This window comes from Faecalibacterium sp. OF03-6AC, from assembly GCF_003478175.1.
GTDB lineage: Bacteria > Bacillota > Clostridia > Oscillospirales > Ruminococcaceae > Faecalibacterium > Faecalibacterium taiwanense.
The window spans coordinates 1-57671 of record NZ_QUEN01000011.1 but is presented as its reverse complement, the minus strand read 5'-3'; the positions used below and the strand labels follow the sequence as shown (position 1 = coordinate 57671).

49 protein-coding genes and 2 other annotated features (1 of these 51 running past the window's edge) are annotated in these 57671 nt (G+C 58.2%); of the genes, 15 read left to right on the top strand and 34 right to left on the bottom strand.

The annotated features are described in order from the left end of the window. The 4 genes from DXA66_RS11865 to DXA66_RS11850 all read left to right on the top strand — a co-directional run. Positions 1–211, top strand: partial view of a LacI family DNA-binding transcriptional regulator gene (locus DXA66_RS11865; protein WP_118529139.1) — the final stretch only. Its footprint begins 797 nt before the window's first position; the window shows 211 of its 1008 coding nt (coding positions 798–1008); its start codon lies off the left edge, out of view; it ends in the stop codon at positions 209–211. Between the two features lie 85 nt (positions 212–296). Then, positions 297–1739: a twin-arginine translocation signal domain-containing protein gene (locus DXA66_RS11860; RefSeq protein WP_097776696.1), complete on the top strand. Its 1443-nt coding sequence runs from the start codon at positions 297–299 to the stop codon at positions 1737–1739. A 103-nt stretch (positions 1740–1842) separates the two neighbouring features. Then, entirely contained in the window at positions 1843–2814 is a 972-nt protein-coding gene (locus DXA66_RS11855; protein WP_118529138.1) for a carbohydrate ABC transporter permease, read from the top strand. Positions 2815–2816: 2 nt separating this feature from the next. Next, a complete protein-coding gene (locus DXA66_RS11850; protein WP_118529137.1) occupies positions 2817–3683 on the top strand; it encodes a carbohydrate ABC transporter permease in 867 nt (288 codons plus the stop codon). A 145-nt stretch (positions 3684–3828) separates the two neighbouring features. Here DXA66_RS11850 and DXA66_RS11845 read toward each other — a convergent pair whose 3' ends face one another. Both DXA66_RS11845 and DXA66_RS14695 read right to left on the bottom strand, forming a co-directional pair. Continuing rightward, positions 3829–5118: an O-acetylhomoserine aminocarboxypropyltransferase/cysteine synthase family protein gene (locus DXA66_RS11845; protein ID WP_118529136.1), complete on the bottom strand. Its 1290-nt coding sequence runs from the start codon at positions 5116–5118 to the stop codon at positions 3829–3831. 112 nt (positions 5119–5230) lie between these two features. Beyond that, positions 5231–5362, bottom strand: a complete 132-nt coding sequence (locus tag DXA66_RS14695) for a hypothetical protein (RefSeq protein ID WP_005942280.1) — start codon at positions 5360–5362, stop codon at positions 5231–5233. A 391-nt stretch (positions 5363–5753) separates the two neighbouring features. Between DXA66_RS14695 and DXA66_RS11840 the strand changes: the two genes are divergently transcribed. Beyond that, positions 5754–6485, top strand: a complete 732-nt coding sequence (locus DXA66_RS11840) for a biosynthetic peptidoglycan transglycosylase (protein ID WP_118529135.1) — start codon at positions 5754–5756, stop codon at positions 6483–6485. A gap of 364 nt (positions 6486–6849) precedes the next feature. Here the strand turns inward: DXA66_RS11840 and DXA66_RS11835 are convergent, their stop codons facing one another. From DXA66_RS11835 to DXA66_RS11815, 5 genes are all read right to left on the bottom strand, one after another. Further along, positions 6850–10122: an FtsX-like permease family protein gene (locus DXA66_RS11835; RefSeq protein ID WP_243089098.1), complete on the bottom strand. Its 3273-nt coding sequence runs from the start codon at positions 10120–10122 to the stop codon at positions 6850–6852. After that, positions 10119–10823, bottom strand: coding sequence for an ABC transporter ATP-binding protein (locus DXA66_RS11830; protein WP_097780939.1), 705 nt, complete (start codon positions 10821–10823; stop codon positions 10119–10121). Before DXA66_RS11830 ends, DXA66_RS11835 begins: the two co-directional genes overlap by 4 nt. A 172-nt stretch (positions 10824–10995) precedes the next feature. After that, complete coding sequence (locus tag DXA66_RS11825; protein ID WP_044953740.1) at positions 10996–11631, bottom strand: hypothetical protein; 636 nt, start codon at positions 11629–11631, stop codon at positions 10996–10998. 170 nt (positions 11632–11801) lie between these two features. Next, positions 11802–13640, bottom strand: a complete 1839-nt coding sequence (gene ftsH, locus DXA66_RS11820; RefSeq protein ID WP_118529132.1) for an ATP-dependent zinc metalloprotease FtsH — start codon at positions 13638–13640, stop codon at positions 11802–11804. Positions 13641–13808: 168 nt separating this feature from the next. Next, positions 13809–16634 (bottom strand): hypothetical protein, encoded by a 2826-nt coding sequence (locus DXA66_RS11815; RefSeq protein ID WP_118529130.1) that lies wholly within the window; start codon positions 16632–16634, stop codon positions 13809–13811. A 225-nt stretch (positions 16635–16859) separates the two neighbouring features. Next, positions 16860–17127 (top strand) — a binding site (T-box leader). A gap of 251 nt (positions 17128–17378) precedes the next feature. Here DXA66_RS11815 and DXA66_RS11810 point away from each other — a divergent pair. The 4 genes from DXA66_RS11810 (at position 17379) to leuB (ending at position 22059) form a co-directional block, all read left to right on the top strand. Beyond that, entirely contained in the window at positions 17379–19031 is a 1653-nt protein-coding gene (locus DXA66_RS11810; RefSeq protein WP_118529128.1) for a 2-isopropylmalate synthase, read from the top strand. Positions 19032–19206: 175 nt separating this feature from the next. Beyond that, on the top strand, positions 19207–20466 hold the full coding sequence (gene leuC / locus DXA66_RS11805; protein WP_118529126.1) for a 3-isopropylmalate dehydratase large subunit: 1260 nt from the start codon (positions 19207–19209) through the stop codon (positions 20464–20466). 18 nt (positions 20467–20484) lie between these two features. Beyond that, entirely contained in the window at positions 20485–20973 is a 489-nt protein-coding gene (gene leuD, locus DXA66_RS11800) for a 3-isopropylmalate dehydratase small subunit (protein WP_097776707.1), read from the top strand. Between the two features lie 12 nt (positions 20974–20985). Further along, on the top strand, positions 20986–22059 hold the full coding sequence (gene leuB, locus DXA66_RS11795) for a 3-isopropylmalate dehydrogenase (protein WP_118529124.1): 1074 nt from the start codon (positions 20986–20988) through the stop codon (positions 22057–22059). A gap of 102 nt (positions 22060–22161) precedes the next feature. Here the strand turns inward: leuB and upp are convergent, their stop codons facing one another. From upp to DXA66_RS11765, 5 genes are all read right to left on the bottom strand, one after another. Next, positions 22162–22788 (bottom strand): uracil phosphoribosyltransferase, encoded by a 627-nt coding sequence (gene upp / locus DXA66_RS11790; protein WP_097774028.1) that lies wholly within the window; start codon positions 22786–22788, stop codon positions 22162–22164. Positions 22789–23201: 413 nt separating this feature from the next. Continuing rightward, on the bottom strand, positions 23202–23648 hold the full coding sequence (gene rpiB, locus DXA66_RS11780; RefSeq protein WP_118529122.1) for a ribose 5-phosphate isomerase B: 447 nt from the start codon (positions 23646–23648) through the stop codon (positions 23202–23204). 33 nt (positions 23649–23681) lie between these two features. Then, positions 23682–24410 (bottom strand): tRNA (adenosine(37)-N6)-threonylcarbamoyltransferase complex dimerization subunit type 1 TsaB, encoded by a 729-nt coding sequence (gene tsaB, locus DXA66_RS11775; RefSeq protein ID WP_097776711.1) that lies wholly within the window; start codon positions 24408–24410, stop codon positions 23682–23684. Next, positions 24407–24832, bottom strand: coding sequence for a tRNA (adenosine(37)-N6)-threonylcarbamoyltransferase complex ATPase subunit type 1 TsaE (gene tsaE / locus DXA66_RS11770; RefSeq protein ID WP_118529120.1), 426 nt, complete (start codon positions 24830–24832; stop codon positions 24407–24409). Before tsaE ends, tsaB begins: the two co-directional genes overlap by 4 nt. Before the next feature lie 98 nt (positions 24833–24930). Further along, the gene (locus DXA66_RS11765) at positions 24931–26106 is read right to left on the bottom strand and encodes a hypothetical protein (protein ID WP_118529118.1); all 1176 of its coding nucleotides are present in this window, start codon (positions 26104–26106) and stop codon (positions 24931–24933) included. Positions 26107–26402: 296 nt separating this feature from the next. On the opposite strand from DXA66_RS11765, the gene DXA66_RS11760 reads away from it, so the two are divergent. Together DXA66_RS11760 and DXA66_RS11755 are read left to right on the top strand one after the other, a co-directional pair. After that, entirely contained in the window at positions 26403–27620 is a 1218-nt protein-coding gene (locus tag DXA66_RS11760; protein ID WP_243089097.1) for an FtsW/RodA/SpoVE family cell cycle protein, read from the top strand. Between the two features lie 264 nt (positions 27621–27884). Further along, positions 27885–28565: a sugar transferase gene (locus DXA66_RS11755; protein ID WP_118529116.1), complete on the top strand. Its 681-nt coding sequence runs from the start codon at positions 27885–27887 to the stop codon at positions 28563–28565. 155 nt (positions 28566–28720) lie between these two features. On the opposite strand, the gene ilvD is transcribed toward DXA66_RS11755, so the two are convergent. The 4 genes from ilvD to ilvB all read right to left on the bottom strand — a co-directional run bounded on the left by ilvD (position 28721) and on the right by ilvB (position 33905). Next, positions 28721–30379 carry a dihydroxy-acid dehydratase gene (ilvD, locus tag DXA66_RS11750; RefSeq protein WP_118529114.1) on the bottom strand — a complete coding sequence of 553 codons (1659 nt, stop codon included), beginning with the start codon at positions 30377–30379 and terminating at the stop codon, positions 28721–28723. Between the two features lie 168 nt (positions 30380–30547). Next, positions 30548–31567 (bottom strand): ketol-acid reductoisomerase, encoded by a 1020-nt coding sequence (gene ilvC / locus DXA66_RS11745; protein WP_118529112.1) that lies wholly within the window; start codon positions 31565–31567, stop codon positions 30548–30550. A gap of 85 nt (positions 31568–31652) precedes the next feature. Further along, complete coding sequence (gene ilvN / locus DXA66_RS11740) at positions 31653–32225, bottom strand: acetolactate synthase small subunit (protein WP_118529110.1); 573 nt, start codon at positions 32223–32225, stop codon at positions 31653–31655. A gap of 15 nt (positions 32226–32240) precedes the next feature. After that, positions 32241–33905, bottom strand: a complete 1665-nt coding sequence (gene ilvB, locus DXA66_RS11735; RefSeq protein WP_118529108.1) for a biosynthetic-type acetolactate synthase large subunit — start codon at positions 33903–33905, stop codon at positions 32241–32243. A gap of 92 nt (positions 33906–33997) precedes the next feature. Beyond that, positions 33998–34256: a binding site (T-box leader), on the bottom strand. 169 nt (positions 34257–34425) lie between these two features. On the opposite strand from ilvB, the gene DXA66_RS11730 reads away from it, so the two are divergent. Together DXA66_RS11730 and DXA66_RS11725 are read left to right on the top strand one after the other, a co-directional pair. After that, positions 34426–35643, top strand: coding sequence for an ATP-binding protein (locus DXA66_RS11730; protein WP_118529106.1), 1218 nt, complete (start codon positions 34426–34428; stop codon positions 35641–35643). 204 nt (positions 35644–35847) lie between these two features. Beyond that, a complete protein-coding gene (locus DXA66_RS11725) occupies positions 35848–36648 on the top strand; it encodes an SDR family NAD(P)-dependent oxidoreductase (protein ID WP_118529104.1) in 801 nt (266 codons plus the stop codon). Between the two features lie 76 nt (positions 36649–36724). Here DXA66_RS11725 and DXA66_RS11720 read toward each other — a convergent pair whose 3' ends face one another. The 13 genes from DXA66_RS11720 to DXA66_RS11660 form a co-directional block, all read right to left on the bottom strand. Continuing rightward, positions 36725–37099: a RidA family protein gene (locus DXA66_RS11720; RefSeq protein ID WP_118529102.1), complete on the bottom strand. Its 375-nt coding sequence runs from the start codon at positions 37097–37099 to the stop codon at positions 36725–36727. 30 nt (positions 37100–37129) lie between these two features. Next, entirely contained in the window at positions 37130–38335 is a 1206-nt protein-coding gene (ilvA, locus tag DXA66_RS11715) for a threonine ammonia-lyase (RefSeq protein WP_005942203.1), read from the bottom strand. Between the two features lie 200 nt (positions 38336–38535). Further along, on the bottom strand, positions 38536–39546 hold the full coding sequence (locus tag DXA66_RS11710; RefSeq protein ID WP_118529100.1) for a YgcG family protein: 1011 nt from the start codon (positions 39544–39546) through the stop codon (positions 38536–38538). After that, on the bottom strand, positions 39543–40301 hold the full coding sequence (locus tag DXA66_RS11705; protein ID WP_118529098.1) for a LemA: 759 nt from the start codon (positions 40299–40301) through the stop codon (positions 39543–39545). Before DXA66_RS11705 ends, DXA66_RS11710 begins: the two co-directional genes overlap by 4 nt. Before the next feature lies 1 nt (position 40302). Then, the gene (locus DXA66_RS11700) at positions 40303–41460 is read right to left on the bottom strand and encodes a toxic anion resistance protein (protein WP_118529096.1); all 1158 of its coding nucleotides are present in this window, start codon (positions 41458–41460) and stop codon (positions 40303–40305) included. Between the two features lie 40 nt (positions 41461–41500). Then, positions 41501–42127: a 5-bromo-4-chloroindolyl phosphate hydrolysis family protein gene (locus DXA66_RS11695; RefSeq protein WP_005941432.1), complete on the bottom strand. Its 627-nt coding sequence runs from the start codon at positions 42125–42127 to the stop codon at positions 41501–41503. 99 nt (positions 42128–42226) lie between these two features. Then, positions 42227–42715 carry a DNA-deoxyinosine glycosylase gene (locus DXA66_RS11690; RefSeq protein WP_097774039.1) on the bottom strand — a complete coding sequence of 163 codons (489 nt, stop codon included), beginning with the start codon at positions 42713–42715 and terminating at the stop codon, positions 42227–42229. Beyond that, entirely contained in the window at positions 42712–43602 is an 891-nt protein-coding gene (locus tag DXA66_RS11685) for an HAD-IIB family hydrolase (RefSeq protein ID WP_187119402.1), read from the bottom strand. The genes DXA66_RS11690 and DXA66_RS11685 overlap by 4 nt, the downstream gene beginning before the upstream one ends. A 158-nt stretch (positions 43603–43760) precedes the next feature. Then, a complete protein-coding gene (locus DXA66_RS11680; RefSeq protein ID WP_005941425.1) occupies positions 43761–44648 on the bottom strand; it encodes a putative manganese transporter in 888 nt (295 codons plus the stop codon). Positions 44649–45034: 386 nt separating this feature from the next. After that, positions 45035–45805 (bottom strand): ThiF family adenylyltransferase, encoded by a 771-nt coding sequence (locus DXA66_RS11675; protein ID WP_097780951.1) that lies wholly within the window; start codon positions 45803–45805, stop codon positions 45035–45037. Positions 45806–45818: 13 nt separating this feature from the next. Then, complete coding sequence (gene mnmA / locus DXA66_RS11670) at positions 45819–46922, bottom strand: tRNA 2-thiouridine(34) synthase MnmA (RefSeq protein WP_118529092.1); 1104 nt, start codon at positions 46920–46922, stop codon at positions 45819–45821. A 68-nt stretch (positions 46923–46990) separates the two neighbouring features. Next, positions 46991–48310 carry a CCA tRNA nucleotidyltransferase gene (locus DXA66_RS11665; RefSeq protein WP_118529090.1) on the bottom strand — a complete coding sequence of 440 codons (1320 nt, stop codon included), beginning with the start codon at positions 48308–48310 and terminating at the stop codon, positions 46991–46993. Continuing rightward, on the bottom strand, positions 48307–49245 hold the full coding sequence (locus DXA66_RS11660; RefSeq protein ID WP_118529088.1) for a ribonuclease Z: 939 nt from the start codon (positions 49243–49245) through the stop codon (positions 48307–48309). The genes DXA66_RS11665 and DXA66_RS11660 overlap by 4 nt, the downstream gene beginning before the upstream one ends. A gap of 122 nt (positions 49246–49367) precedes the next feature. Between DXA66_RS11660 and DXA66_RS11655 the strand changes: the two genes are divergently transcribed. Beyond that, positions 49368–49547, top strand: a complete 180-nt coding sequence (locus DXA66_RS11655; RefSeq protein ID WP_097776726.1) for a hypothetical protein — start codon at positions 49368–49370, stop codon at positions 49545–49547. 45 nt (positions 49548–49592) lie between these two features. On the opposite strand, the gene DXA66_RS11650 is transcribed toward DXA66_RS11655, so the two are convergent. The 4 genes from DXA66_RS11650 to rlmB all read right to left on the bottom strand — a co-directional run bounded on the left by DXA66_RS11650 (position 49593) and on the right by rlmB (position 55162). Further along, positions 49593–50534, bottom strand: a complete 942-nt coding sequence (locus tag DXA66_RS11650; protein WP_118529086.1) for an Ig domain-containing protein — start codon at positions 50532–50534, stop codon at positions 49593–49595. Positions 50535–50761: 227 nt separating this feature from the next. Then, complete coding sequence (gene rbr, locus DXA66_RS11645; RefSeq protein ID WP_005941401.1) at positions 50762–51301, bottom strand: rubrerythrin; 540 nt, start codon at positions 51299–51301, stop codon at positions 50762–50764. Between the two features lie 165 nt (positions 51302–51466). Beyond that, positions 51467–54181 carry a cell envelope biogenesis protein OmpA gene (locus DXA66_RS11640; RefSeq protein ID WP_118529084.1) on the bottom strand — a complete coding sequence of 905 codons (2715 nt, stop codon included), beginning with the start codon at positions 54179–54181 and terminating at the stop codon, positions 51467–51469. A gap of 48 nt (positions 54182–54229) precedes the next feature. Then, entirely contained in the window at positions 54230–55162 is a 933-nt protein-coding gene (rlmB, locus tag DXA66_RS11635; protein WP_118529082.1) for a 23S rRNA (guanosine(2251)-2'-O)-methyltransferase RlmB, read from the bottom strand. Between the two features lie 724 nt (positions 55163–55886). Here rlmB and fba point away from each other — a divergent pair. Continuing rightward, positions 55887–56750 (top strand): class II fructose-1,6-bisphosphate aldolase, encoded by an 864-nt coding sequence (gene fba / locus DXA66_RS11630; protein ID WP_005941384.1) that lies wholly within the window; start codon positions 55887–55889, stop codon positions 56748–56750. Positions 56751–56843: 93 nt separating this feature from the next. On the opposite strand, the gene DXA66_RS11625 is transcribed toward fba, so the two are convergent. Continuing rightward, positions 56844–57671 (bottom strand): DUF1287 domain-containing protein (locus DXA66_RS11625; protein WP_347562883.1); only part of this gene is annotated, 828 nt, incomplete at its 5' end.

Genomic DNA, 57671 nt, shown 5'->3' with positions numbered 1-57671 from the left:
GGAGGATGTTTCGGTGATGGGCTACGACGGCATCTACCTCTCGCGGGTGGTCAAGCCTCAGCTGGTGACTTACCAGCAGAACACCGCCGCGCTGGGCCGCACGGCTGCCGACAAGCTCATTGAGCTGATCGAGCATCCAAGAGTGACCCTGCCCGAACAGATCCGCGTTTCCGGCAAATTGCTGGACGGCGGGTCGGTCAGCATTCTTTAATATGTCTCCAAAGGCTCTTGCTACGGAACCTTTTTTGAAGAAAACTTTTGCTAATAATGGAAAACCATGAAGGAGGTTTACCCTTATGAAAAAGATCTCTCGTCGTAATTTCCTGCTCGCTTCCGGTGTCGTGACCATTGGTGCAGCTCTGGCTGCCTGTGGTGGTTCTTCTTCCACCAGCACCGCCTCTTCTGCAGCTCCCGCATCCAGCGCAGCTGCTTCCGAAGCTCCCGCAGCAGGCGGCAAGGTGCTGAACATCTGGTGCTGGAATGATGAGTTCCAGAGCCGCTTCAACGACTACTATCCGGAAGTTTCCGAGATCGCAGCCGACAAGTCCACCACCACCCTGAAGGATGGCACCGTTGTGAAGTGGACCATCAATGCCAACGAGAACAACAACTATCAGAACAAGCTGGACGAAGCCCTGCTGAGCCAGGACAGCGCTGCTGATGATGACAAGATCGACATCTTCCTGATCGAGGCTGACTATGCTCTGAAGTATGTGGATTCCGATTATGTTCTGGATGTCAAGGCAGACATCGGCCTGACCGACGACGATCTGGCTGGCCAGTACCAGTACACCAAGGACATCGTTACTGTGGACGGCAGCCAGCGCGGCACCACTTGGCAGGCAACTCCCGGTCTGTTTGCATACCGCCGCAGCATTGCCAAGGATGTTCTGGGCACCGATGATCCCGCCGAAGTGCAGACCTACCTGTCCGACTGGGATAAGTTCAATGATGTAGCTGCACAGGCAGCCGCCAAGGGCTACAAGATGCTGTCCGGCTTTGATGATGCATACCGCACCTTCTCCAACAACGTGGCAGCTCCGTGGGTCACCGGCACTACCGTTACCGTTGATGAGAACATTATGAAGTGGGTCGATCAGACCAAGGAGTACACCGATAAGGGCTATAACAACAAGTCCAGCCTGTGGGACAGCCAGTGGGCAGCCGATCAGGGTCCCACCGGTAAGGTGTTCGGCTTCTTCTACTCCACCTGGGGCATCAACTTCACTCTGCTGGGCAACTCGCTGGAGACTCCTGTCGCTGAGGGCGGCAAGGAAGAAGTTGGCAACGGTATCTACGGCGATTACGCTGTGTGCGAAGGCCCTCAGCCCTATTACTGGGGCGGCACCTGGATCTGCGGCGCAGCCGGCAGCGACAACATCGAAACCATTAAGGATGTTATGCAGAAGCTGACCTGCGATGAGGCCATCATGAAGCAGATCACCATGGATACGCAGGACTACACCAACAACGAGAAGGCTATGAACGAGATTGCAAACAGCGATTACAGCTCCGCGTTCCTGGGCGGCCAGAACCACATCGCTCTGTTTGCAGAGGCTGCAACCAAGATCGATATGTCCAACGCTGGTCCGTATGATCAGGGCCTGAACGAGAGCTTCCAGACCGCATTCAAGGATTACTTTACCGGAAACGTGGACGAAGATACCGCAAAGGCAAACTTCGAGACCGCTATCAAGGAGAAGTATCCTGAGCTGACCGACGTGGTGTGGCCCGCATAATAGCAGCCGACCCTAAAACGGAAAAGTGAATACGCAGGGGCGGGCCGGACGCTGTTCCCGCCCGCCCCTGTTCTTTCCGCAAATTTATCAGGAGGCGATCCTTATGGGAGAAAAGAAAAAGAAAGGGTCGATCAGCTACGCGAAATGGGGCTACATCTTCATTGCGCCGTTCTTCATCATCTTCGCGGTATTCCAGCTGATCCCTCTGGCATCTACCATTTACTACAGCTTTTTTGAATATTACCGCAGCGGCCTGAAGGTCATTGGCCCGAACTTTATGGGCCTGAAAAACTACATTACCCTGTTCGCAACCGATCTGCCCAAGTACTTTGGCAACACGCTGATTCTGTGGATCATCGGCTTTATCCCGCAGATTGCCATTTCCCTGTTGCTGGCAGCATGGTTCACCGACCTGCGCCTGAAGCTGAAGGGCCAGACCTTCTTCAAAACGGTCATCTACATGCCCAACCTGATCATGGCCTCCGCCTTTGCAATGCTGTTCTTCGCGCTGTTCTCGGACAACGGCCCGGTGAACGCCGTGCTGCAGAGCATGGGCTGGATCGATGCACCCATCAGCTTTTTGAACACCGTGTGGGGCAACCGCGGGCTGATCGGCCTGATGAACTTCCTGATGTGGTTCGGCAACACCACCATCATGCTGATGGCTGCGATCATGGGCGTGGATCCCACCCTGTACGAAGCGGCTGAACTGGACGGCTGCACCCCGAACCAGATGTTCTGGAAGATCACCATTCCGCTGATCCGTCCCATCCTTGTTTACGTCATGATCACCTCCATGATCGGCGGCCTGCAGATGTTCGATGTGCCGCAGATTTTGACCAACGGCAAGGGCGGCCCGGACCGCACCTCCACCACCATGATCATGTACCTGAACAACCACCTGTTCAGCAAGAACTACGGCATGGCCGGTGCTGTATCCGTGGTGCTGTTCCTCGTGTGCGCAGTGCTGTGCGTTGTGGTCTACTTCTCCCTTACCAAGGAGGATGACGGCCTGACCCGCGCCCAGCGCAAAGAACTGAACGCCGCCAAAAAGGCAGCAAAAGGAGGGAAATGATTATGGCACACACTCCTAGAAATCAATCGGAAAAAGCAACACTGGCTGCACGCCGCGCATGGTGTTATCTGGTGCTGGTGCTCATCAGCTTTTTGTGCCTGTTCTTCTTCTATGTGCTGGTGATCAACTCCACCCGCACCCACTTCGAGATCCAGAAAGGCTTCTCGCTGCTGCCGGGCAAATCGCTCATCACCAACTTCCAAAACGTGCTGGCCGATGCCAACATCCCTGTCGTCTCCGGCATCCGCAACAGCCTGATCGTCTCCGCCTGCTCGGCGGCGCTCAGCGTGTACTTCTCGGCCCTGACGGCCTACGGCATCTACGCCTATAACTTCAAATTCAAAAAGGCCGCGTTCGCCATTATCCTGCTGATTATGACCATGCCCACGCAGGTGTCCGCTCTGGGCTTTTTGCAGCTCATCACCAAGATGGGCCTGAAGAACAGCTTTATCCCGCTGATCCTGCCCAGCATTGCAGCGCCCACCGTGTTCTTCTTCATGAAGCAGTATCTGGACGCTTCCCTTCCCATGGAGATCGTAGAGGCTGCCCGCATCGACGGTGCAGGCGAGTTCTACACCTTCAACAAGATCGTGCTGCCCATTATGAAGCCCGCTCTGGCAGTGCAGGCCATTTTCTCCTTCGTGGCCAGCTGGAACAACTACTTCATTCCCGCTCTGGTGCTGGACAGCGCCGACAAAAAGACCCTGCCCATCCTGATTGCACAGCTGCGCAGTGCAGACTTCCTCAAGTTTGATATGGGCAAGGTTTACATGATGGTGGCTATCGCCATTCTGCCCGTCATCATCGTGTACCTGCTGCTTTCCAAGTTCATCGTCCGCGGTGTTGCTTTGGGCGGCGTGAAAGGCTGACGGCATTTTGCCGCAAACAACAAAAGGGTCCCGGAGAAAATGCCGGGACCCTTTTGCTGTGTTTAGGATATAAGGAATTTTTGGAAGAGATCAGGAGAAAAAACAAGGCATACACATTCTGTCGGAGGTTTTAAGGGGATAAGATTTACTCGCCGCGGACGGCTGCGAAACCTGCTTCCAGATCAGCAATGATATCGTCGATGTGCTCAGTGCCGATGGACAGGCGGATGGTGTTCTGATAGATCTGCTGCTCGGCCAGCTCTTCGTCGTTCAGCTGGCTGTGGGTGGTGGAAGCCGGGTGGATGACCAGACTCTTCACATCAGCAACGTTTGCCAGCAGGGAGAAGACCTTCAGATTATCGATAAACTTGAACGCTTCCTCGCGGCCGCCCTTGATGTTGAAGGTGAAGATGGATGCACCGCCGTTGGGGAAGTACTTCTCGTACAGGGCGTGATCCGGGTGATCCGGCAGGGAGGGGTGGTTGACCTTCTCCACCTGCGGGTGGTTTGCCAGAAACTCGACCACCTTCTTGGTGTTCTCCACATGGCGCTCGATGCGCAGGCTCAGGGTCTCGGTGCCCTGCAGCAGCAGGAAGGCGTTGAACGGCGAAATGGTGGCACCGGTATCACGCAGCAGGATTGCACGGATGTAGGTGACAAAAGCTGCGGGGCCTGCTGCATCGGCAAAGGAAACGCCGTGGTAGCTGGGGTTGGGGTCAGCAATATTGCCGAACTTGCCGCTTGTCTTCCAGTCAAACTTGCCGCTGTCCACGATGATGCCGCCCAGCGTGGTGCCGTGGCCGCCGATGAACTTGGTGGCGGAATGAACAACGATATCTGCGCCGTGCTCAATGGGACGGATCAGATACGGGGTGCCGAAGGTGTTATCGATGACCAGCGGCAGGCCGTGCTTGTGCGCGATGGCTGCAATGGCGTCGATATCGGGGATATCGCTGTTGGGGTTGCCCAGAGTTTCCAGATAGACGGCCTTGGTGTTGGGCTGGATGGCATTCTCCACCTCAGCCAGATCGTGTGCATTGACAAAGGTAGTGGTGACACCGAACTGGGTCAGGGTGTGCTCCAGCAGGTTGTAGCTGCCGCCGTAGATGGTCTTCTGAGCCACGATGTGGTCACCAGCCTGTGCCAGTGCTTCGATGGTGTAGGTGATGGCAGCAGCACCGGAAGCGGTAGCCAGAGCAGCCACGCCGCCTTCCAGAGCAGCGATGCGCTTCTCGAACACATCCTGCGTAGAGTTGGTCAGACGGCCGTAGATGTTGCCTGCGTCTGCCAGGCCGAAGCGGTCTGCTGCGTGCTGGCTGTTGCGGAACACATAGGAAGTGGTCTGGTAGATAGGCACTGCACGGGAATCGGTTGCGGGATCGGCCTGCTCCTGGCCAACGTGAAGCTGCAGGGTCTCAAATTTATAGTCAGACATAGTATTTTACCTCTCTATTTGTACTTTTAGTATAATTTTATGATACAAAAAATCCCGATGCGTGATACAAAAGCGCACCGGGCAAACACAATTCAAAGCGATTCTGTCAACGTCACATTCGGGTACACATTCGTGCACAGCAAGAGGGCATCGTACAGTTCACAGCCAGATGTTCTGCCCGGTCACCGCACATTCGCCCACAGCGGAAGTTTGCATGCAGCAGGTCGTTCCAAATCAGCTTCATATCCGTGCCCTCCTTTCCGAAATAATTCTTTCCCACTCATCTACAAACCGGAGCCTCTATCTGCTCTGTGCCGGGAAGCAAAACCGTCGTTTTCTTTTTCCCACTAGGTTTGTGGATTTATTGTTTGCATTATATCCCCTCTTACCCAGTTTGTCAATGGGTTAATTCCAGTTTTTTTCAAATTGAGTTTTCTGCACGATGCGCAGCCCGCATTTGCAGCATCCCGTTGTGCAGTTCCAACAGGAGTAATACTTCTGCTTCTTCGGAAATTTTTATTTTTCCATTGATAAAACCTTAAAATTTTATTGTTATACTAAAGCTGTTCCTTGCAAACGCCCTGCAAATCGTTTATTATGATAGCGTTCTTTTTTATCATCAAAGGAGTTTTTCGATGCTGCATCGTTTCTTTCATTTTTTAAAGCAGAGCCTGCTCGTTGTTCTTTGCATCCTGCTGCTTGGCGGGCTGCTGGCAGGCGGCTGGTTCTTTTATCAGGGCAGACAGCTGTACCGCAGTGCCGCCAGCAGTTACCCAGTGGCTTCCATGTACGACGCCATCTGTGCCCGCGGGAGCTATACTTCCTACGATGCGCTGCCGCAGATCTATATTAACGCAGTCATCTGCACCGAGGACGAGCATTTTATGACCCACAAGGGTATCGACCCGGGGGCCATTGCCCGCGCCCTGCTGGCCGACCTGCGCACCCACTCGCTGGCCGAGGGTGGCAGCACCCTGACCCAGCAGCTTGCCAAGAACGAGCTGTTCACGCAGGACAAGCATCTGGCCCGCAAGGCTGCCGAGATGCTTGCTGCTTTTGATATTGAAAAGACCTACTCCAAGCAGCAGATCTTTGAGATGTACGCCAACACCATCTATTTTGGCAGCGGGTATTATGGCATTGCAGAAGCTGCCGAGGGCTACTTTGGCAAGGAACCGGCCCAGCTGACCGATGCCGAAGCGATCTATCTGGCGGGTATGCCCAACGCGCCTTCCACCTACGCCAGCAGCCCGGAGCTTGCCTTCAAGCGGATGCAGGTGGTGCTCAAGCGGATGGTCAAGTGCCGCGTGCTCACCCAGCAGCAGGCCGATGCCATTGCCGCAGATGCTGAAAACTTAACGGTTTAAACAAGACACCGCGCCCTGTCTGCTGCGGATCAGACAAGGCGCGGTGTTTTGTTTTGCGGTATTTAGTTTGGTAAAGGAGGAATCATGTTACCCGTTCAGGCGGTTGCGGCCCCGCCTGTCGGTAGCATTATCATACCAGAGAATTTCTGCGAAAGCATGTTATTTATATGAAGCTTTTATGAATTTACCGGTTCTTTGCCGGCAGCGGCACCGGGTGCTCCGGCAAGATGCGCGAAGCCATGTCTAACGTGCAGGCTGCAATTAGAATCGACGATGCGCCGCTGCGGGAAGTGCGAGGGCTTTCTCTCGCTGGTGGTCTGGCGAGCGCAGGCGGGACGGAGCACCCGGTGCCGCTGTCATGCTGTCACTCCGGGGCTTTCATGCTTTCCACCATGCTGATATGCCGCACATGCCGCCGCATGGCAAAGCACACCACAAAGGTGAACAGCATCGTCAATGCCACTGCCAGCAGATAGCTGCGGGGTGCAATGGTGCGGATGAACATGAGCTGATCCATTTCCACGGTCAGGATAATGAACCGGTGCAGCGGCACGCCCAGCAACAGGCCCACGCCGGAGCCGATGAGGGACAAAAGCTCGATCTCGCGGAAGATGTAGCGGTACACTTCTTTGTCATAGAAGCCCAGCACCTTGATAGTGGCAAGCTCCTTTTTGCGCTCGGCAAGGTTGACGCTGATCAGGTTGTACAGCACCACCGCCGCCAGCGCCGCCGCGCACACGATGATCAGCACCACCACGTAGTTCAGGCTGCCGATCAGGCTGCCGAACATGGAGGTGGTGTCCTCGGTGAAGCTGACGCTGCTCACATAGTTGCAGCCCAGCAGCTTTGTGCGCAGGGTGTTGTACTCCGCCTCGGTGGTACAGCCGGTCAGGCCGTAGACGGTGTTCCACTCCGGCGTGCTGCCCAGCAGGGCCTGCAGCTGCGCATTGGAGAGATACAGCCGGGTGAACATGTAGTTCTCAGTAATGCCGGTCAGCACCAGCGGCACGCGGCTCCCGTCTGCTGCCTCCACATAGAACGTATCGCCCACGCTCAGCCCCAGATTCAGGGCCGTTTTTTCGGTCAGGATCACGCTGTCCTCTTCAAAGGGAATGGGGTCGTGGCCCACCCGGGTGCGGAAGGTGAAGTATTCGGTCATCCGGGCATCGTCCTCCGCGCCTACGATGCTGACATCGGCGCTCCCGCCCTCTTCATTATAAAGGGTGGTGGACTTTGTGTAGAACGCGCCCCAGCTGTGGACCGCACTGCTGCTGTCCAGCGTGTCGGCAAGGCCCTGCTCCATGGTCAGCGCCTTTTCATCGCTGAGCGAGATGGTGAGATCGTTGTGGGTCAGCTGCCCGGACTGCTTGTCCACGATGGGCAGGATGGAATCCTGAATGCCAAAACCGATCAGCAGCAGCGCCGTGCAGCCTGCCACGCCCAGCACTGTCATGAAGAAGCGCTTTTTGTAGCGGAACAGGTTGCGGGCTGTGGTCTTTTGGGAGAAGCTCATGTGCTGCCACAGCGGGGTGATGTACTCCAAAAAGATGCGCTTGCCTGCCACCGGGGCCCGGGGCAGCAGCAAAGCTGCAGTCTTTTCCTTCAGGCTGGCACGGCAGGCGTTCCATGTAGCAAAACCGATGACGGCCGCGCTGATGGCCACACTGGCTGCCGCCATGCCGGGGTAAAAGTGCAGCGTAAAGGTGGACATGCTGAAGATCATCTGGTAGGCATACCAGATGATGAGCGGGAACACCACAAAACCGATGACCATGCCCACGATGCTGCCCAGCACGCTGGCGCTGAGGGCATAGAACAGATACTTGCCTGCGATCTTTGCGTTGGAGTAGCCCAGAGCTTTCAGAGTACCCAGCTGCAGGCGGTTCTCGTCCACCATGCGGGTCATGGTGGTGGTGGCCACCAGCGCCGCCACCAGGAAGAAGAACACCGGGAACACCCGTGCAATGGCATCCATGCGGTCGGCATATTGCTCAAAGGTGACAAAGCTCATGGTGGAGCCGCGGTCCAGCACATACCACTCACCGCTCTTGATCTGGCTCACCTGCTCCTCGGCATCGTTCAGCTGGGCAAGGCCGTCGGCCAGCTGCTGTTCGGCATCGGCCTTCCGGCTCTCGTACTCCGCGCGGGAATCGGCCAGCTGCTGCACGCCGTCCCTGTATTCCTGCCAGCCCTCGTCCAGCCGGGTGCGAGCCGCATCGAACTGGGTGTAGGCTGTGGCCGTGCCGGTGGTCAGCTGCAGCTGACCCTGCAGAAGCTTTACCTTCATCTGGCGCAGTGCTGCCTTTGCCTCAGTCACCAGCTGCTCGTTGGAAAGGCTGGGCGAAGAGATCAGCCCCTGTGCATACATCTGGCGCTTGCCCTCGTCCAGCTGGGCCTGATAGCCATTCAGCTGACCGCTGATGTTGTCGTAAGCATCCTGCGCCTTCTGCAGGGCATCCCGCAGCTCGGTGTACTCTTCATCGGCAGGTTCCGCTTCGTCCAGCGCCTTCTGCGCGTTGTGCAGAGCCGTTTCGGCATAGCCCAGCAGCGGGTCGGCCACCTTTTTCAGGTTCACCAGCATCTCGATCTGCTGCAGCTGATCCTCAAATTCCAGCAGTTGTTCCTCGCCGCTCACCAGCTCGTCCGCACCGCCCTGCATGGTATCCGGCAGGGCCTTTTTGCCGGCGGCAAGCTCCGCTTCGCCCGCGTCCAGCTGGGCTTTGGCGCTGTCCAGCTGTGCCTGTGCATCGGCCAACTGCTGCTCTGCCTCCGCAAACTGACGGTCTGCTTCGGCTTTTTTGTCGTTGTACTCGGCCCGGGCATCGGCCAGCTCTGCACTGGCATCCTCGATCAGCTCCGCCCGCCGGGCTGTGCACTGTGCCCCGCTGATGGCCTTTACCCTTGCGGCTGTGTCATCCACTGTCGCCTGATACGCGTCCGAGTAATTATCATACAGACCGGCATTTTTTACCTTGAGATAGCACGCCGTATAATAATTCGTGGTCAGGCTGCCCTCCGGCAGGAACACAATATCATCCAGCTGGCCGTCACCAGCGGTGCTGCTCTCCTTGTCCGTGGAAAAATGCTGCGGGTCCTGCACGGTGCCCACTACCGTGAACTGCTTCCGGCTCACATGTTCGGTGTCCTCCGGCAGGGTGAGCACCGTGCCCGGTTCCACCGGGTCGCCGTAGCCCATCACATGCACCACGCACTCATCCGGAGCCTCAGGCATCCGGCCCGAGAGCAGCACCAGACGGTTCATATTTTCTGCCGTGTCGGCCCCGGGGTCGGCGGGCAGCTGCTGCAGGCGCACCACCGCCGTCTCGCTCTGACCCTGCCACTGGGCCTCCACGTCCTGATATTTCACCGGCTGCACAGCCTCCACGCCGTCCACGGCGGCAATGGCGGCAATGTCCTCCTCCGAAAGGCCCAGCGTGGACAGCACCCGCAGGTCGAACACGTTCTGCTGTACGTAGTATTTCTGCCCGGCGATGCGCATGCTGGGCGCAAAACTCATCAGGCCGGTCAGCATCATCACGCCCAGCGCTACGATGCCGAACAGCGAGACCATGCGGCTCAGGTTGTCCTTCATTTCCCGCAGGATGTTTTTACGATAACTTTTCAGCACAGCTCTCACCACTCAATCTCCTGCACCGGCACAGGGTGCTCGTTGACCTGATTGGAGACGATCTTGCCGCTGCGCACCTGAATGATGCGGTCTGCCATCGCCGTCAGGGCGGTGTTGTGGGTAATAACGATCACCGTGCGGCCGGTGCGGCGGCAGGTATCCTGCAAAAGGGCCAGCACCTGCTTGCCGGTCTTGTAATCCAGTGCACCGGTGGGCTCGTCGCAGAGCAGCAGCTTGGGGTTTTTGGCCAGTGCGCGGGCAATGGACACCCGCTGCTGCTCGCCGCCGGAAAGCTGGGCCGGGAAGTTGTTCAGCCGCTCTCCCAGACCCACGCTGCGCAGGGTCTCTTTGGGGTCCAGCGGGTCGCGGCAGATCTCGCTGGCCAGCTCCACATTCTCCAGTGCGGTCAGGTTCTGCACAAGGTTGTAGAACTGGAACACAAAGCCCACATCGTACCGGCGGTAGGTGGTGAGCTCTCTGGCGGTAAAGTGGCTCACGTTCTGGCCGTCCAGCCAGACGTTTCCATCGTCGCAGCTGTCCATGCCTCCAAGGATGTTCAGCAGGGTGGTCTTACCTGCGCCGGAGGGTCCCACGATGATGCAGAACTCGCCTTTGTCCACATAAAAATTCAGGTGGTCTGCGGCGGCGATCTTCACACTGCCGGTCTGATAATATTTGCAAACGTCCTCAAACTCCACAAAATGCTCCATGGCGTTTTTCCTTTCTATCGGGAATGCATACTGTTTCAATTTAACTATAACATCTCCCGGCAGACTTTGCAAAGACATCTGCGCAAATTTTCAAAAACTTAACAGAAAAGCGCAAAAAGGGCCGCTGCACATCCCTGCGTGCAGCAGCCCTTTCATCATTTGATCTCAGCGGTCAGCGCCCCACGATCAAATCGCGGCGGCAGCGCAGGCCCACGGTGAGGAAGGTGTTTTCGCCCAGTCGGCGCAGCACCACGCGGTCGGTGCCCTTCTGGCCCTCCACCAGCAGAGACAGGTTCAGGGTGGTGGAGCCCTTCTCAGTCTGGACTACCAGCGTGCTCACACCCTCGTTCAGCAGGGTCTGCATGTCCTGCACGGTGGTGCGGAAGGTAGCAGAACCGGCAGGCACATCCAGCGTCAGCACGCTGTCCTTCTGGCGGGCAGTGTACAGCACTTCTCTGCCGAACAGGCCCTTGACGGTGTAACGGGCCTCGCTCTTTTTCGCCGCTGCATCTGCGGACGGGGCGGCCAGCTCATCGCCGGAGATCAGCATGATGTTGCCCTGAATGGGGTTTCCCTCCGGTGCGCCGTAGCCGCCGTAGGTGGGGTCCTTTTCGCCGATCGCCACATCGGCGCTGTGCAGGGCGATATCTCCCTGCACCATCTGCTCCTGCGGGGGCAGATAGCCTGCGGCAGCAGGGTCGTTGATGTCTGCTTCTGCGGCAAATGCGCCCACGCTCAGCATGGCGGCAGCACCCAGCACTGCAGCGGTGGTGGTGACGGTACGGACAAATTTATGGTTCAGTTTCATTTGGAATACCTCCGTTGACGGCGGTTTTGCACCGCACATTTTTGTTTTGTGGAAAACCATGGTCTGCCATGCGGTGTAATACAAAACCGCCGCATCTGTCTTATAAACGGATGCGGCGGCGGGATTATTGCAGCAGGCTATAAAATTTTTTGGAAGCTCTGCCGCCGGGGTCACTGGGCCTGTGCCGGTTCCCGGTTCAGGATCTCCATGAACTCCTCGCCGGTGATGGTCTCCTTCTGGTACAGATACTGTGCCAGCTCGTCCAGCTTGGCGCGGTTGTCGGTCAAAATCTGGACAGCCTTTTCGTGCTGGGCCTTGACCAGCCCCACCACCTTCTGGTCGATCTCGCGCTGGGTCTGGGCCGAGCAGGCCAGCGAGGTGTCGCCGCCCAGATACTGGTTGTTCACGGTCTCCAACGCCACCATGTCAAAGTCCTTGCTCATGCCGTAGCGGGTGAGCATGGCGCGGGCAAGCTTGGTGGCCTGCTCAATATCGTTGGAGGCACCGGTGGTGATGGATTGGAACACCACTTCCTCGGCGGCGCGTCCGCCGGTAAGGGTGGCGATCTTGTTTTCCAGCTCTTCCTTGTTCATCAGGTAGTGGTTGCCCTCGTCCACCTGCATGGTGTAGCCCAGTGCGCCGGAGGTGCGGGGGATAATGGTGATCTTCTGCACAGGGGCAGAGTTGGATTGCTTAGCCGCCACCAGTGCATGACCGATCTCGTGGTAGGCCACGATGCACTTTTCCTTGTCGGTGAGGATGGAGTTCTTCTTCTGGTAGCCTGCAATGACCACCTCGATGCTCTCCTCCAGATCGGCCTGCGTCACGCTCTTGCGGCCTGCACGCACGGCGCGCAGGGCTGCTTCGTTGACGATGTTGGCAAGTTCCGCACCGGATGCACCGGAAGCCATGCGGGCCACGGTGTTGAAGTCGATGCCCGGGGCCAGTGCCACCTTTTTGGCGTGCACTTTCAAAATCTCTTCGCGGCCCTTGAGGTCGGGCAGCTCCACCGGAACACGGCGGTCAAAACGTCCGGGACGTGTCAGGGCCGGGTCCAGAGAATCCGGGCGGTTGGTGGCCGCCAGAATGATGACGCCGGTGTTGCCCTCAAAGCCGTCCATCTCGGTGAGCAGCTGGTTCAAAGTCTGCTCACGCTCGTCGTTGCCGCCGAGATTGCCGCTGTTGCGCTTCTGACCGATGGCATCGATCTCATCGATGAACACGATGCAGGGGGCCTTTTCCTTTGCCTGTCGGAACAGGTCGCGCACCTTGGACGCGCCCATGCCCACGAACATCTCCACAAATTCAGAGCCGGAAATGGAGAAGAACGGCACGTTGGATTCGCCTGCCACGGCCTTAGCCAGCATGGTCTTGCCGGTGCCCGGAGGGCCCACCAGCAGGATGCCCTTGGGCATGGATGCGCCAATGCTCTCGTACTTGCCGGGGTCGTGCAGGTAATCCACGATCTCCTGCAGGTTTTCCTTTGCTTCATCCTCACCGGCCACATCCGCAAAGCGGATGCCGTGGGTGGACTGCACATAGACCTTGGCGTTGGACTTGCCCACGCCGCCGAACATCATGGACCCCGGGCCGCCGCCGGCCTTTTCCATCAGCTTTTTGTTCATCTGGTTGCCGATGAAGCTGAACAGCAGGATGGGCAGCACAAACCAGATCAGGAAATTGAGCATCGGCGACCCCTGCTCCACGATCTCGCTGGAAAACTGTGCTCCGGCATCATACAGGCGCTGGGTAAGCTCCGGGTCGTTCATCAGGCCGGTCTTGTAGACCTGCTTTTCCTCTTGATCGGTAAAAATGATCTGATTGGATTCGATATCCACACGGCCGATGTTCTTTTCCTCGGTCATGGTCATAAAGGTACCGTAGTCCACTTCCTCCACCTGACGCTCGCTCATCCACGGCAGCAGCACAAGGTTGAGCAGCAGCAGGACCGCCAGCACGATGGCGTAGTAGATCGCCAGCGGCTTTTTGGAAGGTTTGACTTCTTTCATGTGGCAATTCCTCCTTTGGTTCCGGATGCAAGTAGTATAGCACAGGAAAACCGGGCGCAACAGCAATTCGAGCAGAACTTTCCAAAAACTTAGCAGTTTGTTAACAAAGGTCCCCTCTGCATACAAAAAGAGAGCAGCCGAAGCTGCTCTCTTTGGTTCAGCATGGGTTTACTGTTTGGGGAATGCCTTTTCCCACACTTCAATGGTCTTGAACTTGGGCATCCAGCCTTCCGGCTTGAAGCTGCTCTCGCTCTTGGCATCCATGATGCCCTGTTCCACACACCACTGGGCTGCCTTGGCGGTGTCGGCATCTGCCACATCCGCAAAGGCCGGGGTGTTCACAGGTTCAGGTCTGCCTGCGGTGTTCCACACCAGCAGTGCCAGCTGGCCGCGGTTTGCGGGGATCTCTGCGCCCTCGGGCAGGATGTTGTGCAGGATCACCCGGGTAGTGATCTCGTAGCCGCCCCAGACTGCTGCGCCGCCCACCAGAACGGCTGCAACAGCGCCGCCTGCGCCGGAATCGCCGCCGGTAAAGTCGTCATCGCCGGGCACGACAGGAGGAGTGCCCACAGCGGTAATGGAGATGTACGAAGGTACAGGATTCGTCTCAGGATTCGTCTCAGTGTTCGGCACAGTGTAAGAAGTTGTGCCTTCTTCGTCCGTATAAGCAACCGTTGCACTTTCAGCATTCTTGCCGGTCTTCACCTCATAACCCTTGGCAGGACTCTGAGTGTAGACCAGTTTGCTCTCCACTACAGCGCCAGTGCCCTTGTTTTCCAGCACCACATCACCAGAGCAGGTGATTTCAGCATCACCGCCAATGGTTGCTCCTTCGTCTCGCTTACCAGAAATGGTCACGTCTGTTGCGCCAGTGATCGTCAGCTTGCCATCATGGAGTGCCGCAGCATTCTTACTTGTGATCTTCACTTCACCACTGCAATTGATGGACGAATCGAGGTAACTGCGCGAATCCCAGACAGCGCGCTGGTTTGCAGTGATCGTCACATTAGCCGCCTTGGTGATCACGACCGGGTCCCAAACTGCACCGCCATTCTGGCTGGTGATCTCCACATTACCGCTGCACTCAATCTCGGCTCTGCCATAGATGGTATAGCTGTTTCCATCTTCATCGGTGCTTGTACGGCCCTCACCATGGATGGTCACATTCTGTGCGCTCTGAACATCGAGATTGCCGTGGTCACCATAACCCAGCACATTGCCAGAACCGGTATTATCCATCAGGATGTCACCGGCGCAGGTAATAGTAGCGTCCCCCGTGATAAGGGCGGTGGAGGATACGCCCGTTACCTTCACATCCTGTGCGCCGGTAACGGTCAGGCTGCCATTTACCACAGCACCGTTCGCATTGCTCAGTACCACATCCACCTTATCCTCGAGATCGTCAGTGATCTCGACCTTCATCTTGCCAAAGCTGCCGGTACCGGTCAGGGTGTGGGTATCCGGGTCATAGGTGAGCTTGTCGTTTCCGACTTCAAGAATGTGCCCGCAGTTTTCGCTGGTCACTTCAATGGGAGGATTATTGCCTATCGTGACTTTGATGCCGTAGTTGACCCCTTCATCAGGTTCAGGGATTTCCTTGACCCAGTTAGCAGTCAGGGTCATGTTTTTGTTCACAGTAACGGTGATATTTTCGCTGGTCTCTTCGCTGCCAGTCCAGCCCTTAAACGTCCACTGGCCTTCGCCCGGTGCAACAGCCTTGATGGTCAGTTCTTTGCCGTTTTCCACCTTATAAGTAGTGGTGCCATTTTCACCAGCAGTGCCAACCAACTTGGTTTCGCCCTCATAGGCTTCGGCATACTTCAGGGTAAGGGTATGGGTGGTCCGTTCTACCCATTTAGCAGTCAGGGTCATATCTTCGGTCACGGTAACAGTGATTTTTTCGCTGGTTTCTTCACGGTCTATCCAGCCACCAAACTTCCACTGGCCTTCGCCCGGTGCAACAGCCTTGACGTAGACTGTCTTGCCCTCGTCCACATGATAGGTAGAAGTGCCGTTTGCGCTCGTTGCATTGATCAGCTCCGTGGTGTACGCTGCATCCGTGTAAGCCTTGGCATTCGTCAGCGTGAGCGTCTTGTTGCTCGGATTCACATACTCGATTCTGAAATAAGAGTATCTTGCACAATCATTCGCGTCCTGGGTCTCAGTGCTCTCGGCCTCGGAGCTGCCTGCATAATAGCGGGCAACGTAACCAGTCGGCAGATTCCTTACCTCCACCGTGCCTGCCTGAACTGCCTCATAACCGTAGGTATTGCAAAGCGTGACCGCACCAGTGCAGTGATCAAGTACCAGCTTGCCTGCTTTACCCCTGTCGCCGATTACGCCATAAATAGCAAAAGCGGTAGCCTGAATTTTTTGCGCATTGTGCACGGTCAGGGTTCCGCTGACGGTCGAGCCGTTTCCGCAATTCAGAGAAAGGGTCTGACAGTTGATATCTGCACCGCCGTTGAGGATGCCGTCAATGCTCACATCCTGTGCGCTGTTCACAGTCAGCTTGCCTTCAACAGCCTGATTTACCAAGCTGATGTTATTATAGTCAAGGTTGCCGCTGATTCTCACATCACCAGCGCTAGTAATCGTTGCATCACCGCGAATCGCAGCATCAGTGGCGGAATCGGATTTTGTGACGGTCAGATCATTGACAGTTGCATTCAGGCTACCATTCACGGCGTAAGATTCACCCTTGATGGTGACGTTTTCTCCACCGTTAAGGGTTACATCGCCATTAAAGCCGCCTTCAAACGCAAAGCCATCGTCATAAGACACGGCGGGATAACCTAAAGGCCATGTCTCGTCAGAGCTGACAGTTCCACCATTCGCCGTCAGGTTGTAAGTAGTATTGCCCACCGTAACGGTCAGAGTATGCGTCGCCACGGGAGCATCCTCTGCCGCCAGTGCGCTGAGGGGGCTTGCCGCCTGCAGCAGCAGGCCAAGGCTCAGCAGCCCGGCAAGGAATTTACGGGTACGTTGTTTCATGTAGGGTGTACCTCCTCTGTTCTATCTTTGATCCTATCATACACCCGTAGCTCCCCCCGGGCATTCGTTTGACACGAATCGACCGAAAAATGCATCGAATCGACCCGTGCACAATTTAGGAAAATTCTGCCCCTTATTTTGTGAAATTGTTTCATTTTGAGAATGAGTCAGATTGCTTGACACTGCCCGCGAATCATGCTAAACTTAGTCCACTTTGAAAAAAGCACAAATGCGTTGACGGGGAAAAAACGAATTTCTTCTGCGTACAGAGAGCCGCCGGGTGGTGCAAGGCGGGTGCAGAGGGCTTCGGTTACTGGCCCCTGAGCGGCAGGGCTGAACACACAAGTAGGCTCTGACGGATGTCCACCGTTACAAGGACAGCGATTCGCCGCAAAAAGCCGATCGTGCAAAGCGGCTGTGCCCAAAGGCGCAGCAAAGAGAGTGGTACCACGGGTGCCCTGTAGTTTGAACTTTACAGGCTCTCGTCTCTCAAGGTTTTCGCCTTGAAAGACGAGAGCCTTTTCGTATATCTGCCTTTTGGAAACAGACTTGCCCTCTCCGTCACGGCTTACGCCGTGCCACCTCTCCCAAAGTGAGAGGCCTTGGCAGTACGGCAAAGTTTCCGGTTTTGCCAAGGGCTCCCCCCTTTGGGGGAGCTGTCGAACGAATGTGAGACTGAGAGGGCGAGGACGCTCACAAAGAGCATGGCGCAAGAAGTGTAAATCGTTTAGGAGGACGCACATTATGATGGACGCAACCAAGTACGCTCCGGGTTACTACCCGGTACCCGCAGGCTATGACAGCTGGGTAAAGAAGGATCACATTGAAAAAGCCCCCGCATGGTGCAGCGTGGACCTGCGCGACGGCAATCAGGCCCTGATCGTGCCCATGAGCCTTGAGGAAAAGCTGGAGTTCTTCCAGATGCTGGTAAAGATCGGCTTCAAGGAGATCGAGGTGGGCTTTCCTGCCGCCAGCGACACCGAGTATGAGTTCCTGCGCACCCTGATCGAAAAGAACATGATCCCCGAGGATGTCACCGTGCAGGTGCTGACCCAGTGCCGTGACCACATCATCCGCAAGACCTTTGAGGCCGTCAAGGGCGCACCCCGCGCGGTGATCCACTTCTACAATTCCACCTCTGTGGCCCAGCGCGAGCAGGTGTTCCACAAGAGCAAGGAAGAGATCAAGCAGATCGCCACCGACGGCGCAAAGCTGGTCAAGCAGCTGAGCGAGGAGTATGAGGGCAACTTCCTGTTCGAGTACAGCCCCGAGAGCTTTACCGGCACCGAGGTGGACTATGCCGTGGATGTGTGCAACGCCGTGCTGGACATCATGCAGCCCACCCCGGACCGCCCCATGATCATCAACCTGCCCGTTACCGTGGAAATGAGCATGCCGCACGTCTACGCAAACCAGATCGAGTACTGCGACAAGCACCTGAAATACCGCGACAGCGTGATCATCTCCACCCATCCACACAACGACCGCGGCACCGGCGTGGCCTGCGCAGAGCTGGCCGTGCTGGCGGGTGCACAGCGCGTGGAGTGCTGCCTGTTCGGCAACGGCGAGCGCACCGGCAACGTGGATGCCGTGACGCTGGCAATGAACATGTACAGCCACGGCGTGGACCCCAAGCTGGACTTCTCCGATATGCCGGACATCTGCGCCACCTACGAGCGGGTGACCCGGATGCACATTTACGAGCGCACCCCCTACGTCGGTCAGCTGGTGTTTGCCGCCTTCTCCGGCAGCCATCAGGACGCCATTGCAAAGGGCATGGCCTACCGCAAGGAGCATGGCGAACACCGCTGGACCTGCCCCTACATCCCCGTTGACCCCCACGACATCGGACGCACCTACGATGCCGATGTTATCCGCATCAACAGCCAGAGCGGCAAGGGCGGCATCGGCTTTGTGCTGGAACAGAACTTCGGCTACAACCTGCCGCCCAAAATGCGTGAGGCGCTGGGCTACAAGGTCAAGAGCGTTTCCGACCACAGCCACAAGGAGCTGAGCGCAAACGAGGTGCTGCACATCTTCGAGGATGCCTTCCTCAACCGCTGCAAGCCGTTCAACGTTCTGGAAGCCCACTTTGCACAGGTGGGCGGCATCACCGCCACCGTCACGCTGGAGCTGAACGGTCAGCGCAAGGTGGTCACCTCGGTGGGCAATGGCCGTCTGGACGCTGTGGCAAACGCCATCCAGAGCGCCACCGGCATGGAGTTCCACCTCGAGACCTACTCCGAGCACAGTCTGGACGAAGGCTCCACCTCCCGCGCTGCCTCCTACGTCGGCCTTGTCTGGGGCGATAACACCGTCACCTGGGGTGCCGGCACCGACACCGATATCATCGTGGCCGGCATCAAGGCACTGGTGAGCGCGATCAATAATAAGTAACATCCTCGCCCTCTCAGTCACCTGCGGTGACAGCTCTCCCAAAGGGAGAGCCTCTGGCGAAACCGGTAACTTTGCGTGGACTGCCAAGGCCTCCCACTTTGGGGGAGGTGGATGCGACCAGCGGGAGCAGACGGAGAGGGCGAGCCGCCTATAAATATAAAAGGAGAGTACCATCATGGGAATGACCCTGACGCAGAAAATTCTTGCCGCACATGCCGGTCTTGCCGAGGTCAAGGCAGGCCAGCTCATCAATGCAAAGCTGGACATCGTGCTGGGCAACGACATCACCACCCCGGTTGCCATCAACGAGTTTGAAAAGGCCGGTTTTGACGGTGTGTTCGACAAAGAGCACATTGCCATCGTGCTGGATCACTTTGTGCCCAACAAGGACATCAAGAGCGCCACCCAGTCCAAGCAGTGCCGCGAGTTCGCCAACAAATACGATATCCTCAACTTCTACGATGTGGGCCAGATGGGCATTGAGCACGCCCTGCTGCCGGAAAAAGGCATTGTGACCGCAGGTGACTGCGTGATCGGTGCAGACAGCCACACCTGCACCTATGGTGCACTGGGTGCCTTCTCCACCGGTGTCGGCTCCACCGATATGGCCGCAGGCATGGCCACCGGCATGGCATGGTTCAAGGTGCCCTCTGCCATCAAGTTCGTGCTCAAGGGCAAGTTCGGCCCCCGCGTGTCCGGCAAGGACCTGATCCTGCACATCATCGGCATGATCGGTGTGGACGGTGCGCTGTACAAATCCATGGAGTTCACCGGCCCGGGCGTTGCCAGCCTGACGATGGACGACCGCCTGTGCATCTGCAACATGGCCATCGAGGCCGGTGCCAAGAACGGCATCTTCCCCGTAGACGATGTGACCAAGGCTTACCTCAAGGGCCGCAGCCAGCGTGAGCCGGTGTTCTTTGAGGCCGACCCGGATGCCGAGTACGAAAAGACCATTGAGATCGATCTGGACAAGCTGGAACCCACCGTCAGCTACCCCCACCTGCCCGAGAACACCCACCTTGCCAGCGAGGGCAAGGACATCAAGATCGATCAGGTTGTGATCGGAAGCTGCACCAATGGCCGTCTGGAGGACATGGAAGCCGCCTACAACGTGCTCAAGGGCAAGCACATTGCCAAGGGCGTGCGCGGCATCATCATCCCCGCCACCATGGCCGTTTACAAGGAATGCATCCTGCGCGGCTGGACCACTGCCTTTATTGATGCAGGCTGCATCGTGTCCACCCCCACCTGCGGCCCCTGTCTGGGCGGCTACATGGGCATTCTGGCGGAGGGTGAGCGCTGCGTTTCCACCACCAACCGCAACTTTGTGGGCCGCATGGGCCATGTGAAGAGCGAGGTCTACCTTGCTTCTCCCGCCACCGCCGCCGCCAGCGCACTGACCGGCTGCATCACCGACCCCCGCACGGTCTGATCGGAAAGGAGCACAACAATGAACGCAAAAGGTTCTGTTTTCAAATACCCGGACAACGTGGATACCGATGTCATCATCCCGGCCCGCCACCTGAACACACAGGATGCCAAAGAGCTGGCCAGCCACTGCATGGAGGACATCGACAAGGACTTCGTCAAGAAGGTGAAGGACGGCGACATCATGGTGGGCGGCTGGAACTTTGGCTGCGGCTCCTCCCGTGAGCACGCACCGCTGTGCATCAAGACCGCCGGCATCTCGGTGGTCATTGCCAAGAGCTTTGCCCGCATCTTCTACCGCAACAGCATCAACATCGGTCTGCCCATCATGGAGTGCCCGGAGGCTGTGGATGCCATCAATGCGGGCGACACCGTCAGCGTCGATTTTGACACCGGCGTGATCACCGACGAGACCAACGGCAAGGTGTTCCATGCCGAACCCTTCCCGCCGTTCATTCAGGAGATCATCTCGGCCGGTGGACTGATGAAGTCCATCAAGAATAAGAAGTAAGAGGAACAACCAATGGAAAAAAACATTGCTGTCATCTGGGGCGACTGCTCCAGCCCGGAGATCGTCAAGCAGACCATCCGCGTGCTTGACAAGGTGGCCGAAAAGTACGGTCACACCTTCCACTATACCGACGCTGCCATGGGCGGCGAAGCCATTGACAAATACGGCGACCCCCTGCCCCAGCACGAGCTGGACAAGTGCCTTGCTGCGGACAGCGTCCTGCTGGGCGCCGTGGGCGGCCCCAAGTGGGAGGGTCTGCCCGGTGAGCAGCGCCCGGAGAAGGGCCTGCTGCGTCTGCGTGCAGGCATGGGCCTGTACTCCAACAACCGCCCGGCCAAGATCTGGCCGCAGCTGGCTCCTGCCAGCCCCCTGAAGCCCGAGATCGTGGCACAGGGCATCGATTTCATCATCGTGCGTGAGCTGATCGGCGGCGTATACTTTGGCAATCACGAGACCCACACCCTCGCCAGCGGCGAGAAGCAGGCCATCGACTCCATGCCCTACGCGGAGCATGAGATCGAGCGCATCGGCCGCATCGGCTTTGAGACCGCACGCAAGCGCCGCAAGAAACTGTGCTGCGTGGACAAGGCAAACGTTTTGGACACCAGCCGTCTGTGGAGAAGCGTGATGCACCGCCTGCAGGCCGAATACCCGGATGTGGAATACAGCGAGATGTTCGTGGACAACTGCGCCATGCAGATCGTCAAGAACCCCGCCCAGTTCGACGTGATCGTTACCGAGAACATGTTCGGCGACATCCTGTCGGACGAGGCTTCCATGATCACCGGCTCCATCGGCATGATCCCGTCCTCCTCTCTGGGCGACGGCACCCGCGGCCTGTATGAGCCCATCCACGGTTCGGCCCCCGATATTGCGGGCAAGGACATCGTGAACCCCACCGCCTGCATCCTGTCTGCTGCCATGATGCTGCGCTACTCCTTTGGCATGGCCGAGGAAGCCGATGCCATTGAGACCGCCGTGAACAAGGTGCTGGACAAGGGCCTGCGCACCGCCGACAACATGAGCGAGGGCTGCATCTGCCTTGGCTGCACCGCCATGGGCGATGCCATTCTGGCCGAGATCTAAGTTTTTCCATAACGCACAAAGGGGAACGACAGCCGTCGTTCCCCTTTTCGTCTGCACAAAAAAGAGCAGCTGTTCCCAGCTGCCCTTCCGTGATACAGTTTCTTACTTGGTGCCGTAGATGCGGTCGCCTGCGTCGCCCAGACCGGGAACGATATAGCCGTTCTCGTTCAGGTGGTCATCCTCTGCACCGAGGTAGATGTCCACATCAGGGTGTGCCTCGTGCAGGGCCTTGATGCCTTCCGGAGCGGCGATCAGGCCGATGAACTTGATGCGCTTTGCGCCATGCTTCTTGATCTGGGTGATGGCATCAATGGCGCTGCCGCCGGTAGCCAGCATCGGGTCCAGAACCAGAACATCGCGCTCTGCGATATCCTGCGGCAGTTTGCAGAAGTACTCCACAGGCTGCAGGGTCTCCTCGTCGCGGTACAGGCCGATGAAGCCCACCTTTGCAGCGGGCAGCAGGGTCAGCATACCGTCCAGCATACCCATGCCTGCGCGCAGGATGGGCACCAGAGCCAGCTTGCGGCCAGCCAGCACCTTGGTCTTTGCCATGGTGATGGGTGTTTCAATCTCCACCTCTTCCAGAGGCAGGTCACGGGTCGCTTCGTAGCACAGCAGGGTCGCGATCTCGCCAACGAGGTCACGGAACTCCTTGGTGCCGGTCTGCTTGTTGCGCAGAATGCTCAGCTTGTGCTGCAGCAGCGGATGCTCAACGATCATCGGGGTCATAAAAACACGCTCCTTATTTTAAATAGATAACTCTATCGGGTACAGGATCACGATCTGAAACGGCTCTGCGTGCGCTTCGCCATTGTCAGTGGAAATTTTATTTTTATATTTTGAGCATTCAAAAAATCTGCGGATTTTTTGAATGCTCTTTTTCACAGGAAGGGTCGTAACGAAAAGATTCATCTTCCCTTATGGCCTTTTTCGTGAAAATGCGTTTGGAGCGGCCCTGCGGTTGCGCAGCAATGAAAGCCCCAGTGGGTCTTTCAAGCAGGCGAGCGATCTGCGATAGCAGATGGAAGGGCTTTGCCCTGACAAGCGTCGGGGCCGCGACAAACGCGAAATCAAAAAAATATTTTTTCCTTGATTCATGGCCAGAGTAAAACGGAGGCCATTCCAATCGTCAAATCTAAGAATCAGCGGTTCTCCAGTGCGGTCAGCTTGTCGATGCGGCGCTGATGGCGGCCGCCTTCAAACTCGGTGTTCAGGAAGATATCCACCAGCTGGCAGGCCAAGCCTGCACCCACGACGCGGCCGCCCATGCACAGGGCGTTGGCATCGTTGTGGCGGCGGGTATACTCGCAGCTGAAGCTGTCAGAGCAGCAGCAGGCACGAATGCCCTTGATCTTGTTTGCTGCCATGCTGATGCCCACGCCGGTGCCGCAGAACAGCAGTGCCTTGCTGCACTCGCCGCTCACAACTGCATCGCAGGCGGGCACAGCCATATCGGGGTAATCCACGCTGTCGGTGCTATGGGTGCCAAAATCGATGTATTCCAGCCCCAGCTCCTTCAGATGCGCCTTGACAGCTTCTTTCAGTTCAAATCCGCCGTGGTCAGCGGCCAGTGCAATGGGTTTTGCCATGGAAATGTTCCTTTCTCTCAGTCACGCAGGGTTTTATGCCTGCTCCTTGTTTTGGGCGGCATTGGCTGCAGCTTCTGCTGCAAGGCGCTCTGCGCGCTCCCGCTCGGCCTGACTCAGGCGGTGGTAGTCCGGCAGCAGAGCCTCCGGCAGCACAGCCTTTCCAGCTTCGGCCATCTGCTTTGCCACAAGGGCCACTGCAGCAGCACGCCCGCCGCGCAGAGCCGCAGGTGCCTGCAGCACGCCCGGCACACTGCCGTATTTATTATAGCACAGAGATGCGCCATCACCAACAAAAAACAGGGGCTTTTTGCAATTTTCTACAAAATCGGCCAGATCTGCCACCGCCCGGGCATCGTCTTCCAGCAGGCGGCTGTGGGTGGCAAGGTCGAACGCGGCACTGTATACCTGCGCACGGCGGGCATCCAGTGCGCACAGCACAGTGCCCTCGCCCGTGTGGGCTGCGGCCAGTGCTTCCAGCGTGGAGACCGGTGCGCACAGCGTTTCCCGCGGGAAGGCCAGACCCTTGACCGCCGCCAGACCGATGCGCAGCCCGGTAAAACTGCCGGGGCCTGCGTTGACACCGTACAAGTCAATCTCTGCACAGGTCATGCCGCACATCTTCAGGCAGGTGTCGATCATGGGCATCAGCGTTTCGCTGTGGGTCATGCCTGCGTCCAGATACACCTCGTACAGCAGGCGGTCATCCTGCAAAAGAGCCACACCGGCCGTTTTGCCCGCTGTATCCACAGCTAAGATGTTCATAGCGTTACCCCCTCAATGGTGATCCTGCGGGTATTTTCGTCCACGCGCTGGATATCCACCCGGATGGGGTTTTCCAGTGCCAGCAGGTCTGCAAAGTTCTCGCTCCACTCTGCCGCCACAACGGCCCCCTGATCCAGATAATCGTAAAAGCCTGCAGCACACAGGTCGTTCTCAGTGGAAATACGGTACAGGTCAAAGTGCGCCAGCGGCTTTGGGCCGCGGTAGTAGTTCACAATGGCAAAGGTTGGGCTGGACACCGGGTCGGTGCAGCCAAGGCCCTCGGCAAGGCCCTCGGTAAAGGCGGTCTTGCCCGCGCCCAGCCCGCCGGTGAACGCAACCAGCGAACCCGGTGCCAGCACTGCGGCCATACGGGCACCCAGCGCCACCGTCTCGGCGCGGGAGTGGGTGATATATTCTGACATGAAGCTTACCTCATTTTATAAAGCAAAAGGGACGGCAGAATGCTCTGCCGTCCCTTAGTATAATATACTTTGTGCAAAAGTGCAATGCCGTGTGTTGCTTACGCCGCCGCATCCACATCCGCTGCCGTGTAGGGGTTGGGCAGTGCAGCGCTTCGGTCTCCGCTGAGCATCGCATAGGATGCCGCCGCATGGGGCCGTCTGCCACCCTGCTCGTTGTACCAGATGATATCATCGGTGCCGTAGATGTTCTTGGCATAGTCCACGGCCTGTTCCAGCGTTTCGCCCTCGATCATCCGGTTCACAGCGGCCCACAGCATACTGCGGGAATACACCGAGTAGACATTGTTCACATAGCCCATCACCGCCTTGGCACCGCCTGCCAGCAGGCCGTCTGCCATAGAGGTGTCCACATGGCCGTTCTTGCCGTAGAACTCGCAGGTCTCGCTGAGCACGATGCCATTGCCGCGGTAGGCACTGCGGAAGAAATCGCCGTTGACGGCGTACATGCCGTTCACCTTAACCACGCGGTGGGCCAGCAGGTCAAAGCCATAGCGCAGATCGCTCCAGAAATCCGATCTCTCGGTCAGCAGGATCAGCGGTTCCGTGGCAGTCTTTTTGAACAGCCAGCCGTATTCATAGGTGTAGTACGCGCCGTGGGTGCTCAGGATGCACAGGTCGTAACGGCCCATCCTGCGCAGGTCGGATACAGTAACGGTGGTATCCAGATCCGTCTGCAGGCCCACCGAATCCCAATAGGTCTGCATGTAGGCATAATACGGGTAGCGGGTGCTGTTGATCGTGTTGTCAAACGCATAATAGATCGCCGCCGTGCCCACCCGCTTGTTCTCTGCCAGCTCCTGCAGCTGGCTCTCGTCCAGCTCCGGCAGGGCTGCGGTGTTCTCCTCCTCCGGGTCGGTAAGCAAGATGCCGCCCAGCGCGCCGCAGCTGTAGGTAAAGCTGATCATGCCGTTTTCGGCATCGGTGTAGACAGACCCCTGCTTCACAAGGCCCTGTGCGGTCAGCGCATCCAGCTGCTGCAAAGCAGCATCTGTGCGCTCGTCCTCGGTCATCTGTGCATAGTCGCTGCCTCCGGTCAGTGCGGTCACAGCAGCATCTGCCTGCTGCATCTCGCGCACATCTGTGGCCGAAAGGCTCTGCTGCACAGCCGCCTGTTCTTCCGGCTGCTGTGCAAAAGCCGCTGTGGGCAGCGCTGTGAGCGCGAAAGCCAGAGCGCACAGTGCACACCCAAAACGGCGGAGCATATCGTGTTCCATTCCCATTTCCTCCGGGCATATCTGCCGCCCAATGCGGCACGCCGCCCTTTTCCAGCAGGCATCTTCCTGCCATTTTCTTTGCGCGGCAGGCGCTCTGCAAAGGAGCTTTCTGCTGCACCTTCATTGTAGATGGTGCGGTCTGCTTTGTCAAGCATTCGTGTGGATTTTGCAAAGCTGTCACACCCGGTGGATTGCAAACGGTGTGCAGGCTGTGTATAATAGGATAAACTGGGTTGGTATTGCCCGCTGCAGCGGCAAAACCCGGTGTGCATCTGGGAACGAAAGGTGGTGCTTTCTTGGAAAGCATTCGACAATATTTTAAACGAACCGATAAGATCTATCTGCTGCTGTGCATCTTCAGCAGCACCATGGCGGTGGTGGCTCTGGCCTCCTGGGCCGCAAAGCAGGGCAATGGCTTTGCCACGGACGAGATCACTGGTGCCATTACCGGCATCGGCGATTACCGCCGCGCGCTGGTGCAGGCGGCAGCAGCCGGGCTTGGCATCGTGATCGCACTGCTGCTCTCCTGCATCGACTACCGCAGCCTTGTCAAGGTGTGGCCGGTGCATGTAGCCCTGACATGGGGTCTGGTGCTGCCCACGCTGTTCATCCGCAATGTGGCCATCGGCCCGCTGACCATCGGCTTCAACGCCGGTGACACCGACAACTACTCCTGGTACAAGCTGGGCGGCTTTACCTTCCAGCCCACGGAGCTGGCAAAGATCAGCTTTATCCTTACCTTTGCCATGCACCTGAACAATGTGCGCAGCCGCATCAACGAGCCAAAGGAGCTGGCAAAGCTTCTGCTGCATCTGGCCGCGCCCATCCTCATTATCCACATTCAGGGCGACGACGGCACCGCCATCATCTACGCCATCATCGGCTGCTGCATGATGTTTGCAGCGGGCCTGAGCTGGAAGTATATCATCGGTGCCATCTCGGCGGCAGCTGTGGCCGTGGCGGCGGCGTTTGCCTTTTTCAGCGATAAGATCGGCAAGGGCTACCAGTGGTACCGCATTCTGGCCGTTATCGACCCGGAGAATACCACCGGCTGGGCACCCAACGAAGCCACCTGGAAAAACATCATCTATCAGCAGCAGCGCGGCGAGATCGCCATCGGCTCCGGCGGCATCTTCGGCAACGGCCTGTTCAGCGGCCGGTACTACAGCGTGCCCAATGCCCACAACGACTTTATTCTCAGCTGGATGGGCAATGCCATTGGCTTTGTTGGCCTGTGCATCGTGCTGGGGGCACTGCTGGCACTGGTGATCAAGACCTTTGCCACCGGTGCGCGCAGCGAAGACCTGCTGGGCAGCTACATCTGCGCCGGCATCGGCGGTGCTTTGATGGCGCAGATCGCCGTGAACGTGGGCATGAATCTGCGTCTGCTGCCGGTCATCGGTGTCACCTTGCCCTTCTATTCTGCGGGCGGCAGCTCGGTGCTGATGCTGTATATCTGTGTTGGATTAGTCCTTTCCGTATATATGCACAATACAAAGAGCCTGTTCGGGTAAAGTGTAGCTTACCCCCCCCCTGTATTTTTCACATTTGCCGTTATATCAGTTGAAGCCTCCGCATCCTGCTTGCAATCCACTGAGATACATGATATTATAATAAAAATGTGCAGTTTTGCTGCTCAATATGGTGCAAAAAGCTGCATGGAGAGAGATTGGGGACTCTCCCCTATTTTATAGTATCAACCGGAAAATGGAGTGAAACGAATCATGACATCCGCAACAACTGCGCCAGAGGCGGAATACTGGCTGCAGACTGGTTGGATGGAGGAACCTGGCGCGGAGTTTGGCATCCGCAAACCAGTCACCATCGACCGCAAAACAAACCTGTACGAGCACCGTACCTACTGGTGTGTGCGCCGCGCACAGGATATCTTCTTTTCTCTGCTGGCGCTGGTGGTGCTTTCGCCGCTGCTGCTCATCACCAGCCTTGCGATCTGGCTTGACAGCCCGGGTTCAAGCCCCATCTTCAGCCAGTGGCGGGTGGGCCGCAATGGCAAGCTGTTCCGGCTGTACAAGTTTCGTTCCATGTGCCCGAACGCCGAGAGCAAGCTCAACGATCTGCTGAAGGACAACGAGATGGACGGCCCGGTGTTCAAGATGAAGGATGACCCGCGCATCACCCGTGTGGGCCATTTCATCCGCAAGACCAGCATCGACGAGCTGCCGCAGCTGGTGAACATCCTCAAGGGCGATATGAGCATTGTAGGCCCGCGCCCGGCGCTGCCCCGCGAGGTAGCCCAGTACACGCCCTATGAATGGCAGCGGCTGTACGTGACACCCGGCCTTTCCTGCTACTGGCAGATCGCGCCGCACCGCAACCAGCTGAGCTTTGACGAATGGATGGCATTGGATGTGAAGTACGTCAAGGAGCGCAGCTTTCTGGTGGACTGGCGCATCATCTTCCGCACCTTCCGTGCGGTGCTGTTCGGCCACGGAGAATAACATCGTATCGCAAAAAATCCCCGCTGTGCAGCTGCACAGCGGGGATTTTGTTGTTTGTGGGGGACGATAAACTCCTTCCGTCATCGCAATAAGACGGAAAAGGCTCCTCCTCCGGGGGAGCTGGCAAACCCGCAAGGGTTTGACTGAGGGAGTTTTTACTTCAGCACAGCGCCCAGATTTGCACTGGTGACCATGCGTGCGTAGCGGCTCAGCCAGCCGGTTTTGATGTTGGGCTCGGGTGCAACATACTTTGCCTTGCGCTGGGCCAGAACTTCATCGCTGACCTCCAGCGTGATGGAGGCATTGGGGATATCAATGTTGATGGTATCTCCCTCCTCGATCAGGCCGATGGGGCCGCCGGAAGCAGCCTCCGGGCTCACATGGCCGATGGCTGCACCGCGACTTGCGCCGGAGAAGCGGCCGTCGGTGATGAGAGCCACCGTCTTGTCCAGCTTCATGCCGGCCAGAGCGGAGGTGGGGTTCAGCATCTCACGCATACCGGGGCCGCCCTTGGGGCCTTCGTAGCGGATGACCACCACATCGCCCGGGACGATCTTGCCCGCATAGATGGCGGCAATGGCCTCGTCCTCGCTGTTGAACACGCGGGCCGGGCCGGAATGCTGCTGCATCTCGGGGGCCACGGCGCTGCGCTTGACCACACAGCCGTCCGGTGCAATGTTGCCCCACAGGATCTGCAGACCACCGGTCTGGGAATAGGGGTTGTCGATGGGACGGATGGCCTTGTCGTTCAGGATGTGTGCGCCCTTGATGTTCTCGCCCAGCGTCTTGCCGGTAACGGTGGGCACATCCAGATCCAGCAGGCCCTTCTTGGCCAGCTCTGCCTGCACGGCGGGGATGCCGCCTGCGGCGTAGAGATCCGGCATGTGGGTGGGGCCGGCCGGTGCCAGATGGCACAGGTTCGGGGTCTTGGCGCTGATCTCATTGAACAGCTTCAGGTCGATGGGCACACCGGCCTCATAGGCGATGGCCAGCAGGTGCAGCACGGTGTTGGTGGAGCAGCCCAGCGCCATATCGCAGGTAAGAGCGTTGCGGATGGAGCGCTCGTTGATGATCTGGCGTGCGGTGATGCCCTTGCGCACCATTTCCATGATGGCCATACCGGCGTGCTTTGCCAGCTGCAGACGCTTGGAGTAGACGGCAGGAATGGTGCCGTTGCCGGGCAGTGCGATGCCGATGGCCTCGCACAGGCAGTTCATGCTGTTGGCGGTGTACATGCCGGAGCAGCTGCCGCAGCTGGGGCAGCAGTTGCAGGTGCAGTCTTCCAGCTGATCCTCGGTGATCATACCGGCCTTGTAGGCACCCACAGCCTCAAACATCTTGGAAAGGCTGACCTCTTCGCCGCCGTAGGTACCGGCCAGCATGGGGCCGCCGGAGCAGACCACAGCGGGCACATCCATGCGCACCGCTGCCATCACCATGCCGGGCACGATCTTATCGCAGTTGGGCACCAGCACCAGACCGTCCAGCTGGTGGGCCATGAGCATGGTCTCCACGCTGTCGCAGATCAGCTCACGGGATGCAAGGCTGTACTTCATGCCCACATGGCCCATGGCGATGCCGTCGCACACGCCAATGGCGGGGATCAGGATGGGGGTGCCGCCTGCCATCTCAACGCCGGCCTTGACGGCATCGGCGATCTTGTCCAGATTCATATGGCCGGGCACGATCTCGCTGTATGCGGAAACCACGCCGATCAGCGGGCGCTCCAGTTCTTCCTTGGTGTAGCCCAGTGCGTAAAACAGGCTTCGGTTCGGGGCGCGCTCCGAGCCCTTGGTCACATTGTCGCTTCTCATTTCAAATCCTCTTTTCTGACAAAAAACCTCTCCGTCACGGCTACGCCGTGCCACCTCTCCCAAAGGGGAGAGGTTTTTGCGGAGGATCTATAAGGTTTCCACTTTCAACAAAAGCTCCCCCTTTCGGGGGAGCTGGCCGCCGAAAGGCGGCCTGAGAGGGTTTTCCCCTTACTTCTTCAGCCAGCTCATCATGCTGCGCAGCTCTGCGCCGACCTTCTCGATGGGCAGCTCTGCTTCCATGCGGCGCTTTGCCAGGAAGTGCACCTTGCGGCCGCCACTGGGGCTCATCTCGGTCAGGAACTCGGAAGCGAAGGTGCCGTCCTGGATCTCGGTCAGGACCTTCTTCATCTCCTTGCGGGTCTCGGCAGTGATCAGGCGCTTTCCGGTGCGGTAGTCGCCGTACTCAGCGGTGTTGGAGATGGAGTAACGCATCTTGGAGAAGCCGCCCTCGTTGATCAGGTCAACGATCAGCTTCATCTCGTGGCAGGTCTCAAAGTATGCCATCTCGGGCTCGTAGCCAGCTTCCACCAGCGTGTCGAAGCCGGCGTGGATCAGCTCGGAAACACCGCCGCACAGCACTGCCTGCTCGCCGAACAGGTCGGTCTCGGTCTCCTCCTTGAAGGTGGTCTGCAGGATGCCTGCACGGCCAGCGCCGATGCCGGAAGCGTATGCCAGAGCAATATCCTTAGCCTTGCCGGTGTAGTCCTGCTCCACGCAGATCAGAGAGGGGCAGCCCTCACCCTCGGTGTACAGGCGGCGGACGATGTGGCCGGGGCCCTTGGGAGCGATCATGATAACGTCAACGTTCTTAGGAGCGGTGATGGTCTTGAAGTGGATGTTGAAACCGTGTGCAAAGGCCAGTGCCTTGCCCTCGGTCATGTAGGGAGCCACCTGCTTGTTATAGATATCAGCGCACAGCTCGTCGGGCACCAGCATCATGACAACGTCGCCGGCCTTGGCAGCTTCTTCCACTTCCATGACCTTGAAGTTCTCGTGAGTTGCTGCGAACTCAGAAGCCTTCTCCCAGTGAGCAGAGCCCTTGCGCAGGCCGACGACGACGTTCACGCCGCTCTCGGCAAGATTCTCAGAGTGTGCGTGGCCCTGGCTGCCGAAGCCGATGACAGCGACGGTCTTGCCGTCCAGCACGCCGAGGTTGCAGTCGGAATCGTAGTATTTCTTGATAGCCATGGTAGTTGTTCTCCTTTTTGTTTTGTGTTTATTCAGTGGCTGATTGTAAACATTTTATTTTTTCGCTCCTTGAGAGCGGAAAATCTCAGGTCCGTTCCGGGCAGTGGGTCCCCGGCAGAGGCAGCTGTGCTTCGCGCACCTCCTGCGGAGGCTTCTGCATATGCTGATGCATCCCGCCGCGCTCCAGTGCGGTAACGCCGGTGCGGCACTGCTCCAAAATTTTGTAATCTGTAAACATTTTCAGGAAGGCATCGATCTTATCCGGCTTGCCGATCAGCTCGAACACCATGCTGTCCGGCGAAAGGTCGATGATCTTGGCCTTGTAGATGCTGGCGATCTCCCGCAGCTCGCTGCGGTTGTGCACATCGGATGCTACCTTCAGCAGCAGCAGTTCCCGTTCCAGAGATTTTTCGCCGTCCAGCACGAACACCTGACGGGTAACTTCCAGCCGTTCGGTCTGCAGGATCAACTGCTTGAGGGCCTTGTCATCGCTGGTAATGGTCACGGTGATGCGGCTGACTGCCGGGTCGTTGGTGGCCGAGACCGTCAGGCTGTCGATGTTGAAGCCGCGGCGGCAGAACAGGTTGGACACACGGGCCAGAACACCGCTCTGGTTGTCCACCAGCAGGCTGATGACCCTGCGCTTGTTGGATTCCATATTGCTGTGCCCTCCTTATTCCATGATGATATCGTTGATGTCGCCGCCGCCGGGGATCATGGGCAGCACCTTTTCGTCCTTATCGATGATGCACTCGATCCAGGTAGGGCCTTTCTGCTTCATCGCATCCGCAAAAGCAGCCTGAAACTCCGGCAGGTTTCTGCAGCGGTAGCCTTTCAGGCCAAAGCCCTCGGCCAGCTTGACGAAGTCCGTCTTGCGGTGGGGATCGGTCTGGCTGTAGCGCTTTTCGTAGAAGGTGGTCTGCCACTGGCGCACCATGCCCAGCACCGAGTTGTTGAAGATCACGGTGATGATGGGCAGCTCATAGCTCACGGCGGTGCAGGCCTCGTTCAGGTTCATGTGGAAGGAGCCGTCGCCGGTAAACATGACCACCCGCTGGTCGCGGCCCAGAGCCATCTGTGCGCCAATGGCTGCACCGTAGCCAAAGCCCATGGTGCCCAGACCGCCGCTGGTGATAAAGCCGCGGCTCTTGGCGTGGCGCAGATACTGCGCCGCCCACATCTGGTGCTGGCCTACATCGGTCACATACACGGCTTCGGGGCCGCACTGGTTGCACACCTCGCCGATCACCTGATGGGGCATCAGGCGAGTGGGGTCGGACACCGGGTGGTAATCCTGTGCCTGCCACTCACGGATCATCTTCATCCAGTCGGGATGCTTCTTTTCCTCGATCTGCGGCAGCATGGCGTTCAGCACGTAAGCGGCATCGCCCACGATAGAAAGATCGACCTCCACATTCTTGCCCAGCTCACTGGGGTCGATGTCGATCTGGATGATGGTGGCGTTCTTTGCAAAGGTCTTGGGGTTCAGGGCCACACGGTCCGAGAAGCGGGTGCCCACTGCAATCAGCACGTCGCAGTCGGCCACGGCACGATTGGAGGTGTAACAGCCGTGCATACCCACCATGCCAATGTTCATCGGGTCGCCGTAGGGCACGACGCCTGCGGCCATCAGGGTGTAGGTGGCCGGGATCTCTGCCTTGTGCAGCAGATCACGCAGCGGCTGGCAGGAGGCTGCGCTGCGCACGCCACCGCCAAAGTAGACCAGCGGTCGCTGGGCCGCATTGATAAGATCCGCTGCCCACTTGACCTGCTCTGCATTAAAGGTGGTCACGGTGCGGATGGGCTCCGGCTTTTTGGGGGTGAACTCGCATACCGCCGCCGTCACGTCCTTGGGGATATCCACCAGCACCGGGCCCTTGCGGCCGCTCTGTGCAATACGGAAGGCAGAGCGCATGGTATCGGCCAGCTCTTCCACACGGCGCACCGTGAAGTTGTGCTTGGTAATGGGCATCGTGATGCCCTCAATGTAGGCTTCCTGAAAGCCGTCCTTGCCAAGGCCCGCCGTGGCTACGTTGCCGGTGAAGGCCACCATGGGCACCGAGTCCATGTAAGCGGTGGCAATGCCGGTGACCAGATTGGTGGCACCCGGGCCGCTGGTGGCCAGCACCACACCGGTGCGGCCGGTGGCACGGGCATAACCGTCTGCCGCGTGGGCCGCGCCCTGCTCATGCGCCGTCAGCACATGGGTGATGCGGTCAGAATTCTTATACAGCTCATCGTAAAGGTTCAGCACTGCGCCGCCGGGATAACCAAAAAGGGTATCCACGCCCTGCTCGCAGAGGACCTCCACAAAAATCTGAGAACCATTCAACTGCATGGTGAGTTTCTCCTGTTTTCCTAACCTTTTTCCACTTTTTACACGTTCCCGGGGAGCTTCTTTTTAAAAGAAAAGGCCTTTGTCCCCTGTTATCAAGAGACAAAGACCTTGTGATCATCAAGCTCTCTGCGGTACCACTCTCGTTGGCGTGCTGTGCACACCCTCTCACGGGCTTCCAACAAAGCCCTGCACGGTAACGGCTGCAACCGGCGCTGCTTACAAGGGTTTTGCACCCGTTGGGCAGGCTGCTCCGGGATGATTTTCCGCACGAAGCACTGACTGCCTTGCACCAGACGGCAGCTCTCTGAACAGTGGGGATCGTGTGGTACTTTTTCCCATCTGCGCATTTGTTGATGTAAATTATACTATAAATCGGCCTTTTGTCAATCGACAATTTGTAACCTGAATCACCCCAAACATGAAGTTAATTGAACACCTCTTGCGCCATGGCAGAATGCGCTGTATACTTCTGATATGCGCGCCCGCGCGTTTAATTTAAGACCAACCAGAGGACAGGAATATGAAATTGAGAGAATGGAATGCCCGGCTGCACGGGCTTGTTGTTTTCCGCAGCCTGCTGGACGACCCCGTTGTGGCAAAGCTTGTGGACCTGACCGACCGCATGGAAGCCGGTGCGCCCGGCTATGGCCCGGTGTGCGACGCTGTGGCCCAATTTGAAGCCGCACTGTTCGAGCACACCACCAACTGGGGCAGCTACCTCAGCGCCGCTGTGCTGGAAGCCGAGACCGTCTGCGTGCGTCAGGCTGCATCGGGCACCCTTGCTCCTGCACTGCAGACTGCGCTGGACAGTGAACTGGCTTTTCTGCAGGCTCTGTGCGGCCTGACGCTGGACGAGCTGCTGGCCGCTGCCGGTTCTGCCACAGGGCAGGCGCAGGAGCTGGCATTCCTGCCCCGGTGGGAGACCTCCAGCATCGACCTGCCTGCCGCCTACGCCCAGCGCATGAGCGAGGTGGGAAAAAAGGGCTATGGCATGTTTGCCAAGCACCATGTGTTCACGGTGGAGAACGGCCAGCTGGTGCCGGTGAAATACCCGGACCCTCAGCGCCTTTCCGAGCTGCCCGGCTACGAGAAGGAGCGCGAAAAGGTCATTGCCAACACAAAGGCCCTGCTGGCCGGGATGCCCGCCAACAATGTGCTGCTGTACGGCGATGCAGGCACCGGCAAGTCCAGTGCGGTGAAAGCCATTGCCAATGAGTTTGCACCTGAAGGCCTGCGGCTGGTGGAAGTGAAGAAGAACCAGCTCTACCAGATCCCGGATCTGATGGACAAGCTGGCCGCGAACCCGCTCAAATTCATCCTGTTCATCGACGACCTGAGCTTTACCGCCAACGACGACAACTTTGCCGCCCTGAAGGCCATTCTGGAGGGCAGCGTGGGCGGCAGAGCCAAAAACATTGCGGTATACGCCACCTCCAACCGCCGCCACCTTATTAAAGAAACACTGACCGACCGCACCGGCGACGACATCCACGAAGCCGATACCCGGCAGGAGCTGATGAGCCTTTCCGCCCGATTCGGCCTGACGGTCACTTTCCAGCGGCCGGAGAAGGCCCGGTTTGAGACCATTCTGGCCGAACTGGCAAAGCAGCACGGCATCGACATGCCGATGGATCAGCTGCTGGTCAAAGCCGAAGCCTTTGCCATCCGCGCCGGCGGCCGCAGCCCCCGCGTGGCAAAGCAGTTTATTGAGCAGTGCGAGGCGGGCGTGCAGAAGTAATTAGTTTGTCTTTATTTTAACATCAAAGTCTCTGATAAATCTTTCACAAAATGCCGAGAAGTCGTGAATTTTTTCACTTTCTCGGCATTCTTTGTCTATTTTTTATTTATCGGTAAAAAGCCTTGCATTCTATTGAAATACAGGCTATAATATGGCCAACATCAGCCAATTGATATACCAATTGAGCACTTCTGGAGGGCAACTATGGGCTTTTTAACGGGTAAGACCGCTATCATCACCGGCGCAGGCCGCGCCGTACTTTCCGATGGCAGCTGCGGCTCCATCGGCTATGGCATTGCCACCGCCTTTGCAAAAGAGGGCGCAAATCTGGTCATCACTGGCCGTAATGTAAAAAAACTGGAAGAGGCAAAAAACGAGCTGGAAGCCAAGTATGGCATCCGCGTTCTGCCGGTGCAGGCAGATGTGTGTGCAGGCACCGACAACGAAGCCACCGTGCAAAATGTCGTCAATCAGGCTGTGGATACCTTTGGTGGCATTCAAGTGCTGGTGAACAACGCACAGGCATCCGCTTCCGGCGTGCCGCTGGCAGAGCACACCACCGAGCAGTTTGATCTGGCCCTTTATTCCGGCCTGTACGCTGCATTTTACTATATGAAGGCCTGCTATCCCTATCTGGCCAAGTCCAAGGGCAGCGTGATCAACTTTGCATCCGGTGCAGGCTTATTTGGCAACTTTGGCCAGTGCGCCTACGCTGCCGCCAAGGAGGGCATCCGCGGCCTGTCCCGCGTGGCCGCTACTGAGTGGGGCAAGGATGGCATCAATGTCAACGTGATCTGCCCGCTGGCCTGGACCGCCAAGCTGGAGCAGTTCCAGCAGGCATACCCAGATGCGTTCAAAGCCAACGTCAAGATGCCGCCCATGGGCCACTACGCCAACCCCGAGACCGAGATCGGCCGGGTATGCGTGCAGCTGGCCATGCCGGACTTCAAGTATCTGTCCGGCGAGACCCTCACGCTGGAGGGCGGCATGGGTCTGCGCCCGTAATTGCTGTTCTCATTCTTCCTCATACATGCAAAAGGGGCTGTGCCGCTGGCACAGCCCCTTTTGTGTTTAGGCCTGATTATTCGCGCACGGCGATGCACTCGATCTCCAGCTTTGCGCCCTTGGGGATGGCGGCCACCTGCACGCAGCTGCGGGCAGGGAACGGCTCAGCAAAGGCCTTGGCATACACGGCATTCACAGCGGCAAAATCGTTGATATCGGCCAGAAAAATGACAGTCTTGACCACATTTGCCATGGAAAGGCCAGCCTCGGCCAGAATGGCCCTGAGGTTTGCAAGGCTCTGTGCAGCCTGCTCTTCAACCGTATCGGCCATCTTGCCGGTAGCAGGGTCTACCGGGATCTGGCCGGAAACAAACACCATATTGCCCAGATCGATCGCCTGGCTGTAAGGGCCGATGGCTGCGGGTGCGTTGGAAGTGGAAACAACTTTCATGATAAAACGATCCTTTCTTTTTTTCTTCTATTATACTCTTTCGCTCACAAGCTGGAAACCCTCTTTTGCAAGCTCTGCACGGATCTGCTCGATCTGCTCGGCATCGCGGGTCTCAAGGGTGAGCTTGAGGAAGCAGCTGGAAATGGGCATATTGGGATCGGAGCCATCGTGCTGCACCGACACCACATTGCTGCCGCAGCGGGACACGATCTCGGCCACCTTCTTGAGCTGGCCGGGCTTGTCCTCCAGCGCAATGGTCATGTTCGCCTTGCGGCCGCTCATGACCAGACCACGGGTGATCACGCGGTTGAGGATGTTCACATCGATGTTGCCGCCGGAGACGACGCAGGCCACCTTTTTGCCCTCGACCGGCAGCTTGTGGAACAGCACTGCAGCCACCGGCACGGCTCCGGCACCCTCGGCAACCAGCTTCTGGTTCTCCATCAGCGAGAGGATGGCGGCAGCGGTCTCATCCTCGCTCACGGTCACGATGTCGTCCACATACTGCTCACAGATCTGGTAGGTCAGCTCACCGGGAGTCTTGACCTGAATGCCGTCTGCAAAGGTAGAAACGGCTTTCAGGGTCTGGTACTTATGCTCGTGCAGGCTGCGGTACATGCTGGGTGCACCCTCGGCCTGTACGCCATAGACCTTCACCTCCGGGCGCAGACTCTTGATGGCAAAGGCCACGCCGGAGATCAGGCCGCCGCCGCCCACCGGCACAACGACCGCATCCACATCCGGCAGCTGATCCAGAATTTCCAGACCAATGGTTCCCTGTCCCGCGATGACCTGCTCATCGTCATAGGGGTGGATAAAGGTCATGCCGGTCTCTTCCTGCAGCTCCACAGCCTTGTCGTGGGCATCATCGTAGGTGCCGGGCACCAGACACACCTCTGCGCCCAGATTCTTGGTATTCTCCACCTTCATGATGGGGGCACCGTCCGGCATACAGACGATGCTCTTGATGCCGCGGCGGGTAGCAGCCAGCGCCACGCCCTGTGCGTGGTTGCCGGCAGAGCAGGCGATCACGCCCTTGGCGCTCTCCTCCTCGGAAAGCTGGCTGATCTTATAGTAAGCACCGCGCACCTTAAAGCTGCCGGTGGCCTGCAGGTTTTCGGTTTTCAGGTACAGCTGGCAGTCCTTGGAGAGCTTGGGTGCCTCGATGAGGTCGGTCTTGCGGGCAACATCCTTGAGCACAAAGGCTGCATGGTAGATCTTATCCAGAGTCAGCATGGTTTTCTCCCTCTATTTTTATCGTTCCCTGCTCTGCGGCTTTTCCGCCCTCAGAGCCTTTATTTCTGGCTTATTATGCATGTTTCTCAGTATAGGTTAGCAAAGTTGATTTGTCAAATGAATTTCCTTCACACCTAAAACCTAAAAAGAGAACTGCCGCAGGCATACCGCCCACAGCAGTTCTCCGTGTTTTTGTGTTTTTAACGGCCGCGGCCACCGCCGCCGCCGTGGCTGCCGCCGCCGCCCATTCCACCGAAGGAGCCGCCGCCAAAGGAGCCGCCACCAAAGCTGCCGCCACCGAAGGACCCGCCGCCAAAGCTGCCGCCCATGGGAGGACGGGGCGGACGGCGGTTATTGTTCCGGGGTGGGCGGGGCCGGTCATTGCGGGGGCCGGGGCCATAGCCCGGGCCGTATCCGGGGCCGAAGCCGGGGCCCGGAGGGGGCGGCGGGCCGGGACGGTGCCGACGGGCCGAACCTGCCATGTAGCCCCATGCGAAGGGACCCCAGTTCCAGCCTGCTGCGTGGCCGATGGGTGCAATGAACACCCGGAACACGAACAGTACGATGATCAGCATCACCATCAGGGACATGAACAGGATCACGATACCCAGAACGACATCCTCAAAAGTGGTGGGGCCGTCGTCCGGCTGGGCATAGCTGCCATTATTGCCCGAAAGGCTCACACCGTAGATATCCGCAATGGTGCTGGCCACATTGTTGGCACAGGTGATTACTGCATCGCTGTAATCGCGGTTAACAAAATCACCTTCCATGGTCTGAGCGAGGGCGCTGGCCTGACTTTCCAGCGTGGTGTTGCGGAAGCCGTCGCCGTAGGTCACGTAGTAATCGCCATCCTCGTAGATGGGCGACTCCATCACCAGCAGGATCAGCACACCGTTGTTCTCGGAAGCCGAGCCGATGCCCCAGGCGTTGAAGGCCTGTGTTGCATAATCCTCAGTGGAATAATTACCCGTATAATCTACAGTCAGTACGCCGATCTGTGCTCCGTTGCAGCTGGACTGCAGCTGGTTGTTCAGATCAACGATGGTCTGGGTAGTGCTGTCGCTCAGGATGTTGGCATCATCCACCACACATTCGTCTCTGGGCAGGTCCGGCAGGCTGGCGGCGGCAAAGGCCGCCGGGCACAGGGCCGCTGCGCCCACCACAAGGGCCAGCACCAGAGCGCTTACGCGTTTTGCAAAATTTTTCATGCGAAGGGTTCAACCTCCTTTACACCGGCAATGGCTCCCAGCACGCTGGCCGGGAAGCCGCCGGTCTCTTTCTGGTAGTCGTAAACGGCATCGTTGTATTTCAGGGTGCCGATGATGGTAGCCGCACTGTTGAACTGGCCGTACTGGCCCTGCACTGCGCCCATCTTCATGGGGTCTGCGGCCTGCTCCTGCAGCTTTGCGTAGAGCTGATCGATCCGCGACCCCAGCACCTCGTTGGCCTGATACAGCGCATGCATCGTGCTGCCCTGATAATAGGGCAGCGAGGTGGGTGCCTGACTTCTGCCGCCGTTCTGCACGGCTTCCAGACAGGCGGTAAAATCGCTCAGCGCGCTCTGTGCGGCCTGCACCTCGGCACTGTCCGCTCCCAGCGTGCTGCCGGCGGTGGTGATGATGTTTGCCGCCGTGTTCATGCGGGTGGTCAGCTCCTCGTTGAGGTTATAGCCGTTGTCTGCCGCCACACCCACCGTGTACCATTTGCGGACTTCGTTGTACCGGCTGCGCAGCTTGGCGCTGCCAAAGCCCAAAAAGGCCGCCAGCATCACCACCACGCTCAGCGCCAGTGCAGCTGCGCGGGTGGAAAGGGCTGCGGGCAGCTTTGCTTCCAGCCCTGCCAGCTTCTGCTGCAGAGGTGTCAGCGGCACGGCCTGCTCCGGCTGCTTTTGTTCGCGGTAGCTGCCCGCGTCAAAACCGCCGGAAGTGCTGTTCTGTTTTTGCGAAAAATCTGCGTTTGCCATCTCAGCTCCGGATCTCCATCATTTTTGCTTTCAGTTCGTCCTCGATGCGGTTCAGCTCCTGCTCGGCGGCAGCGCGCTTTGCGCGGCCCTCGCTCTGGATCTTGTTCAGCTCGTCCAGCGTCTCGATCAGGCTCTTGTTGGTCTGCTGCAGGGTCTCGATGTCCACCACACCGCGCTGAGATTCCTTTGCGGTCTCGATGGTACCCATCTTCAGGGCCTCGGCGTTCTTCTTGAGCAGGTCGTTGGTCATGTCGGTCACGGCACGCTCAGCCTGCATGGCCTGCTGGCTGTGGGCCAGACCCAGTGCCAGCACCATCTGGTTCTTCCACAGGGGGATGGTGTTGACGATGGTGGACTGGATCTTCTCTGCCATCATGGTGTCGTTGTTCTGCAGCAGGCGGATCTGCGGCCCCATCTGCAGGCTGATGTTGCGGGTCAGCTCCAGATCATAGAGCTTCTTCTCAAAGCGTTCGCACTGGTCGGCCAGATCACGAGCCGCCTGTGCATCCTCCGGCAGGCCGGAAACCTTGGCCTTATCCATGGCCTGCTGCAGCTCGTTTGCGCGCACATCGGCCAGCTTCTTTTTGCCGGCAAGGATATACATGCTCAGCTCCTTGAAGTAGGCCATGTTCAGCTCGTACATCTTATCCAGCATGGCGATGTCCTTGAGCAGCTGCACCTGATGGCCCTCCAGCATGGACTGGATCTTTTCCACGTTGGTCTCGGCCTTGTTGTACTTCATCTTCATGGCATCCAGCTGGTCGCCCTTCTTCTTGAAGAAGCCGAGGATGCCCTTTTTTTCTTCCTCGCCTGCATCAAAGCTCTTCAGCTCACCGATCAGGCTGGTGATCATATCGCCCACTTCGCCCAGATCCTTGGTGGCCACCTTGGAAAGGGCGGCCTCGGAAAAATCGCCGATCTTCTTCTGACAGGCGGAGCCGTACTGCAGCACCTGCTGGCTGTTGGTAATATCGATCTTTTCAGCAAACTGATCCACCATGTCCTGTTCTTCTGGGGTCAGGTTCACCTGCGGCTGCTCCGGTGCGGCAGCTTCCTGCTGGGCGGGTGCTGCCTTTTCCTCTTCTGCCGGGGCGGGGTCCAGCGTCAGGGTGGGCACAGCGGGTGCATCCAGATCAAAGTTGAATGTATTGTCTGCCATAAGAGATTCCTTCCTTTCCAAATACCGTTTACCTTTTTTCTTAGCTCAGGCCCTGCCCTTTGAGCATGTTCTGCAGCACCGTGATATCTGCCGAAAGGTCCATGCTCTCGGCGGCGTACAGGGCATCCAGCTGGTTTTCAAACGCCGTGGCAATGGAAGCAGCATTGTGCTCCACCTCGGTACGGATGGCTGCGGCATTCTCGCCGCGCACGCCCTGCTTTGCCAGCTTTGCATATTGCTGCAGAACGTTCACCGCATCCGGCAGGTAGTAGTTTGCGAACCTGCGCACCTGCTTTGCCTTTTCCGGGTTTGCTTCCACCGCTTCCACAATGGAGCGGCCCGCCTTTTCCATGCGGGTCATGGCGGCAGAGAGCTGCGGGTCCGGCAGCTGCTCGTTGAGGGTGTGCAGGGTATCCAGTTTCTGCTGGATGTCGGTCAGCATCGCGTCCACATCCTCCACACCGGTGTGGAAAGGCACTTCGTGCTCCACCACCCGGGGCGGGCAGACCTTCTGTGCCGCACCAAAGGCCACAAATGCACCGCCCAGCGCCGCCAGCAGCGCCCACAGCTTATACACCGGCAGTACCGCGCACAATACCAAAAAGACCAGTGCCATTGCATAAAATGGCAGAACGCTGGGCTTTCTGGTGCGGATGATCTTGCTCATGTTTCTTCTCCTTGTCCGGGGCATTGCCCCTTATGTTATCCATAATACCGCACCCCGCGAAAAACGCAAGGCTTTCACGGATAATTTACAACCTTGCCATCATTTGTTGATCCACGGCAAGAGGGCCGCGCCCCAGGTTTCGCGCAGCTTTTCCGGGCGGCAGGCAGCGTTTGCCGGGCTGGTGCTGGGCAGCTTTACCGCTGCAATGCCGGACACCGGCTGCAGATACTTTGTATAGATCCGGTATGCGGTGGCTCCGTTGCAGAATACTGCTTCGATGGGTGCCTTTGCCAGCAGAGCGGCAATATCATTCGGCACTGCATCCTTGATGGAAGCATCCGCTGCGCCGGTGATGGTGCAGCGTTCCAGCGTGTCCCAAAGGGCCAGCCCATGGCGCAGGATGATCTGCTTTTTGGCTTCAATGTCCTCACGGGCAGGCACCGGCTCCCCGGTCAGCGCGGCCAGCACGGGCCAGAAGCGGTTCTGCGGGTGGCCGTAGTAAAAGGCCATCTCCCGGCTTTTGGGGCTGGGCCATGTGCCAAGGATCAGCGCCCGGCTGTGTTCGTTATACACCGGTTCAAAGCTCATTGTCCGCCTGCACTTTCAATTTTATCCCAAGGCGAGCCAAGGTCGCGGCCGGACGGCTCTGCTCTGGGGCCGTCGAACCACAGCTCATCGATCAGGTCGGCAAGGCCGTCCTCCCGCACATCGCCAATGATGCGGTCGGCGGCAGCCTTTGCGTCCGGCGTGCCGTTTGCCATGCAGCAGCCAAGGCCCGCTGCCTTCAGCATGGCCACATCGTTGGCAGAATCGCCTGCCGCCACGGCATCGGCCAGTGTCAGGCCCATCTTTTCGCACAGGTCGGCAAGGCCAACGCCTTTGTCCATTCCACCGCGCACGATGTCGTAGTAGCACAGGCCGTCGGCATTCTGCGCGCCCACCTGCATCCAGTGCAGGCCCAGATGGCCGTACTTGGCGTTGAAGTCCGCCACACGCTCCGGCGGCATGGCCGCAAAGGCCGCGTGGGGCATGTCGATCAGGTGGCGGTCCTGATCTTCACCGTCCACACAGTCCAGCCCGATGCTGTTCATCTGCTGATAGCCCCTGTGCAGATATTCATACTCGCAGTAGGCGTAGCAGGCATCCCTGAAATTGAACTGCAGCGGATAGTTATAATCCTCGCAGAAATCCACCAGCGCATACATTTCCTCTGCAGTGAGCGGGTGCTCGGCCACGATACGGCCCTCGCGGTCCACCACACAGGCACCGTTGCAGGTGATGGCATAATCGAACCGGATGCCGCCCAGCTGCCCTTTGAGGTTGACGCACGGATACGCACGGCCGGTGCTGAGCACAAATCTGCCGCCTGCGGCCTGCAGCTTTTTGATGGCTTTTACCACCTTCTGACGCGGCTTGCCCTCGCCAAAGGGCACCAGTGTGTTGTCGTAATCGCTTGCCAGAATCTTATATTGCATTCTATTCTCCCCTATGGAACTGAGTTTTGTACCAGTATACCATACTTTTTTAAAATTGGGGTGCATTTGGGCATAAAAATAAGGCTATCGCACAGAATTCCATGCAATAGCCTTATTTTATTTCACGATGCCGTTTTCTTTGCGGCTCCTTCTTGTGATCACGCAAACACTGCCACGACCACCTGCATTGCCACGCCGAGGAATGCGCCTGCACCCCATGTCAGGCCGGTGATGAACAGGTTCTGCTTCCACGAAGGATTGGTGCGCCACAGCACCGCAAGGCCCACGCCTGCACCGGTGCAAAGGCCCGCCACCAGACTGGAAAAGCGCAGAGCACCCTCCACATACAGCTGGGTCAGCAGCACGCTGGCGGCGCAGTTGGGGATCAGGCCCACCAGTGCGGCCACTACCGGCTGGAAGAAGCCCATGCTGCCCAGAAGGTCTGCAAACACATCTTCGCCCACGCCTTCCACGATCAGGCCGAACACCAGACTGAACGCAAAAATGAACACAAAGATCTCCAGCGTGTGGCGCAGGGCCGCTTTCCAGATGGGGGCGGGCTTACCCTCTTCGTCGCTGTGCTCCTCGTGACAGTCCACTTCATCCGCATGGCCAGTGTAGCCGCCGCGCAGCGATTTGGGCAGTACGCCGCGCAGGACAAAATCCAGCACAAAGCCCACCACAATGGCGTATACCACCTTGATGACCATGAGCACCGCCAGCTTGTCCCAATAAGCCGGCATGGATACCAGCAGCGGGATGGCTTCGTCGCTGGTGGCAAGGTAGACGGCCATCAGGGTGCCCAGCGTGATCACACGGGAGGAGTAGAAGTTGGACGCAATGGCCGAGAAGCCGCACTGCGGCACACAGCCCAGCACCGCGCCCGGAATCGCGCCCCAGCGCCCGCCGCCTGCCAGCAGTGCTTCAATGCGCTCACCGTGGCGGGTCTCGATATACTCGATCAGAAGATAAGCCAAAAACAGGAAGGGCAGCATCTTAGCGGTATCCACCAGAGATTCGCCCAGAACATCCAGAAACAGTTCCATATACGCTCCTAAAAACGACCGTTCGTCGCTTCATTTTAGTAAATTGCAAATTGGTTGCATTTTTGAACAGGGATGATTATACACGATATTCTCTCCAATTGCAATACCAAAATGCAAATTAGTTGCAAATTTATTTTTGCAGTATTTTTGAAGCCTGTGCCGCAGCGGTGCCGCCTGCTCTGGCAGGATGACGCGATGCCATGTCTGAAGGTCGGGCCAGAACTATAATCGACGATATTTTCTTCTGGGGAGTGCGAGGGCTGCATCCCGCTGGTGGTCTGGCGAGCGGAAGAAGGACAGAGCGGGCGGTGACACTGTCCATAACAGAAAAGACCCCAGAAAAATCCGCAGACTTTTCCGGGGTTCCGTAAAAACTATTTTAAATATCAGCCCTTCATCGGTACAAAGCCCACAAGGTCTTTTACCACCTCGCCGCCGATGATCAGGCCAGCCACCGAGGGTACAAAGGCATTGGAGCCCGGCACCGAACGGCGCTGGGTGCACTTGCGCTGGGTGCCCGGAGGGCAGATACAGTGATACTTGCAGCTGATGGCGTCATCCTCGATGGGGGTCATAGCAGGCTCCTTGGAGTAGACCACCTTCAGGTGCTTGATTTTGCGCTTGCGGCACTCGGTGCGCATCACCTTAGCCAGTGGGCAGACCGAGGTCTTGTAGATATCGGTCACTTCAAAGCGGGTCGGGTCCATCTTGTTGCCTGCGCCCATGGAGCAGATGATGGGGGTGCCTGCCTCCTTGCACTTCATCACCAGCGCCAGCTTGCCGGTGACGGTGTCAATGGCATCCACCACATAGTCGTACTGGGTAAAGTCGAACTGGTCCTGTGTTTCCGGGCCAAAGAAGCACCGGTGGGTGGTCACCCTGATGTCCGGGTCGATGTCGTGGATGCGCTGCGCAGCCACATCTACTTTATATTGCCCTACCGTACTGCGGGTGGCGATGATCTGGCGGTTGAGATTGGTCAGGCAGACTTTATCGTCATCGATCAGATCCAGTGCCCCCACGCCGCTGCGCGCCAGCGCTTCCACCGTGTAGCCGCCCACGCCGCCGATGCCGAACACCGCCACGCGGGAATTGTGCAGTTTTTCCATAGCTTCCGCGCCCAGCAGCAACTGCGTGCGGGAATACTGATTTTGCATTTTGTTCTCCTTGTTACTTTTCCACTCTCGTAATGGTGCCGCCGCCCAGCACGGTGTCGCCCTGATACAGCACCACGGCCTGACCGGGCGTAGGGGCGCGCTGGGGCTGGTCAAATTCCAGCCGGAAGCCGCACTCCGCCGGGTAGACGGTGGCGGCCTGCTCCACCTGATGGTACCGGGTGCGGGCTGTGACCCGCAGCGGCCCGGTCAGCTCCGGAATGGCAATCCAGTTCACCTCGTTCGCATACACGATGCGGTCGAACAGCATCTCCTCCGGCCCTACCGTGACGGTGTTTGCCTGCATGTCCTTGCCGCAGACGTACACAGGTGTCCCCATGGCAAGGCCCAGCCCCTTGCGCTGGCCGATGGTGTACCGCACCGCGCCGTTGTGGGTGCCCACCACCCTGCCGCTCTCGTCCAGAAAATCACCTGCCGGGTAGTGTTTGCCGGTGAAGTCCTCCATAAAGCGGGCATAGTCGCCATCCGGCACGAAGCAGATGTCCTGACTGTCGTGCTTGCGGGCATTGACAAATTTGTGCTGCTCCGCGATCTCGCGCACCTCAGTCTTGTGCAGGCCGCCCAGCGGCAGACGGATATGCACCAGCTGCTCCTGAGTGAGGTTGTAGAGCACGTAGCTCTGGTCCTTGCCCTCGTCCAGCCCCTTTTTGAGCAGGAAACGGCCGGTGGCCTCGTCCTGCTCCACCCGGGCATAGTGGCCCGTGACCACATACTCCATGCCGTGGGCTTCGGCCCAGTCCAGCAGATGGCGGAACTTCATATATTTATTGCAGTCGATGCAGGGGTTCGGCGTGCCGCCCGCCTCATACACGCGGACGAATTTTTCAATGATCTGTTCCCGGAAGTCGGCCGTGAAATCCAGCACCTCGTACGGGATATCCATGGCAAACGCCACCTCTGCCGCGTCCTCGATGTCCTTTTCCGAGCAGCAGGTGTGAAAGCCGGACTGTCCCAGCGTTTCGTTGCGGGTGAGCCGCATGGTGATGCCGGTGCAGTCATAGCCTGCCTGCTGCATGAGCCATGCCGCCACCGAGCTGTCCACGCCGCCGCTCATGGCAATGAGGGCACGCGGCTTTGAATCAGGGGTCTGTGTGGTCATAAGTTCTCCTTTGGTGCATTCAACACACTAAAACAGTAGTATAATAGTAACTCTGAAAAAAGAGCTTGTCAAGACGCAGCGAGCTGCTGCACTGCGGCCAGCAGGGCTTGCCGCTCGTTGGGATATTCTTCCCGGATCACACCGTCCAGCAGCGCTTCCAGCACTTTGCGGATGCCCGGCCCCGCCGGGATGCCTGCCGCCATCAGGTCGCGGCCATTCACAGCCAGCTGGCTGACGCGGCAGCATACGCCGTCCGCGTCCAATTGTTCGGCCAATTCGGAAAGTGCGGCAAAATCAGCCGCCCGTTCCGGCTGCAGGGCTGTGCCCAGTGCAGCAATGCGCTGCACGGTACACAAGTTATATTTGCCCAGTAGTCGGCGGGCGTAGATGGTAAAGCCGGGTGTGACGGTAGTTTCTCTGAGGACCGTCCGCTGGGGTGGGACCCTGTTGCCGAAGGCAATAGGGCGGGCGATGGAATGGCCCGAATCGTGTCCGAAGAGAAAGCTACCGTCACACCCTCTGGCTTCCCGCACCAGCACCGCCGCCTCTTCCATCAAGGCGTTGGAGCAGCGCAGGCGCTTGAGGGTGCGGCGGATGCCGTCCTCGCCAAGGCTCAGCAGCAGCGCCGCCAGACGGACGGGCAGGTTTTCTGCACCCGCCGGGCAGGCATCCACCACCGGCTTTGCCGCCGCCAGTGCCTCCGGTGAAAGCTCGGGTAAAACAACACTGAGTATTTTTTCGTTAAGATATGCCGCAGGGGCGGGTGCGCTCAGCAGTTTTGCAAGCTCTTCCTCGATACGCTCCACCGATACACAGTCCAGATGGGCGCACAGCTCCTGTGCTGCCTGCGCCGTGGGCGGGTCGATGGCAAAGCCGAACCGGGCTGCGAACCGGTACAGCCGCAGGATGCGCAGCGCGTCCTCGGTGAACCGCTGGCGGGGCACACCCACCGCCCGTACGATGCCGCTTTGCAGGTCGGCCTGCCCGCCAAAGGGGTCCACAAGGCCTTCCTTTTCATTGTAGGCCATGGCGTTGATGGTAAGATCCCGCCGGGCCAGATCCTCCCGCACATCCGGCACAAAGTGCACCTCGTCCGGGTGGCGGCCATCCGTGTAGGTGCCTTCTGTACGGAAGGTGGTGATCTCGTAAAGGGCACCGCTCTGCTTCACCGTTACCGTGCCGTGCTGCAGGCCGGTGGGGATGCACCGCTGCGCGCCGAACAGCTCCATCACCTGCTGCGGCAGAGCACTGGTGCACAGGTCCCAGTCGTGCGGTGTAAGGCCCAGCAGACTGTCCCGCACGCAGCCGCCCACCACGTAGGCCGCATAGCCCGCCCTGTGCAGGGTGTCCAGCAGCTCTGCCGCACCCTCGTCCATCCGGATGGTCATGGCTGTGCCTCCTCGTACTGCAGGGTGATGCTTTTGCCGTCAAAGCCGCACTCCGCCGCCGGGAAGATGCTCTGTGCCTGCGCGGCATATTCCTCCGGGTCGGTGATCATGGGGGAATAATGGGTCAGCCAAAGCCGCTTTGCTCTCGCCTGCGCAGCAAGGGCCGCGCTCTGCCCAAAGGTGCTGTGCCCCCACTGACGGGCCTGGTCTTCCTGCTCCGGAAGGGCATAGGTGGCATCGCATATCAGCAGGTCTGCGTCATGCGCCGCCTGCAAATAATACGGGCAGGAGGCCGTATCGCCGGAAAATACCACGCTCAACCCCTTGCGCGGTGCGCCCAGCACCTGCGCAGGCTGCACCGTTCTGCCCTCCACGGCAACGCTCTGCCCTTTCTGCAGCAGCTTCCATTGCTGCACCGGCACCCCCAGCGCCCGGGCCTGCTCCGGCGAAAATTTGCCTGCACGGGGCAGCTCCAGCCGGTAGCCAAGGCTTTTTACCCGGTGCTTTGTGGCAAACGGCACCAGCCGCGCACCGGCAGGCCAGCCCTCGCTCAGCGCATCCAGCGCCAGCGGCTGGCCCGGCATAAGCACCTGCGGCTTCACCGGATAGGGCAGCGGGCCGGTCAGTGCCCGCACAGCCGCCCAGATATCCGGCAGGCCCTCCGGACCCAGCAGCACAAGCGGCCTTATGCGGCCCTGCGCCCCCAGAGTCTGCAAAAGGCCCGGCAGACCAAAGATGTGGTCGCCATGGTAGTGGGTCAGGCAGATGGCATCTGCCCGCATCAGGTTCACGCCTGCCCGGTGTGCCGCTGCCTGCGTGCCCTCGCCGCAGTCCCATAGCAGGCCGTGGCCACCGCAGGCAGCAAACGCCGCCGAGAGTGCCCGATCCGGCAGCGGCATGGTAGCCGCAGTGCCCAGCAGTGTAATGGTCAGCATAAAATCGTTCTCCCTGCACAGTAGATTTCGATATTTTATTGTACCACAGCCCAGCACGTTGCACAATCACTGCTGGCCGCGCATAGCATGGGCCAGCACAGCAAAAAGGAGGGCGTGGCAGGATGCGGCACAAAAAGGGCAGTTCGTTTTCCGGCAGATACCGCCGCAGCGGTCGGTTTTTGCGCTGGCTTGTGCTTGCCGCGTTGATCCTGCTTGTGCTGGCGTGCTGCTACGGGTGTGCGGTGCAGAAGCTGGTGTATTCTTCCCGCGGGACCATGATCTTTCTGCCCAGCGGGTTTTGAAAAAATGGGAGCATCCTGCTGCACAGAACGCTCCCATTTTTCTTTTTATTTTCCATCCGAATAGGGCAGCTGACCGGTCAGGGTCAGCGTTTCGGCAAGTTCGTCCTCCGAGCGGAACCGCCACGCCGCCGCTCCCACGGCCACATAGCAGGCATCGGCACGACCCTCCGGTGTAACGGCAAGGATCATCGTTTCACCGTCGCCCACCGCCGTTACCATGCCATCCGCACTCACAGTTGCCACGTCCGGATTGCTGCTGAGCCATGTCATCGTTCCGTTTTTGGCGCCTGCAGCCTGCGCGGTCAGCTTCTGACTGGCTCCCACTGCCTGCAGCAGCATGGCGTTTTTGCTCATCTGCACCCGTCCGATCTCCGATGTGACCGTTACCGTGCAGCGCAGCACCTGCCCGGCTGTGGTCAGTGCGCTGATGACGGCCTTGCCGGACCCCTGCGCCTTTACGGTGCCGTTTGTGCTTACCGATGCCACCGCCGGGTTGCTGCTGACCCACTGCCGCACATAGGTGAACCCGCCTTTGTTCTGTTCCAGCTTCAGCTGCTTCGTCGGGGCAGGCTCCTGCTCTGTAATGGTAAGCGCCAGCTCGCTGGTGTTCAGCAGCAGGCGGCTGGCTGTGCTTTTGCGCACCGTGATGGTACAGGTGGTCTTTTCTCCGCGCTCATTGCGAGCCGTGACGGCCGCAGTGCCCTCGGCATGGCCGGTCACCTTGCCGGTGCCGTCCACCGATGCCACTGCCGGATCACTGGAAGTCCAGATCAGAAAGAAGTAGTCGTTGGGTGCCTGCACATTCAGGTAGGCCACCGGGGCCGGGTCTCCTTCGGTGATATCCAGCGTCAGTTCGGCAGTGTCCAATGTCATGCCGCTGTCCGGCAGCGGCTGCTCCTGCGCAGCATAGGCCGACAATGCCCCGGCTGCAAACAGTTCTGCGCACAGCACCACTGCACAAACACACGCTTTGAACCCCTGCTTCATGGGCTTTGCCCTCCCCGCCTGCTTTGCTGCAAGATCCTTTAAATATTCCTGTCTCCGTATTATTTTACACGCAGTGCAAAACCGGGTCAAGTTTTTTGCCCATTCTGCCGGGCAGCTGAGCCTTATTTTGTGGAGAATAATAAAATCCGCTTTTCAATTTTGTACAAAACGCCGCCGCACCCGGCAAACCGGATGCGGCGGCGCTGTTCTGCTTTTGAATTTTCAGCTTAGTAGTTGATCTTTTTCAGCTCAAAGTAGCTCTGCGGATGTGCGCACACCGGGCACTTGAGCGGTGCGGACTTGCCGATATAGGTGTAGCCGCAGTTCCGGCACTGCCATACCTGCTGCTCCTCGCGGGCAAAGACCTTGTTGTTTTTCAGGTTTTCGGCCAGCGCACGGTAGCGCTCCTCGTGCTCCTTCTCGATCTGTGCCACCATGGTGAACAGTGCTGCGATCTGAGGGAAGCCCTCTTCTTTGGCCTCCTTGGCCATGCGGGGGTACATCTCGGTCCACTCGTCGTGCTCACCGCCTGCTGCCATGTCCAGACAAGTCAGGGTATCGGGGATCGCGCCGCCGCACAGCAGCTTGAACCAGATCTTTGCGTGCTCCTTCTCATTGCCGGCGGTCTCCTCAAAGATCGCGGCCAGCTGCTCGTAGCCTTCTTTTTTTGCCATGCTGGCAAAGAAGGTGTACTTGTTGCGTGCCTGGCTCTCGCCTGCAAACGCTTCCATCAGATTTTTCTCGGTTTTGGTACCCTTCAGTTCCATGATGCTCTCCTTTCAAAAACGGATCTTCTGTCAGGATCGACCGATCCCGGCTCTATCATTCAGCCCGGCGGTAATTTTTTCGCCTGCGGCTCAGGTTCTGAACAGAGTATACCATATTTTTTGACGGAAATCAAGAATAATTCCTATTTATTCTGAGAATATTTCTCAGTTATGCTGCTTCAGTGCACACACAGCAATGCTCAGGGCGCTCCACGCTGCCTGATACATCAGCACCGTTGCCACCGAAAGCTCCCAGATGCTGCCTGCACTGGTGAGCAGCGCTGCAATGATAATGGAGAACAGCACCGAGACCATCTGTACCGTGGTGGCACTGCTCTCGGCGTTCTGGGCCTGATCCGCAGCCTGCAGACCGCCGGTCAGGCTGGCAAACGCCTTGAGATGGATCATGCAGCAGGTGTCCTCCGGGTCTGCCGGTGCAGCCTTGATGGCGTTGCACTGCTCCTGATCCAGCACGGTGATCATGCCTTCCGGCAGGCGGTATGCTTCGGTAATGTGGTGTGCCGTCAGACTGGGGTCCTGGCATGTGACCAGCAGGCGGATGTTCTCCTTTTGCAGCACGGCAAGGCTGCGGGCCACATTGCGCCCGCCCACATATTTCAGCACGAACATAGCGTGCAGATTGCCGGACACAGCCAGATACAAAATTTGCAGCTCGCCGTTCTTCGAGTGCTGCATCTCGTATTCCTCGTCCGGCAGCGGCACGCCCTCCTGCTCCAGATAGCGGCGGGTACCCATGAGGATGCGGTTGTTATCGCACCAGGCGGAAAAGCCCAGCCCATGGTGCTGCTCCAGATCCTTGACCGGGAACAGGATGTCTGTGCGTTCCTCAACGATCTGGCGGAACAGCCCCTTCAGGGTGCCGTGGCTCTCGTTCAACACGCTGGCCGCGTACAGGATGGCGCGGTCAATGCGGCCGCCCTTGAAGATGCGGATATCCTCCAGCTGTGCGCTGTCGGCGGTGAACAGGTCGTCTGCATCGATCTGCAGCGTATCAATGCCGCCCAGCTGCTCAATGGCCTGCCAACCGGGCACGACTGCGCCCACAGCCGCAGCCGCACGCTGCAGCCGTAGCGAGGCAACGCCCGCGATCAGGGTAGAAGAAAGCGGTGCGCCCATGCACAGCACAGCGGCCATGGCAGCCGCAGCTTTGTTCCAGCCGGCACCTGCCAGCAGGAACAGCACACCGCTGAGCAGGGCAACGCCCAGCAGGATGTACGAAACTTTGCGTGCACGGCGCTCGCTTGCGCGCTCGCTCAAGCTCTGCTCCACAAAGCCGTCAGCTTCCTTCATCGGGCGGCTCAGCAGCACCCAGGGGTCCTTCTGTTCCAGATCCCGTGCAAGGGCGCGCAGCAGGTCTTTATCCTTGGCGCGGTAGGCGCCCTCGAACTCCACACCATTGGTCACCAGCTCATAGCCGCCCTTGACAGCAGCCAGCATCACCCGGCTGCCCAGCAGCGCAAGGAACAGCCCCAGCGCGGCCATGCCGCTGAGCAGCGAGATGCCGGTGGTGCCGCGGTAAACATTTGCGTTCAGCATGGCTGTGACCGCCTGCACCAGCGCTGCCACTGCGGCCAGCGCCGGCATCGTCTCGGAAGAAGGCCGTCCGCGCAGGCCGTTTAGGCCGTCGCGCAGCACCGGGAAGCCAACGCACAGGCTTGCTGCCAGCAACAGCAGGTTTGCACCATAGAATGCCGCCGGGGCAGCATCCGGGTCCAGCGCCGCCATGGCGGGCAGCAGCCCATCCGACACCAAACAAAAATGCAGCAGCACCACAGCCAGAATGCCACCCAGCACGCAGCGCAGCGTCAGCTCTGCACTCATGCGGTGCAGCTTATCCGCCGTAGCCTCCGGCTCGGTCAGCTCCGTTTCGGCATGTTCCTCCGGAGACACCGCGTCCTCCGCCTCAGCTTTCAGTTCCGGCTGTGACGCAGCGGATGCCTTCTCCGGTGCCTGCTGCGGCTCTTCACCGTCCAGCGGCAGCAGCGGCAGGCTCATGGTGTCCTCTTTTGCGGCAGGCTCCTCTGCCGGGGCCAAAGGTGCCTGCGGTGCGTCCTCGCTCTGCGCCTTGCCAAAGAAATCGACCACCGGCTGCTTTTCCGGCTGCGGCACAGGTTCCGGCTGCAGCTCCGGTGCCGTCTCCTTTACCGCTGCAAACACAGCCGCGGGCAGCGGTGCACTGGACGGTTTCTTTTTGCTTTCAGCCGGTTCAGTTTCTGCTGCCGGGGCTGCTTCGGCTCTCGGTGCAGGCTTTTCCGGCTTCTGGTCGCTCAGGCCGTTGATCATCGCCTTGAGCTGTGCCATCTCCTGCTGCTCCTGCTCTTCCTGCGGCAGCAGCACCTCCGGCGCATTCTTGGGGTGCCGGAGAGGCTTTGCCGTGCTGTGCTGCTCTGCGGGTCTAGCCGCCGGGACAGCGCTCTGCCGGGGTGTTTCCGGCTTCACTGCCGCCGGGGGTTCCGCCGTTTGCGGTGCAGATTTTTCCTCCGGCTTTTTGGCGGGTGCTTCCGGCTGTGCATCCTCTGCTTCCTTTTCCAGAAAAGGCCACGGGGCCAGTTCCTGTTCCGGGTCTGCCTCCGGCTTCAGCATCAGTTCCAGATCCGCTTCCGGTTCCGGCTGCGCATCCTCACCCAGCCGCACCTCACCGGTGGGCATTTCCTGCGGCTGCTCTGCTGCAGCTTCGTCAGTCTCCTGCTTTTCCTTACCACGGCCAAACAGGCCAAACCGTTTCTGCGGCTTTTCCTCCGGCTGGTTTTCGTCCCTCCGGGTCATCTCCTCCGGGATATCCACCGCCGTGGTGCTGAAAAAGGAGCGGAACTTTTCATCCGGGGTCATTTCCCGGCCATTATTTCTATCTTTCGGCATTCTTGTCCCTCCTGTAATTCAAATTGAGGTTCCGGCCCGAATGCCGGATCATGCCTGCTGTGCTGCGCGTTGGGACTGGATCTCGTACAGAATAATGCCCGCAGCCACCGACACGTTGTAGCTGTCCACACCGGTGCCCGGTGCTGCCATATCCAGCCGCACCACGCCGTCGCACAGCTTTTTCACCAGCTGCGAAACACCGCTGCCCTCGCTGCCCAGCACCAGTGCAATGGGGCCGGTCAGGTTGTTCCTGCGCAGAGACACGCCGTCCATATCGGCGCAGTAGACGAACACGCCCTGCTCCTTCAGGCGGCGGATGGTCTCGCCGATGTTGGCCACACGAGCCACCGGCAGGCGTTCTGCGGCACCTGCGCTGGACTTGATGACGGTAGGCGTGACCGATGCGCCGCCGCGCTTGGGGATCACGATGCCATGCGCACCGCACAGCAGAGCACTGCGCATCACGGCACCCAGATTGTGCGGGTCTTCAATGCCATCGCTCAGCACCAGAAAAGGTGCTTCGCCCTTGGCCTTGGCTGCTGCCATCAGGTCGTCTACCGTCACGTATTCGATCTCGCTGGCAAATGCCGCCACGCCCTGATGGCTCTCGGTGCCGGTCATCAGGCGCAGCTTGTTTGGGTGCACCCGCTTCACCGTGGCACCCGCTTCCTTTGCCAATGCGGTATAGTAAGCCGCCACGGCCGGAGCCATGCCCTCGGCAATGAGCACGGTGTCCACTCCGGAACCGCTTTTCAGCAGTTCGGTCACCGGATTTTTGCCGTAAACAAGGCTCTCGTTCTTCTGCTGCGGCTCTTCCGGGCTGCGGCGCGGACGGCGCGGCTGGTTCTTTTCTTCCATGATGATTTTCTCCTTCCGTTGTATCACCGGAAGGTGCTGTGCACACCCTCCAAAAGGCGCGCCGCACTCTGGGCCGCGCACCGGTATGGTCTGAAGATGATAACTCATCTTGAAGTATAGCATAAGCCGACCTTGTTTGCCAGCAAATTACCGTTTTTTATCCGCGTCCTGCAAAAGTTTTTCTGTTCGTGGTGCCGGAGACCGTTTCCGCTTTTTTGCAGAAATGTTCTGCCGCCCTGCATCAGCTTTACCCGGCTGCTGGGTAGATATCCCTCTGTTTTGCCGGAGAAAAAAGTTTTCCACAAAAACGTGGTATACAATCCGTAGAAGAGCAATTATTTTTCCACATGTTGAAAACCCTGTGGAGAAAGTTCAAAAGTCCAGCTTTAAAGCCTGTTTTGCCTGTGGAATTCCACACTTTCCACAAGGTTTTCCACTTTTTGGTTCGACCTTTTTTGATTTCCTGCGTACAATTTGTAGAATACAAGTCGGAAATATGACAATTTTTTGAACTGCATCCTGTCCGCTTTTGCCAAATTGCCCAATATCATTTTGACGAATGTGGATCTGTGTTGAAAATCCGTCCTTCATCAAGCTTTCTGTCTTTCGGCCGCTCGTTGCACATTATATGGAAATTTGTTGCATTCTATCGAATATACGCGCTTCTGGCAGTACCCCCCCTGCACCCTGCCAGAAGCAGAATCCCCGCATTGTTACAGGAAAAACACCGGTTTGGATTGATTTTGGCCGCTGTTTGGGGTATACTAATTCTGTAGGTTCGTTAAACCGTGCACAAAGCGGATATGAAACGAGCAAGACCCCAATGATTTTGTGGAGGTAATGAATAATGTTGGTAAATGCAACCGAAATGCTGATCAAAGCACGTGATGGCCACTACGGTGTGCCTCAGTTCAACATCAACAATCTGGAGTGGACCAAGTCCGTTCTGACCGCCTGCGAGGAAATGAAGAGCCCTGTGATTCTGGGTGTTTCCGAGGGTGCCGGCAAGTACATGACCGGTTTCAAGACCGTCGCTGCCATGGTCAGCGCAATGGTCGATTCCATGGGCATCACCGTTCCCGTTGCCCTGCATCTGGATCACGGCACCTATGAGGGCTGCAAAGCCTGCATCGAGGCCGGCTTCTCTTCCATCATGTTCGATGGCAGCCACTACTCCATCGAGGAGAATGTGGAAAAGACCAAGGAGCTGGTGGCTCTGGCACACGCTAAGGGCTTGAGCATTGAGGCCGAGGTCGGTTCCATCGGCGGCGTCGAGGATGGCGTTGTGGGTGCCGGCGAGATCGCAGACCCCGAGGAGTGCGCAAAGATCACCGCTCTGGGCATCGACTTCCTGGCTGCCGGCATCGGCAACATCCATGGTGTCTACCCGGCAAACTGGAAGGGTCTGGACTTCGAGGCTCTGGATCGCATCCACAAGGCCACCAATAACATTCCTCTGGTTCTGCACGGTGGCACCGGCATCCCCGACGAGATGATTGCAAAGGCAATCAGCCTGGGCGTTTCCAAGATTAACATCAACACCGAGTGCCAGCTGGTGTTTGCTGAGGCTACCCGCAAGTACATCGAAGAGGGCAAGGATCAGCAGGGCAAGGGCTTCGACCCCCGCAAGCTGCTGGCTCCCGGCGCAAAGGCCATCGAGGCCAAGTGCAAGGAGAAGATCGAGCTGTTCGGCTGCGCAGGCAAGGGCTAAGCGGAAGCTTGTATCGTAAGGGGAACTCCACCCAATAAATATGCGGTCCCGTCACGTTGAATGCTCAACGCGGCGGGGCCGCTTTTTCTACTTTTATTCAGATATGCGGTAATGTCCGACGATGTCTGTTCGTTTTTCCAGAATGTCCTGCTCGTAGGCAGTCTGCCATGGGTCATTGTGGTGAATGATATAGGGCACTCCGTTTTTATTTCGCCGGTCGGACACGATGCCGATATGTCTTTCAAAGATCACAATATCGCCGCCCTGCCATTCTTCAATTTCCGAGACATCTGTTGTCAGGGCAGCTGCCATGTGTGAAAAAAACACCTTCAGATTTCGTACCCGTCGGAAATCAATGTTTGCATCCGGTTCTGCTACCATATAATCCTGTGGCTGCTCCCGGATATCTGCGTTCACAAGCACCTGCAGATCATATCCGGTATTTTTCAACGCGTAAGCAACTACATCAGTGCAAACGCCATAACCATCGTCAGGATAACCGGCCTTATAATAGCGGCTTTTATATTTTGGATGTGTACTCACATAGGCCAGTGCACCATTCAGAATATCCGACTGGTCATCTACCCCGTCATCATCCCGATCCACGCAGCTATGAAACTGCGGTATCCTGCCCTTATAATCATCCTCCGGCCTGATTGCCGAGGTGTGCTGGTAATGTGTCTGCACATAAAATACGATTCTGCAAAATATCAAAAGTGCTATTATTATTGCATAAGGCCTTGCTGAATCTTTGCGAGTTCTGTCCGAACGCATATTCTCGCCCCTTTCTGTTCTGAGAATACCAACTTTTTCCCCATTCTGCAACCCTTTGACATATATAGCGCAACAAAAAAGCCCCGAGATTTCTCTCAGAGCTTTCTGTTCAAGTCGGCGACTACCTATTTTCACGCGCCGTTTCCA

Bases quoted from the DNA above. Each gene is read 5' to 3' on its own strand.
- DXA66_RS11860 (WP_097776696.1), top strand. From the start codon at position 297: ATGAAAAAGATCTCTCGTCGTAATTTCCTGCTCGCTTCCGGTGTCGTG.
- DXA66_RS11855 (WP_118529138.1), top strand. From the start codon at position 1,843: ATGGGAGAAAAGAAAAAGAAAGGGTCGATCAGCTACGCGAAATGGGGC.
- DXA66_RS11850 (WP_118529137.1), top strand. From the start codon at position 2,817: ATGGCACACACTCCTAGAAATCAATCGGAAAAAGCAACACTGGCTGCA.
- DXA66_RS11845 (WP_118529136.1), bottom strand. From the start codon at position 5,118: ATGTCTGACTATAAATTTGAGACCCTGCAGCTTCACGTTGGCCAGGAG.
- DXA66_RS14695 (WP_005942280.1), bottom strand. From the start codon at position 5,362: ATGAAGCTGATTTGGAACGACCTGCTGCATGCAAACTTCCGCTGTGGG.
- DXA66_RS11840 (WP_118529135.1), top strand. From the start codon at position 5,754: ATGCTGCATCGTTTCTTTCATTTTTTAAAGCAGAGCCTGCTCGTTGTT.
- DXA66_RS11830 (WP_097780939.1), bottom strand. From the start codon at position 10,823: ATGGAGCATTTTGTGGAGTTTGAGGACGTTTGCAAATATTATCAGACC.
- DXA66_RS11825 (WP_044953740.1), bottom strand. From the start codon at position 11,631: ATGAAACTGAACCATAAATTTGTCCGTACCGTCACCACCACCGCTGCA.
- ftsH (WP_118529132.1), bottom strand. From the start codon at position 13,640: ATGAAAGAAGTCAAACCTTCCAAAAAGCCGCTGGCGATCTACTACGCC.
- DXA66_RS11815 (WP_118529130.1), bottom strand. From the start codon at position 16,634: ATGAAACAACGTACCCGTAAATTCCTTGCCGGGCTGCTGAGCCTTGGC.
- DXA66_RS11810 (WP_118529128.1), top strand. From the start codon at position 17,379: ATGATGGACGCAACCAAGTACGCTCCGGGTTACTACCCGGTACCCGCA.
- leuC (WP_118529126.1), top strand. From the start codon at position 19,207: ATGGGAATGACCCTGACGCAGAAAATTCTTGCCGCACATGCCGGTCTT.
- leuD (WP_097776707.1), top strand. From the start codon at position 20,485: ATGAACGCAAAAGGTTCTGTTTTCAAATACCCGGACAACGTGGATACC.
- leuB (WP_118529124.1), top strand. From the start codon at position 20,986: ATGGAAAAAAACATTGCTGTCATCTGGGGCGACTGCTCCAGCCCGGAG.
- upp (WP_097774028.1), bottom strand. From the start codon at position 22,788: ATGACCCCGATGATCGTTGAGCATCCGCTGCTGCAGCACAAGCTGAGC.
- rpiB (WP_118529122.1), bottom strand. From the start codon at position 23,648: ATGGCAAAACCCATTGCACTGGCCGCTGACCACGGCGGATTTGAACTG.
- tsaB (WP_097776711.1), bottom strand. From the start codon at position 24,410: ATGAACATCTTAGCTGTGGATACAGCGGGCAAAACGGCCGGTGTGGCT.
- tsaE (WP_118529120.1), bottom strand. From the start codon at position 24,832: ATGTCAGAATATATCACCCACTCCCGCGCCGAGACGGTGGCGCTGGGT.
- DXA66_RS11765 (WP_118529118.1), bottom strand. From the start codon at position 26,106: ATGGAACACGATATGCTCCGCCGTTTTGGGTGTGCACTGTGCGCTCTG.
- DXA66_RS11755 (WP_118529116.1), top strand. From the start codon at position 27,885: ATGGAGGAACCTGGCGCGGAGTTTGGCATCCGCAAACCAGTCACCATC.
- ilvD (WP_118529114.1), bottom strand. From the start codon at position 30,379: ATGAGAAGCGACAATGTGACCAAGGGCTCGGAGCGCGCCCCGAACCGA.
- ilvC (WP_118529112.1), bottom strand. From the start codon at position 31,567: ATGGCTATCAAGAAATACTACGATTCCGACTGCAACCTCGGCGTGCTG.
- ilvN (WP_118529110.1), bottom strand. From the start codon at position 32,225: ATGGAATCCAACAAGCGCAGGGTCATCAGCCTGCTGGTGGACAACCAG.
- ilvB (WP_118529108.1), bottom strand. From the start codon at position 33,905: ATGCAGTTGAATGGTTCTCAGATTTTTGTGGAGGTCCTCTGCGAGCAG.
- DXA66_RS11730 (WP_118529106.1), top strand. From the start codon at position 34,426: ATGAAATTGAGAGAATGGAATGCCCGGCTGCACGGGCTTGTTGTTTTC.
- DXA66_RS11725 (WP_118529104.1), top strand. From the start codon at position 35,848: ATGGGCTTTTTAACGGGTAAGACCGCTATCATCACCGGCGCAGGCCGC.
- DXA66_RS11720 (WP_118529102.1), bottom strand. From the start codon at position 37,099: ATGAAAGTTGTTTCCACTTCCAACGCACCCGCAGCCATCGGCCCTTAC.
- ilvA (WP_005942203.1), bottom strand. From the start codon at position 38,335: ATGCTGACTCTGGATAAGATCTACCATGCAGCCTTTGTGCTCAAGGAT.
- DXA66_RS11710 (WP_118529100.1), bottom strand. From the start codon at position 39,546: ATGAAAAATTTTGCAAAACGCGTAAGCGCTCTGGTGCTGGCCCTTGTG.
- DXA66_RS11705 (WP_118529098.1), bottom strand. From the start codon at position 40,301: ATGGCAAACGCAGATTTTTCGCAAAAACAGAACAGCACTTCCGGCGGT.
- DXA66_RS11700 (WP_118529096.1), bottom strand. From the start codon at position 41,460: ATGGCAGACAATACATTCAACTTTGATCTGGATGCACCCGCTGTGCCC.
- DXA66_RS11695 (WP_005941432.1), bottom strand. From the start codon at position 42,127: ATGAGCAAGATCATCCGCACCAGAAAGCCCAGCGTTCTGCCATTTTAT.
- DXA66_RS11690 (WP_097774039.1), bottom strand. From the start codon at position 42,715: ATGAGCTTTGAACCGGTGTATAACGAACACAGCCGGGCGCTGATCCTT.
- DXA66_RS11685 (WP_187119402.1), bottom strand. From the start codon at position 43,602: ATGCAATATAAGATTCTGGCAAGCGATTACGACAACACACTGGTGCCC.
- DXA66_RS11680 (WP_005941425.1), bottom strand. From the start codon at position 44,648: ATGGAACTGTTTCTGGATGTTCTGGGCGAATCTCTGGTGGATACCGCT.
- DXA66_RS11675 (WP_097780951.1), bottom strand. From the start codon at position 45,805: ATGCAAAATCAGTATTCCCGCACGCAGTTGCTGCTGGGCGCGGAAGCT.
- mnmA (WP_118529092.1), bottom strand. From the start codon at position 46,922: ATGACCACACAGACCCCTGATTCAAAGCCGCGTGCCCTCATTGCCATG.
- DXA66_RS11665 (WP_118529090.1), bottom strand. From the start codon at position 48,310: ATGACCATCCGGATGGACGAGGGTGCGGCAGAGCTGCTGGACACCCTG.
- DXA66_RS11660 (WP_118529088.1), bottom strand. From the start codon at position 49,245: ATGCTGACCATTACACTGCTGGGCACTGCGGCTACCATGCCGCTGCCG.
- DXA66_RS11655 (WP_097776726.1), top strand. From the start codon at position 49,368: ATGCGGCACAAAAAGGGCAGTTCGTTTTCCGGCAGATACCGCCGCAGC.
- DXA66_RS11650 (WP_118529086.1), bottom strand. From the start codon at position 50,534: ATGAAGCAGGGGTTCAAAGCGTGTGTTTGTGCAGTGGTGCTGTGCGCA.
- rbr (WP_005941401.1), bottom strand. From the start codon at position 51,301: ATGGAACTGAAGGGTACCAAAACCGAGAAAAATCTGATGGAAGCGTTT.
- DXA66_RS11640 (WP_118529084.1), bottom strand. From the start codon at position 54,181: ATGCCGAAAGATAGAAATAATGGCCGGGAAATGACCCCGGATGAAAAG.
- rlmB (WP_118529082.1), bottom strand. From the start codon at position 55,162: ATGCTATACTTCAAGATGAGTTATCATCTTCAGACCATACCGGTGCGC.
- fba (WP_005941384.1), top strand. From the start codon at position 55,887: ATGTTGGTAAATGCAACCGAAATGCTGATCAAAGCACGTGATGGCCAC.